A 40,947-nucleotide genomic window follows, 5' to 3' on the forward strand; every position below is an offset into this window, starting at 1 on the left:
TGCTGATATGGCTCAGTTGGTAGAGCGCACCCTTGGTAAGGGTGAGGTCCCCAGTTCGACTCTGGGTATCAGCACCAGTTTTAAAAAAAGCATGAGTTCGGGTAAAAGAATTTGCCTGGCGGCACTAGCGCGGTGGTCCCACCTGACCCCATGCCGAACTCAGAAGTGAAACACCGTAGCGCCGATGGTAGTGTGGGGTCTCCCCATGCGAGAGTAGGGAACTGCCAGGCACCAAACACAGAAGCCCTGAACGAAAGTTCAGGGCTTTTTTGTTTTTGCCGGACAGGATGAAAACGCGCAGCCATAAAAAAGCCCCTGCTGCATGGCAGGGGCAGAGCTAAGAGCGCTGAGATCAGTGAATAACCTGCGACAGAAACGCGCGGGTACGCTCTGAACGCGGATTAGCAAAGAACTCCTCTGGCGGCGCCATCTCCACGATCTCCCCCCGATCCATAAAGATCACCCGGTCAGCGACCGTACGTGCGAACCCCATTTCATGCGTCACACACAGCATGGTCATGCCATCTTCTGCGAGGCCAATCATGGTATCCAGCACCTCTTTCACCATCTCCGGATCAAGGGCGGAAGTCGGCTCGTCAAACAGCATAATTTTGGGCTTCATACAGAGCGAACGGGCTATTGCCACGCGCTGCTGCTGGCCGCCAGAGAGCTGTCCCGGAAACTTATGAGCATGTTCAGCAATGCGCACCCGCTCGAGGTAATGCATCGCCAGCGCTTCCGCCTCCTTCTTCGGCATCTTTCTTACCCAGATGGGGGCCAGCGTACAGTTTTGCAGAACGGTAAGATGCGGGAACAGATTAAAGTGCTGAAACACCATGCCCACTTCAGTGCGTACCCGTTCAATATTGCGCACGTCATCATTAAGATGGATACCGTCAACGACGATACGTCCCTGCTGATGCTCTTCCAGATGGTTGATACAGCGAATAGTGGTCGACTTTCCTGAACCTGACGGGCCGCAGAGTACAATACGTTCACGCGGTTTAACCTGCAGATTAATATCCTTAAGCACGTGAAACTGTCCGTACCATTTGTTCACGTTTTCGAGCGTAATCATCATAGCGTTAGCCGCCGTCGTTATTGTGGATGTCATAGTAAACCTCAGTGCGCTTTACGCCCGGTGTGAAAACGCTTCTCCAGATACTGGCTGTAGCGCGACATGCTAAAACAGAAAATCCAGTAGACCAGTGCAGCAAAAACATAGCCTTCCGTGGACATGCCCAGCCATGCAGGATCGACCGTGGCCTGCTGCACGCTGCTGAACAGATCAAACAGGCCGATAATGATCACCAGGCTGGTATCTTTGAACAGGGCGATAATGGTATTAACCAGTCCCGGAATAGTGAGCTTCAGCGCCTGCGGCAGGATCACCAGCCCCTGCGTTCGCCAGTAGCCCAGCGCCAGCGACTCAGCCGCTTCATACTGACCTTTAGGCAGCGCCTGCAGGCCGCCGCGCACCACTTCCGCTACATAGGCAGACTGGAACAGAATCACACCCACCAGCGCACGAACCAGTTTGTCGATCGTCGTACCTTCCGCCATAAACAGCGGCAGCATGACAGAGGACATAAACAGCACGGTGATCAGCGGTACGCCGCGCCAGAACTCGATAAAAATAACGGACAGCGTCCGCACCACCGGCAGATTTGAGCGTCGGCCCAGCGCCAGCAGAATACCCAGCGGCAGGGCGCCGGCGATCCCAACGGAGGCGATAATCAGCGTCAGCGTCAGGCCGCCCCACTGGCGGGTTTCCACGCGCTCCAGACCAAAATAGCCGCCATAAAGCAGCAGCCAGACCGTAACCGGATAGAGCACTGCCCAGCAGGCAAGATAGCGACCACGACGCGGCATGGCGCGGATAAAGAGGGGAATAACTGACACTAAACCGATAACCAGCGCCAGATTGATACGCCAGCGCAGTTCATGCGGATAGAGTCCATACATAAACTGACCAAAGCGTGCATGGATAAACACCCAGCAGGCACCCGCTTTGGTACAGTCGGCACGGGTTTCGCCCAGCCAGTTTGCCTGAAATATCAGCCAGTTCAGTGCCGGGGGAATGACATTCCAGATGAGCCACAGACTGATCAGCGTAAGCAGCGTGTTCAGCCAGCCAGAGAATAGATTTTTACGCGCCCAGCTCCAGCTCTTCTGCAGCAGATTACTGCTTACCGGCGGCGTTTCATGCGTTGTCACAGACATAGTGTTTCGTTCTCTTAACGCTCAACCAGCGCAATTTTGCGGTTATAGAGATTCATCAGCAGGGAAATCGTCAGGCTGATGATGAGATAAACCGCCATGGTGATCGCAATGGTTTCTATTGCCTGGCCGGTCTGATTAAGCACCGTACCGGCAAACAGCGACACCATATCGGGGTAGCCGATAGCGGCTGCCAGCGACGAGTTCTTGACCACGTTTAAATACTGGCTGGTCAGCGGAGGAATAATGACGCGCATTGCCTGCGGAATAATGACCTGACGCAGCGTCACAGGGTTCGGCAATCCCAGCGAGCGCGCCGCTTCACTCTGGCCATGCGGTACAGACTGAATACCGGCGCGGATCACCTCAGCAATAAATGAAGAGGTATAGATCGAGAGCGCCAGCGTCAGCGCGGCCAGCTCCGGGATCATCGCGAAGCCACCGCGAAAATTGAATCCGCGTAGCTCAGGCACATCCCAGTGCACGCCCGCTCCGAACAGGCTGTGGGCAATCAGCGGCAGCAGCACAATGAGCCCGGCGGCGGCGGGCCAGGTGCGACGCAGCTGACCGGTTTTCAGCTGATGTTTACGATTAAAGCGAAACAGCGCCAGGCTGGCGATAATGCCTGACGCCAGCGCAACCAGAAATGGCAGTGTACCGGGCGCATACTGTGGCCATGGAATATACAGGCCACGATTACTGACAAAGGCGAGGTCAAAGGCGTTAAGTGCCTGACGCGGGCCGGGCAGATTACGCAGTACGGCAAAGTACCAGAAGAAAATCTGCAGCAGGGGGGGAATATTACGGAACGTCTCAATATAAATGGCAGAGAGCTTACGCAGCAGCCAGTTATCAGACAGTCGCGCCAGGCCTACCGCAAAGCCAAGCAGTGATGCAAAGACGATGCAAAGCGCGGAGACCAGCAGGGTATTGGTCAGCCCGACCATAAAGACCCGGGCGTAGGTGTCTCCTTCGGTGTAGTCAATCAGATGCTGAACAATACCAAAACCGGCACTGCGCTCCAGAAAGCCAAAACCTGATGTGATGCCACGATTGGCCAGATTGATGATGGTGTTGTGGATTAAATATCCCACCACCGCCACTACCGCAATAATCGCGACGAACTGATAAAGCCAGGCGCGAACCGCAGGGTTACCGAATGAAAAATCCCTTTTCACGGTTGGGCGTTGCGACATGTTGAAACCTCAATGATAGATACGCGTGGGCACCGCAGGACGCGGTGCCCGACTGGCACAGCCGTAAATCAGCGCACTGGCGGTGCGTACTGAATGCCGCCCTGGTTCCAGAGCGCATTCTGTCCGCGTGCGATTTTCAGCGCGCTGTCTTTCCCGACATTGCGGTCAAAAATTTCCTGATAGTTACCCACCTGCTTGATGATGTTATAAGCCCACTTATTATCAAGTTTCAGGTCTTTACCAAAGTCGCCTTCTGCGCCCAGCAGATGCGCCATATCAGGCGTGGTGGGTTTTGCTGCCATCTGATCGACATTCTTTGAGCTGATACCCATCTCTTCAGCATTCAGCATGGCAAACAGTGACCACTTAACAATCGTAAACCAGTCGTCGTCACCGCGACGCACCAGTGGCCCAAGCGGCTCTTTGGAGATCACTTCCGGCAGCACGATAAATTCGTCAGGCTTGCCAAGTTTGATGCGCAGCGCATAGAGCTGGGACTGATCGGAGGAGAGCGTATCGCAGCGGCCGCTATCGAGCGCTTTGGCTGACTCATCGGAGCGGTCAAAGGTCACCGGGGTGTACTGCATTTTATTCGCTTTAAAATAGTCGGCGACATTCAGCTCGGTATCAGTACCTGCCTGGATGCAGACCGTCGCGCCATCCAGCTCTTTGGCACTTTTCAGTCCCGCTTTCTTATGCGTCAGAAAACCGATGCCGTCATAGTAGTTTACGCCGGCAAACAGAAAGCCCATGCCGCCGTCGCGTGAAGAGGTCCAGGTAGTGTTACGCGACAGGATGTCGACTTCACCCGACTGCAGCGCAGTAAAGCGCTCTTTAGCCGTCAGCGGGGTATATTTAACTTTGCCGGCATCGCCAAACACGGCAGCAGCGGCGGCACGGCAGACATCCACATCAATACCGGTGAATTTGCCGCTGGCATCTGCGTATGAGAAACCCGGCAGTCCGTCACTGATACCACACTGTACAAAACCTTTCTTTTTAATTGCGTCCAGCGTGGCACCTGCATGCGCCTGCTGCGTCGCGCTCAGCAGTGTGGCAGCAGCAATCAGGGTAGAGAGCATCATCTTTTTCATAAAGCATCCTGTGTGGCAGTTCGTCTGTTGTTATTGTGGTGTGCACTTTGTAGTGCACTACTGTCTGTCGGTGGCAGCGTGCCATCCTGCCTGTTGCAAAGCTGATGCCAGTTTTGCAGCGGGCTGAATTCTTCAGGAAAGAGCGTCAGAAAAGGGCAGGAAGTAACGTGCGGTTACTATCGCGCACCAAAAGGCGGCATGACGAGTCGCCGCGATCACAAATAGTGCAAATAGTTTCACTATTGGAGCGCAGTGTGAGCTACCGCTCATTAGTCAGGGTTGTTGGCGTTAATACCTGCGAACACAGCAGCGGCACAGGTTACTGCCAGGTTGCACGCAGGCCGCTGCCGAATTAAGCAGAGGAGGGCACAGGAAAAATGACGCAGGGGATTGCAACAATAGTTACCATACAGGCGGTAACTGTTTCACGTGAAGTGATAAGCGGGAAAACGATCCAAACAAAAACGCCAGCCCGAAGGCTGGCGTTATCGCAGCAGCGAACAATCAGTTCATGCCGTATTTTTTCAGCTTCTTACGCAGAGTACCACGGTTGATACCCATCATCAGGGCTGCACGGGTCTGGTTGCCACGGGTATACTGCATCACCATGTCCAACAGAGGCTGCTCGACTTCAGCCAGTACCAGCTCATACAGATCACTAACATCCTGACCATTCAGTTGAGCAAAATAGTTCTTCAGTGCCTGTTTAACCGAATCACGCAGTGGCTTTTGGGTCACCTGATCCTGTGAGTTAACGGTAGAAACGGTCAGTACGTCAGAATTTACGCGTTGTTCGAACATAGTTCTTTCAGCTCTTTATTTCGTTTACGCAAGATTTTCGAAGTATGCCTCCAACGCCTCCAGCTGTTCGCTGGCATCCTCAATGGCGTTGAATGTGCGCCGAAACTGGTCGTCAGGGGCACTTTCCTGCAAATACCAGGAAACGTGTTTTCGGGCAATACGGTATCCCTTGCGCTGACCGTAAAAGTCGTGCAGCTCCCGTATATGTCCAATCAGCATTTGCTTCACCTCTGCCAGCGGCTTCGGTGCAAGCAGCTCCCCTGTGTCCAGATAATGCTGGATTTCCCGGAAGATCCACGGTCTTCCCTGAGCAGCACGTCCTACCATCAGAGCATCTGCTCCGGTGTAGTCGAGCACTGCCCTGGCTTTATGCGGGTCAGTTATGTCCCCATTCGCGATAATCGGAATGGAAACGCTCTGCTTAACTGTCCGAATGCTGTCATATTCAGCCTGCCCCTCAAACAAACAGGCGCGGGTGCGTCCATGAATGGTGAGAGCCTGAATGCCACAACGTTCAGCCAATTGGGCAATCTCTGTACAATTACGATTTTCTTTGTCCCAGCCAGTGCGAATCTTCAGCGTAACCGGCACGTCCACTGCGTTGACCACCGCCCGGAGAATCGATTCTACCAGTTGCGGATGCTGCAGCAGTGCAGAGCCAGCCATCTTACGATTCACTTTTTTAGCCGGACAGCCCATATTGATATCAATAACCTGCGCGCCAGACGCAACATTAATTCGCGCGGCAGCAGCCATCTCATCGGGATCGCAGCCAGCAATTTGCACGGCACGAATGCCGGGCTCGTCACTATGCACCATGCGCAGCCGGGATTTGTCACTGGCCCAGACTTCCGGGTTAGATGACAGCATCTCGGAGACAGTCATACCGGCACCGTTCTCGTAACAGAGTGTGCGAAATGGCTTATCGGTTACTCCGGCCATAGGCGCAGCAATGAGGCGATTACGTAGCTGGTGGTGTCCAATGCGCATGAAAAAAGAAGTGACCCTAACTGTTCGCAAGGCGGCGTATATTACGCATTTTTTCCGGAAGATGAAAGGCCAAACTTTGAACAACAGCCCCTTAACATCACAGTGCTTTCACTGCGCAACCTGATGCTCTCTGGATAGTTGTTAAAAATCATATAGTTATTAATTTACGGCGAAATTGTGAACAAACGTTTTTCTGAATTTATACAACAAATCACGATATAAAAGCCGCAATTTTGACAGATTAACCACAGAATTAACGGCCTTTTGCGCAAATTTAATACAAAATCATTCTCTCCGGATGCAGGGCGTGCACAGCACGATACTGCGCCCTGATAAACCCCAGACCCGCGCTTGCGGGCCCGGGAGTAAAATTAGCGCAGACGCCCGGTAATACGACACCACTCCTCTTTCTCCGCAACCGGATCAAGCGCGAAGCGCTCAGCGTAAGCTTCACAGACGCTTTCTGCCTGGCTGGCCAGTACGCCAGACAGGCCGAGATAGCCGCCCGCTTTTGGCAGAACGCCAATCAGCGGTGCCAGTTCACGCAGCGGGCCCGCCAGGATATTGGCGACCACGACATCAGCCTGCAGATTTTCAGGCTGCTGATGTGGCAGATAGAGCGACAGACGGTCTGCTACGCCGTTGCGTTCAGCGTTATCGCGGCTGGCCTGAATAGCCTGTGGATCGATATCGATCCCGATCGCCTGGGCAGCACCCAGCTTCAGCGCAGCGATCGCCAGAATGCCGGAGCCGCAGCCAAAGTCGATCACCGTTTTGCCCTGCAGATCGAGACCATCCAGCCAGCTCAGGCAGAGTGAAGTCGTAGGATGCGTGCCGGTGCCAAAGGCCAGACCGGGATCGAGCATGACGTTGACCGCATCCGGATCGGGGACATCACGCCAGCTTGGACAGATCCACAGACGTTCACCAAAGCGCATTGGATGGAAGTTGTCCATCCATTCGCGCTCCCAGTCTTTATCTTCGATCTGCTCGATCTTGTAGTGAAACGACGATCCCGGCACCGGCTGCAGACGCAGTGCGGCCACGACTTCATCCATATCACTCTCTGCGTCAAACAGACCGATGACGTCAGTATCACCCCACAACCGGGTTTCACCCGGCAGCGGTTCATACACCGGATTATCGTGCGTATCCTGAAAGGTCACCGAGACGGCACCGACTTCCATCAGGGCATCGCTCAGTGGCTCAGCCTGTTCTCCGGTGCTGTTAATCTTGATTTGAATCCATGGCATAGCGTTTCTCTTTATTTCAGTGCAGCGTCGTGCGTCTCAGACGCGCTGCCAAACAGGTTACCTGCCAGAAAAGCGAGCAGGCTCAGGGTTAGCGAGGGAACAATAGGGTGGAATCCCCACCATTCAATCTTCAGACTGGCGAGCAGCGTATAGCTTACGGCGCCTGCCAGCATACCGCTGATAGCCCCGGCGGCGTTGGCGCGTTCCCAGTAGAGACCCAGCACCAGCGGCCACAGGAATACCGCTTCCAGCCCGCCAAATGCCAGCAAATTAAGCCAGATAATCATATCCGGCGGATTCCAGGCCGCCAGCAGCAGCAGGATACCCAGCACAAAGGTAATCGTGCCGGAGAGCATACGCAGGCGCGCTTCATTTTCACTCTGCCGGGGCGCAATACGCAGATAGAGATCTTTGATCAGCGTAGCGGATGCCTGCAGGAGCTGCGCGTTAATGGTCGACATAATGGCCGCCATCGGTGCAGCGAGAAAAATGCCGGCTGCCATCGGGGGCAGTACGGTAATCATCAGCGTCGGGATCACCTGGTCAGGTATGGTCAGGTCGGGCAACACCGCGCGTCCCAGTGCGCCAGCCAGATGCATACCCAGCATCAGGAGCACTACTACGATAGTGCCAAGTATGATCCCGCGGTGCATCGCCTTGCTGTCCCGGTAGGAGATACAGCGTACGGCCGTATGCGGCAAACCGATTACGCCAAAGCAGACCAGCACAGCGAATGAGCTCAGGAAGGCTGGCGTAATCACGTTGCCCACCCCTTCCGGTGATACCAGCTGCGGATCAATAGTGCGCAGCGTGCTGACCGCGTGACTCAACCCGCCGGCATGATGAATAACGGCAAACAGCAGCAGAAACGTGCCTGCCAGCATCACCAGCCCCTGCATCGCATCATTCAGCACGCTGGCGCGAAAGCCACCGAAAGCCGTATAGAGCGCGATAGTACCGCCAAAAATCAGTAAGCCCGTATCGTAAGGAATACCCGCAGCCGTCTCCAGCAGGCGAGCGCCGCCGATAAACTGCACGGTCATGGCGCCGATAAAAGCCACCAGCAGGCTGATACTGGCCAGCCAGATCAGCAGCGGACTGCGGTAACGGCCATAAAGCATATCGTTAAGCGTTACTGCGTTATAACGCCGGGCCAGAATGGCGAATTTTTTTCCCAGCACGCCCAGCGAAAGCCAGACGGCAGGCACCTGAATCATGGCCAGCAGTACCCAGCCCAGACCATATTTATAGGCGGCACCGGGACCGCCTATAAATGAGCTGGCGCTGATGTAGGTTGTGGTCAGCGTCATTGCCAGCACAAAGCCGCCCATGGAACGGCTGCCGAGAAAATATTCGGTCAGAAAAGTGCCCTGGCGCTGTTTGCGCATGGCGATCACTGACAAAACGGCAATCAGAACCAGATAAGCCAGCAGCGGCAGCAGAATTTCACTTTCCATTACTGTCCTCCAGTGACATGTCGCGGAAAATGACGCGAACCATCAGCGTGCAGAGAACAATAAACAGTAGCGGTGCAAATATGCAGGAGAGTTCAAACCAGCGGGGCAGGCCAGATATTCCGCTTTGCGTTCCGCCAAGCCAGGCAGACAGGGCCCACACCAGCAGATACGCGAGAGAGAGACCCAGTGACCAGCGAGCCTCTCTGTTCGCTTGTAAAAAACGCCCATCCATCAGGTAACCTCACAGGCGATAACAATAAAAAAGGCCGGATTAACCGGCCTCTGTCGTGCTCTGCGCTGCAATTACTTCTCGTGCAGGCCGAGTTTCTTCTCCAGATAGTGGATGTTGGTGCCACCCTGCTGGAAGTTTTCGTCAGACATGATTTTCATCTGCAGCTCGACGTTGGTTTTGATGCCGTCGATGATCAGCTCAGCCAGCGCATTTTTCATGCGGGCGATCGCAACTTCACGGGTTTCGCCGTAAGTAATGAGTTTGCCGATCATGGAATCGTAGTACGGCGGCACGGTGTAGCCAGCGTAGATATGCGATTCCCAGCGAACACCAAAGCCACCCGGCGCGTGGAAGCGCGTAATTTTACCCGGGCTTGGCAGGAAGGTATTGGGATCTTCGGCGTTGATACGGCATTCCACCGCATGGCCACGCACAATCACATCTTCCTGTTTGATCGACAGCGGCTGACCGGCAGCAATACGCAGCTGCTCTTTGATAAGGTCAACGCCGGTGATCATTTCGGTAACCGGATGTTCAACCTGAATACGGGTGTTCATCTCAATGAAATAGAACTCGCCGTTTTCATACAGGAATTCAAAAGTACCGGCACCGCGATAGCCAATTTCCACACAGGCGTTAGAGCAGCGCTCGCCAATGAAGCGACGCAGTTCCGGCGTGATGCCTGGCGCTGGCGCCTCTTCCACCACTTTCTGGTGGCGACGCTGCATAGAGCAGTCGCGCTCTGCCAGATAGATGGCGTTGCCCTGACCGTCGGCCAGTACCTGAATTTCGATATGACGTGGGTTCTCGAGGAATTTCTCCATGTAGACCATGTCGTTATTGAAAGCTGCTTTTGCTTCCGCCTTCGTCATGCCAATGGATTGCTCAAGATCTTTTTCATGGCGTACAACGCGCATACCGCGTCCGCCGCCGCCGCCAGAAGCCTTAATGATAACCGGATAGCCGATGCGCTTCGCGATAGCGCGGTTCTTATCCATATCATCAGTCAGCGAGCCGTCTGAACCCGGAACGGTAGGAACGCCCGCTTTTTTCATCGCGGTAATAGCGGACACTTTGTCACCCATCAGGCGGATAGTATCCGCTTTCGGTCCGACAAAGATAAAGCCTGAACGCTCAACCTGCTCAGCAAAATCGGCATTCTCAGAGAGAAAGCCGTAGCCCGGGTGAATCGCAATTGCGCCAGTGATTTCAGCAGCAGAAATCAGAGCCGGAATATTCAGGTAACTTTTGACCGACTGCGCCGGGCCGATGCAGACAGTTTCATCTGCCAGCAGCACGTGCTTAAGGTCGCGATCTGCCGTGGAGTGAACCGCTACGGTCTTGATGCCCAGCTCTTTGCAGGCACGCAGAATGCGCAGCGCGATTTCACCACGGTTAGCAATGACAATTTTATCCAGCATGCTTCGCCTCGTTATTCGATGACGACCAGCGGCTCGTCAAATTCAACCGGCTGGCCGCTTTCTACCAGGATCGCCTTCACAACGCCGGATTTGTCGGCTTCGATCTGGTTCATCATTTTCATCGCTTCAACGATGCACAGGGTATCGCCAGCGTTCACTTTCTGACCCACTTCCACAAACGCTTTTGCGTCCGGGCTTGGGGTGCGGTAGAAGGTGCCGACCATCGGTGAGCGAACAATGTGTCCGCTGACTTCAGGCTTCGCGGCTTCAGCCGGAGCGGCAGCAACCGGTGCAACGGCAGCTGCCAGTGCAGGCTGCGGAGCAGGTACAGCATAAGCCTGCTGCATCATTGGATAACCGACATTGGCAGGTGAACGGCTGATGCGAACTGACTCTTCGCCTTCAGAGATTTCCAGCTCAGCAATGCCGGACTCTTCAACCAGTTCGATCAGTTTCTTAATTTTACGAATATCCATGAGTGTGGTTCCGTACTCTGTTTAATTGGAATGTGACAGGCGTTTTATCGCCGTTTGTAAAGCCCACGCGTACCCATCCGCGCCAAGTCCACAAATGACGCCGGCAGATACATCGGAAAGATAGGAGTGGTGCCGGAACGGCTCGCGTGCATGCACGTTAGAGAGATGCACCTCGATAAAAGGTATGCTAACCGCCAGCAGAGCATCACGCAGCGCAACGCTGGTATGCGTGAACGCAGCCGGATTGATGATGATGTAATCCACATCGCTGCGCGCGGCGTGAATACGATCGATCAGCTCATATTCTGCGTTTGATTGCAGATGACTCAATTTCACATGGTGCTGGCCGGCCTGTTGCGCCAAATCGCTGACGATATCAGCCAATGTGGCGTGACCATACTTGTCAGGCTCGCGCGTTCCCAGCAAATTCAGGTTGGGACCGTTCAACAACAGTATGTGAAATTTATGCGCCATCTTGCGGCTATCTCCTGCAATCATTAGGGCATCGCGTAAAATACCGCGACATCCTTCATTTGTCACCCTTGAGAGTGAAAAAGAAGGGTTTGCTTGCAATAAAGCCGGGCATTATATCCGTTTCGGGACAATTCGCAGCAAAATACTGGTCTTATCTGCGAAGTTGATCCGGTGCGGCCCGAAGGCCACACGTTTTAACAGAAAGCGGGGGGAGAAAACAACCTCAGAGAAATCAGCGGCTGAAGCTCTTGCGTAACTTTTTGTAGCGCCACGCCAGCAGCAGCGCCGCCGCCAGCGCATAAAGCAATGGTTGCGGTGACAGCACTTTAACTGACCAGAGATAGTGGACAGGAGCGAGGATCGCCACCAGGTAGATAGCGTTATGCAGCGTTTGCCAGCGTCTGCCCAGTTTGCGCTGTGCGCGCTGAAACGAGGTGATCGCCAGCGCAAACAGGATCACCCAGCTGAGCAGACCCAGCAGCAGATAGGGGCGGGCGAAAATTTCACTGCCGAGCAGACGCAGATGCGTGAAGCCCAGCTCCAGCAGCCAGTAGCTGATCAGATGCAGCGTAGCCCAGGCAAAGCACCAGAGCCCCAGCATCCGGCGGGTGCGGATCAGCAGCGGCTGTTTCAGATAGCGCGTCAGCGGACTGACCAGCAGCGTCGCCAGCAGCAGCTTCAGCGCCATTCTGCCGGTAAAGTGCTGAATATCTTTTGCCGGATCGGCGCTCAGCCAGCCCTGAGCAGCAGAAAGGACCAGATAGACGAGCGGCAGCAGCGCGGCCAGGTGCAGCGCCACTTTGAGCCAGGTAACCTGTCGCAGGGTCAGGCGCATTTAAAAATTCTCCCGCAGATCGAGCCCGCGATAGAGTGACGCTACCTCACGTGCATAACCGTTAAACAGCAGCGTAGGCTGTCGCTCAACGTTGAGCAGGCCGCCCGCGCCGATAAAGCGCTCTGTCGCCTGTGACCAGCGCGGATGATCGACGTGCGGATTCACATTGGCGTAAAACCCATATTCGCTGGCGGCAATCTGGCTCCAGGTGGTCGGCGGCTGTTCAGCGGTCAGCGTGATTTTTACGATCGATTTAATGCCTTTAAAGCCATATTTCCACGGCACCGTCAGGCGTATCGGGGCGCCATTCTGCGGCGGCAACGCTTTGCCATAGACACCGGTGCTGAGCAGCGTCAGCGGATGCATCGCTTCATCCAGCCGCAGGCCTTCAACATAGGGATAATCCAGTCCGCCACCAATAAAGCGATCTTTCTGGCCCGGCATCTGCTCAGGATCGTAGAGCGTCTGAAACGCCACATAGCGTGCTTTGCTGGTGGGTTCTGCCAGCTTCAGCAGCTTGCTGAGTTCAAAGCCAACCCAGGGCACAACCATTGACCACGCTTCGACGCAGCGCATACGGTAGATACGCTGCTCCATGGCAAAGCGTTTAAATATGTCATCCATATCCAGCGTTACAGGCCTGGCAACTTCGCCATCAATACGCAGCTGCCAGGGCTCAGTCTTCAGCGAGCCGGCGTTAGCAGCGGGATCGGCTTTATCCAGACCAAACTCATAAAAGTTGTTGTAGCCGGCTACTTTATCGTAAGGCGTTAACGGTAAATCTGCCTGCCACTGCGCAGGTTTTGTGAACGTCAAATCGCGTCCGGCCGGTGCCGGCGGACGATCGTTCCCTTTAAACCAGCTCAGAATGTCTGCCCGGGCGCTGCCCGGCAGCGTTGCGGCAGCAGCGCCAATGCCCAGCGCCTTCAGCACCTGACGCCGGCGCAGCGCAAAGATGTTTTCCGGGGTGACATCAGCTTCAGTGAGAGTGTGCTTGAACTTCATGGTGTTCTCCGGCAGGTAAGCAGTGATCATTAAGATGCGTAAACCGCATCGGCGATGCCACTTTGCCGGGGAAAATATGAAATTTCCTGGCAGACATCCTCTGTTGAGAATAGGACGAAAAAGCCAGTCCGGCGGTCAGGTACGATGACTTTACCGTTATACTCGCGCGACAGCGTGATCGCCGGAGTAATGGCGCTGATTCAGACCGCTATTTATGGTACTTTGCTCAGGTTTGCGTCAGCTGAATGATGCACAGGGCGGCCGCCCGTTTATAACCGCAGTGGTACAGGCACAGGGATGCGATTAACAACGAAGTTTTCTGCGTTTATTACATTATTAAGCTTACTGGCAATGTTACTGATGCTGGTAGGCTGCGCTTTTAGTTTTATCTGGCTGTCGCAGGAGCGCGTTGAAAGCCGTATTGATACGCTGGCAACCGAAGTTGATAAGGCGCTGATGACTCAGTCTCCGCAGGAGGTTGAACAGTGGCTGACGCGGCTGATGCCGGTAATCAACGCTGAGCAGGTTGAGCTGCGCAATGATGACGGCGAAATATTTCGCCTTACCCGCCATGAAAATCCCATGCTGGAAGATGAACCTAACCGGTTTATTCAGTTTGAGCTGCCGCTGGTGCACGCACCCGAGATGCAGCTGCGCGTCGTGGTGCTCGATCCGGCAAAAACCTGGTTTCGCTCCTTTACCGGTGCCTACACGCTGGTGGTATTGCTGAGCGTGGTTGCCATTATGGTGGCGCTGCTGGCGATGACGCATCACTGGCTCAATCGCCGCTGGCGCAATATGGATCGGCTGGAGGCGCGCGCCGGACGCATCATAGCCGGCGAGCGCATCGCTCGTGTCCCGGGCACCACTGAATGGCCCGCCAAAGCCAGCCGCGCGCTGGATACGCTGCTCAGCGATCTCCAGGAGGCGGGAGAACAGCGTCTGAGAATCGATACGCTGATCCGCACGTTTGCTGCGCAGGATGCGCGTACGGGCCTCAATAACCGGCTCTTTTTTGATAATCAGCTGGCCACGCTGCTGGAAGATCAGGAGGATGTCGGCACGCATGGCGTGGTGATGATGATCCGCCTGCCTGACTTTGACAACCTGCACGAAATCATCGGTCCGACGCTGGCTGAAGAGTACCTGTTTGATATCATCAATATGTTTTCCACCTTTGTGCTGCGCTATCCGGGAGCGCTGCTGGCACGCTATTTTCGCAGTGATTTTGCCGTGCTGCTGCCGCACAGGACGCTGAAAGAGGCGAACAGCATTGCCGAGCAGCTCATCAATGCGGTGGACTCTCTGCCGCCGATGCGCAGGGTGGATCGGGATGATTTAATTCATATCGGCATCAACGCCTGGTGTAGCGGACAGAGCGTACTGCAGGTGATGGAGAGCGTAGAGCTGGCCACGCGGCGCGCCGTGCTGCAGGGGGGGAATACCTGGTCCGTGGGCGAGGGTAATCCGCTGGATATGGGCCGTGGCAGCGTGCGCTGGCGTACGCTGCTGGAAAATACGCTCAACCGCGGTGGTCCCCGCCTGTATCAAAAGCCTGCGGTGCTGATGGATGGCAAAGTCCACCACCGGGAGATGCTGGCGCGCATCTTTGACGGTGATAAAGAAGTGGTGGCCGCCGAATTTATGCCGCTGGTGATGCAGCTGGGGCTGACTGACAGCTGGGATCGCCAGCTGGTGACGCGCATTGCCGCGCTGACAGAAGTGTGGCCCGATGAGACGCTGGCGCTGCCGGTAAGCATTGATTCACTGTTACAGCGCCCGTTCCAGCGCTGGCTGCAAAAATTACTGCTGCAGTGTAATAAATCTCAGCGGCGGCGATTTTTATTTGAACTTGCCGAGGCGGATGTGTGTCAACACATCAACCGTTTGCTGCCGGTCTTTCACATGCTTACCACGTTTGGCTGCCGTATCGCAGTCGATCAGGCGGGAATGACGGTGGTTAGCAGCGCTTATATTCGCCAGCTTCCTGTTGATGTGATCAAGCTGGATCCGGGGCTGGTACGTAATATCGATCGCCGCACAGAGAATCAGCTTTTTGTGCAGAGCCTGCTGGAAGTGTGTAAATCAACCTCCAGCTATGTTTTTGCTGCCGGCGTACGTACTCGGGCTGAATGGCAGACTCTGACTGCGCTTGGGGTGTCAGGCGGGCAGGGTGACCTGTTTGCGCCTTCACAGCCGGTTAACAGTAATGTTAAAAAACATTCGCAACGTTACCGTATTTAATGTTCTGGCATGGATTTTCCCGCCAATCCATGTTTTTCTGGCTTTATACTGCGGAGGCGGGCAGAACAAAGGGCATGAAATGTTAAATTTTATGTCGGTAACCCCGCTGCGCATCCGCACAATTTGCGTTAAAGAGGGCGGTTTAACGCCATCTGGCGCTGCCAGTGGCGGGCAGTACCGGCCGGAAAAATTATACGGTCTATTTTTTCACCGTAGCCGAACGTTTTTGCGCCTTGTAGCGGCTTCGTGTGGTTGGTAAAGTAAGCGGATTTTATTTTCCGCCCCCAGCTTGCAGGATTATCCCTTAGTATGTTTAAAAAATTTCGCGGCATGTTTTCCAATGACTTGTCCATTGACCTGGGTACTGCGAATACCCTGATTTATGTAAAAGGACAGGGCATCGTGCTGAACGAGCCTTCAGTGGTTGCTATCCGTCAGGACCGCGCCGGCTCCCCAAAGAGCGTAGCGGCTGTTGGTCATGACGCAAAGCAGATGCTTGGCCGTACGCCGGGCAACATTGCCGCTATCCGTCCGATGAAAGATGGCGTAATTGCTGACTTCTTTGTGACTGAGAAAATGCTCCAGCACTTTATCAAGCAGGTACATAGCAACAGCTTTATGCGCCCGAGTCCGCGCGTACTGGTGTGTGTACCGGTCGGCGCGACCCAGGTTGAGCGTCGCGCTATCCGTGAATCTGCGCAGGGAGCAGGCGCACGCGAAGTCTTCCTGATTGAAGAGCCAATGGCTGCGGCTATCGGTGCCGGCCTGCCAGTCTCTGAAGCAACCGGCTCCATGGTAGTGGATATTGGTGGCGGTACCACTGAAGTCGCCGTGATCTCCCTGAACGGGGTGGTCTACTCTTCTTCTGTACGTATTGGTGGCGATCGTTTTGATGAAGCTATCATCAATTACGTACGTCGCAATTACGGCTCACTGATTGGTGAAGCGACCGCAGAACGTATCAAGCATGAAATCGGTTCAGCCTATCCGGGCGACGAAGTTCGTGAAATCGAAGTGCGTGGACGTAACCTTGCAGAAGGTGTGCCGCGTGGCTTTACGCTGAACTCAAATGAAATTCTTGAAGCGCTGCAGGAACCGCTGACCGGTATCGTCAGCGCGGTTATGGTTGCGCTGGAGCAGTGTCCGCCAGAACTCGCTTCTGATATCTCAGAACGTGGCATGGTGCTGACCGGCGGTGGCGCGCTGCTGCGCAATCTGGATCGCCTGCTGATGGAAGAGACGGGCATTCCGGTCGTGGTAGCGGAAGATCCACTGACCTGCGTAGCACGTGGCGGCGGTAAAGCGCTGGAGATGATCGACATGCATGGTGGCGATCTGTTCAGCGAGGAGTAATTCCTCACTGGCTGCGACCATGGTCATATTGCGCAGGGAATCGCGACAATACTCATCATAAACTGAATCGCACGCAGCGTGTATCGCTCTGGCCTGCCGTTGTGCAGCGTCAGAGCCGCAGCATTGCATCATGCAGCGGCGGTTCAGGCATAGGGTAAATGGCGCGGCTGCGTACGACGGCATAATGCGTCCAGCCCTGGAGGCGCGGGTCTGCGGACTGGTGCTTCTTCCCTGATGTCGAGGAATTCGCAGAATTTATGAAGCCGATTTTTAGCAGGGGACCTTCCCTGCAGTTGCGTCTCTTTCTGGCCGTTATTGTGGCAATCGCGATTATTATCGCCGACAGCCGCGTAAGTACTTTCTCCCGGATCCGCAACTATCTGGACACGTCAGTCAGCCCATTTTATTTTCTCGCCAACGGCCCGCGGCAGCTGCTTGACGGCGTGTCGGATACGCTGGCATCCCGTCAGCAGCTGGAGCTGGAGAATAAAGCGCTGCGCCGCGAGCTTTTCCTGAAAAACAGCGATCTGCTGATGCTGGGGCAATATAAGCAGGAAAACGCACGCCTGCGCGAGCTGCTCGGCTCGCCACTGCGTCAGGATGAGCACAAGATGGTGACGCAGGTGATCTCAACCGGCACCGATCCCTACACCGATCAGGTGGTTATCGACAAGGGCAGCGTAAACGGCGTTTACGAAGGTCAGCCGGTTATCAGTGATAAAGGCGTTGTCGGGCAGGTGGTGGCAGTGGGTCAGCTGACCAGCCGTGTGCTGCTGATCTGCGATGCCTCGCATGCTCTGCCGATCCAGGTTCTGCGTAACGACATTCGTGTCATTGCCGCCGGTAACGGCTGCAGCGAAGATCTGCAGCTGGAGCATCTGCCAGGCAACACCGACATTCGCGTTGGCGATGTGCTGGTGACATCCGGCCTCGGCGGTCGGTTCCCGGAAGGCTATCCGGTCGGCGTGGTGTCATCCGTCAAGGTTGATACCCAGCGCGCCTATACGGTCATACAGGCCCATCCGACAGCCGGGCTGCAGCGCCTGCGCTATCTGCTGCTGCTGTGGGGAGCGGATAAAAATGGCGATATGCCGATGGCGCCGGATGAAGTACACCGCGTGGCGAACGAGCGCCTGATGCAGATGATGCCTCAGGTGCTGCCGCCGGCGGGTGAAATGGGGCCACCGGCGCCCGCGATGATGCAGCAGAATCAGCAGATGGGACCGCCATCCTCTGCGGCCAGCGGAAGTTCGCAGAGTGCTCCGGCGACCACGCGTGGGGGCCAGCCTTGAGCCGATATCGCAGTCAGGGACGATGGGTAATCTGGCTCTCTTTTCTGCTGGCCTTGATTCTGCAAATCATGCCATGGCCGGAGCAGTTCTACATGTTCCGGCCGTCGTGGTTGCTGCTTATTCTGATCTACTGGGTGCTGGCGCTGCCGCATCGGGTCAACGTCGGCACCGGGTTTTTTCTCGGTGCCGTTATGGATCTGATTGCCGGCTCCACGCTGGGCGTACGTGCGCTGGCTTTCAGTATCATCGCCTACCTGGTCGCCTTTAAATTCCAGCTGTTCCGCAACCTCGCATTGTGGCAGCAGGCGTTAATGGTTATGGTTCTTTCTCTGGCAGTAGATGTCATTGTTTTCTGGGCTGAATTCCTGGTCATAGACGTCTCATTCCGGCCAGAAATTTTCTGGAGTAGCGTGGTCGACGGCATTCTCTGGCCCTGGCTATTCTTATTGATGAGAAAGATCCGCCGGCAGTTTGCCGTTCAGTAAGGAACACAATGATTACCCTGTATCTGGCTTCCGGCTCGCCTCGCCGGCGCGAGCTGCTGACGCAGCTTGGGCTGCAATTTGAGCGTCTGCTCACCCACACCGAAGAGCAGCGTCAGCCTGATGAGGCGGCTGAACATTACGTTCGTCGTCTGGCGGCGGACAAAGCGCGCGCCGGTGTTGCCATCGCGCCCCGGGATCTGCCGGTGCTCGGCGCGGATACTATCGTAGTACTGAATGGCGACGTTCTGGAGAAACCGCGCGACGCGGCACATGCCGCAGAGATGCTGGCCAGGCTCTCCGGACAGACCCATCAGGTGATGACCGCCGTGGCGCTGGCCGACAGCGAGACGCTGCTGGATTGTCTGGTGCTCACCGATGTGACCTTCCGCAATGTGACCGCTGATGAAATCGCGCACTATATTGCCAGCGGTGAACCGATGGATAAGGCGGGCGCCTATGGCATTCAGGGGCTGGGCGGCAATTTCGTACGCACGATTCATGGCAGCTACTACGCCGTGGTGGGACTACCGCTGGTGGAAACCACAGAGCTGCTGAGCCATTTTCAGTCGCTGCGAGCATTAAGGGGACAGAATGACGGCTGAACTGCTGGTAAATGTGACACCTTCGGAAACCCGCGTTGCCTATATTGATGGCGGCATTTTGCAGGAAATTCATATTGAGCGCGAAGCGCGGCGCGGCATTGTTGGCAACATCTACAAAGGCCGGGTCAGCCGCGTGCTGCCGGGTATGCAGGCTGCCTTTGTCGATATTGGCATGGATAAAGCTGCCTTTTTGCACGCCTCCGACATCATGCCGCACACGGAGTGTGTGGCCGGCGATGAAAAGAAAAATTTTGTCGTGCGCGACATCGCCGAGCTGGTACGTCAGGGGCAGGATCTGATGGTGCAGGTGGTGAAAGATCCGCTGGGCACCAAGGGCGCACGCCTCACCACTGATATCACGCTGCCGTCCCGCTATCTGGTTTTTATGCCCGGCGCATCCCACGTGGGCGTTTCACAGCGTATTGAGAGTGAAGCGGAGCGCGAGCGGCTGAAGGCAGTGGTTGCTGCCTACTGCGATGATTTGGGCGGTTTTATTATCCGCACCGCTGCAGAAGGCATTGGCGCTGAAGAGCTGGCGCAGGATGCGGCGTTTCTCAAACGCCTGTGGACAAAAGTCAGCGAGCGCAAAAAGCGTAACCAGACGCGCTGCCTCCTGTATGGCGAACTGGCGCTGGCGCAGCGTGTGCTGCGTGATTTTGCCGGTGCCGCGCTGGATCGTATCCGCGTGGATTCACGCCTGACCTGCGATCTGCTGGTGGAGTTCACCAGCGAATATATTCCCGAAATGGCGAGCAAGCTGGAGCATTACAGCGGCAAGCAGCCGATTTTCGATCTCTATGATGTCGAAAATGAAATTCAGCGCTCCCTGGAGCGCAAGGTAGAGCTTAAATCAGGTGGCTACCTGATTATTGACCAGACAGAGGCGATGACCACGGTAGATATTAATACCGGTGCGTTTGTTGGCCACCGCAACCTGGACGAAACCATCTTTAATACAAATATCGAAGCGACGCAGGCCATTGCCCGTCAGCTGCGGTTACGTAACCTTGGCGGCATTATCATTATCGACTTTATCGACATGAGTAATGACGATCATCGCCGGCGCGTGCTCCATTCGCTGGAGAGTGCGCTGAGTAAAGATCGGGTCAAAACCGGTATTCATGGCTTTTCCGCGCTGGGTCTGGTGGAAATGACCCGTAAAAGAACGCGCGAAAGTATTGAGCACGTGCTGTGTGCCGACTGCCCGGTATGTAAAGGACGCGGCTCGCTGAAAACCGTGGAGACGGTCTGCTATGAAATCATGCGCGAGATCGTACGTGTGCATCACGCCTATGACTCCGATCGCTTTCTGGTCTATGTCTCGCCGGCGGTAGGCGAGGCGCTGAAAACGGATGAGTCGCATGCGCTGGCCGAAGTCGAAATCTTTGTCGGCAAACAGGTCAAAGTCCAGGTTGAACCGCTCTATACTCAGGAGCAGTTTGACGTCGTCATGATGTAAGGCCTGCGGCCAGACGTTATTATCCAGTGACCAGCAAGGAGAGATGTGTGAGGCGGTTGCCAGGGATTTTGTTACTGCTGAGCGCCACAGTGATTGTCATTGTGGCGCTGCTGGTGAGCGGGCTGCGTCTGGTGATGCCGCATCTCAACAGTTATCGCAGCGACATACTGCAGACGGTTTCACGCATCAGCGGTGTCACTGCAGAAGCCAGCGAACTTCAGGGGTCGTGGCAGAATTTCGGCCCGACGCTGCAGGTACGCGATCTGCGTATCGATATGCAGCAGGAGGGCGAACTGCACATTGGCCGCGTCAGCCTGGCGCTGGATGTCTGGCAGTCGCTGCTGCACTGGCGCTGGCAGTTCCGCGATTTAACTTTCTGGCAGCTGCGTCTGGCGACGGAGCGCCCGCTGTTTACCCGCGACGGCGATACCACCAGCATCAAGCCTGCTCAAATCAACGACCTGTTCCTGCGCCAGTTCGATCACTTCGATTTACGCGACAGCACTATCCGCTTTCTGACGCCTTCAGGCCAGCATGCCGAACTGGCGATACCGCGTCTCACCTGGCTGAATGAAGCAAACCGGCATCGCGCTGAAGGCGAAGTCAGCCTTAGCAGCTTTACCGGTCAGCATGGTGTTGTGCAGGTCAGGCTGGATTTAAATGACACCCGTGGCCTGCTGAACGACGGTCACATCTGGATGCAGGCAGACGATGTGGATGTGCGTCCCTGGATTGGCCGCTGGCTGCGTGATAACACCAGCCTGGAGAGCGCGCGTATCAGCCTGGCGGCATGGGCCAGCCTGCGTGATGGCGAACTCTATGCGGGTGACATACTGATTAAACAGGGCGGGGCACACTGGCGCGGTGAACAGCATGATCACCAGCTGCAGATTGACGGACTGACCGCGCATCTGGCGCGCTTCCGCAACGGCTGGAGTCTGAACATACCGCAAACCCGGCTCAGCACGGATGGCGTTGCCTGGGCACCCGGCCGGATTGCGCTGCTGTGGCAACCTCAGGATCACGCGGCAGCGGAGATCCGGGTGCGCGCCACCCGTCTTGATCTGCAGCGGTTTGCGCCGCTGGTTCCGCTGATTGGTCCGCTCTCACCGACGCTGCTGGATACGTGGCGTGCGCTGCAGCCGCGCGGTTATATCGACACGCTGGCGCTGGATATTCCCCTGACGCAGCCGGAACAGACGCGCCTGCAGGCGACCTGGCGCGACCTGGCGTGGCATAACTGGAAGCTGCTGCCCGGCATCAGCAATCTCAGCGGGCGCGCCAGCGGCAGCGTCAGCCATGGCCAGGTGGACCTCAGCATGGGGCAGGCTGAAGTGCCCTACGGGGATATGTTCCAGGCGCCGCTGGATATTCATCAGCTGAGTGGCCAGCTGAGCTGGCTGCGTGACCGTCATGGTCTGACGCTGGCAGGGCATCAGCTGGATGTGCAGGCGCGCTCGCTGTGGGCACGCGGCGACTTCCGCTATCAGCAAAACAGTGACACGGCACCCCGGCTCGATATTCTGGCCGGCATTCGCGTCACCGACGCGGGCGATGCGTGGCGTTATCTGCCGGAACCGCTGATGGGACATAACCTGACGCACTACCTTAGCGAAGCGATAAAAGGCGGTGAAACGGACAATGCCACGCTGCTGTTTGCCGGCGATCCGCGCCTGTTCCCGTTTAAGCACAACGACGGCATGTTTGAAGTTCAGGTGCCGCTGCGCAATGCTGCGTTCCGCTTTCAGCCTGGCTGGCCGGCTCTGCAGAATCTGGACATCGATCTCGATTTTGTGAATGACGGCCTGTGGATGCGCGCCGACAGTACGCGTCTGGGTAAGGTTGAGGCGCGCAATGTCACAGCCGTCATTCCGGATTATCTCAAAGAGAAATTACTTATCGCCGGCGATTTGAGCGGGCAGGGAGCGGATATCGGCGCCTACTTTGATGAGACGCCGCTGAAATCATCGCTCGGTGCCGCGCTGCAGCAGCTGCAGGTTGGCGGCAAGGTAAAAAGCACGCTCAATCTTGAGATCCCGCTGGATGGCGAGCAGGTACACGCCAGCGGCAACGTGGTGATGAATAACAACACGCTGCATATTAAGCCGCTGAAAAGCACGCTGACACAGCTGACAGGACGTTTTCGCTATAACAACGGCAATCTTGAAAGCGAAGAGATGCAGGCGAACTGGTTTGGTCAGCCGCTGGGGGTCACTTTCAGCACGCAGGAGAATCCGCAGGACTTTGGCGTTAACGTCCGGCTGCTGGGCGACTGGCAGCCCGCGCATCTCAGCGTGATGCCGGAAGCGGTGGCACGCCAGCTCAGTGGTTCACTCGCCTGGCAGGGCAAGGCAGATATCACGCTACCCCATAGCGGGGGCGCCACCTACAGCGTCGATCTGAACGGCGATGGCAAAACAGTAAGCAGTCACTTACCCGCACCGCTGACAAAGTCTGCCGGTGAAGCGCTGCCGGTAACGGTCAGGGCTAAAGGCGATCTGAATGGCTTTATGCTCAGCGGCAGCGTGGGTGAAACGCACCGTTTTAACAGCCGCTGGCTGCTGGAGCCGCAGCTGCGCGTCGAACGCGGCATCTGGCAGAACGACATCACGACCACCCCTGCACTGCCGGCGCAGCGCGGGATGGTATTAAACCTGCCGCCGCTGGATGGGGAAGCCTGGCTCGGTGTGCTGGCAGGCGCAGGCGCAGGCGGCAGCGGACAGGGTGCCACCCAGGTGGGCGGCGTCGGACTGCCGGGGGATATCACGCTGCATACACCAGCCCTGACGCTGGGCGGGCAGCAGTGGCACGATCTCAGCGCCACTCTGCTGCAGGGCCGGGGCGGTGATGCGCAGCTGAAGCTGGAGAGTCGTGAAGCGCGCGGCACGCTGACCACAGCGCAGCGTGCACCGTGGCGCATCAATCTGAACTACCTTTATTATAATCCGCAATGGAAACAGACCGGCAGCACGCAGGCGTCATCACCTTTCAGCGGCGACAGCGGCATCGATTTCAGTCAGTGGCCCGCGCTGCAGCTTAACTGCGATGAGTGCTGGCTGCGCGGACAAAAGTTCGGACGGATGGCTGCGACGCTGACGCCACACGGAGAGACGTTAGCACTCACTAACGGTATTGTGGATAGCGGCAACGCCCGGCTCAGCGTCAATGGCGAATGGGTTAACTCACCGGGCAATCCGCGCACCTCGCTGAAGGGTCGCCTGAGCGGCAGCAACATCAACGATGCCACTAACTGGTTTGGTATGAATACGCCGCTGCGCGATGCGCCGTTTAACGTGGATTATGATCTGCACTGGCGCGCTGCGCCGTGGCAGCCTGCTGAAGCGTCGCTGAGCGGCACGCTGAAAACACATTTCGGCAAAGGACAGATTGCAGATGTGAATACCGGACGGGCGGGCCAGCTGCTGCGGCTGGTGAGCTTTGATGCGCTGCTGCGCAAGCTGCGTCTGGATTTCAGCGATACCTTCAGCGATGGCTTCTATTTTGATTCAATCAACGGCACTGCCTGGATCGAAAACGGTGTCATGCGCACTGATAACCTGCTGGTCGATGGGCTGGAGGCGGATATCGCGATGCAGGGCCGGATCGATCTGGTACAGCGGCAAATTGATATGGAAGCGGTTGTGGCGCCAGAGATCTCCGCCTCAGTCGGTGTGGCAACGGCATTTGTGATCAATCCGGTGGTTGGTGCCGCCGTTTTTGCCGCCAGCAAGGTGCTGGGACCGCTGTGGAACAAGATATCTCTGCTGCGCTATCACATCAGTGGCCCGCTGGATAAACCAGAAATCAGTGAAGTGTTGCGCAAAGCGCGCGACGCCGGCAGCAAGTGAATTTGACGCCGTCGGGGAATTGCCGCAGGCTATGACTATCTGAGCACATAATGAGTGAGAAACGATGACTCTGAATCTGGTAAGTGAGCAGTTACTGACTGCGAACAGCATTAAACAGCAGGACCTTCATTCCCTGTTAGGGCAGCTTTCAGAACGTCGTCTGGATTATGCCGATCTCTATTTTCAGTCCAGCTTCCATGAGTCCTGGGTGCTGGAAGATAAAATTATTAAAGATGGTTCCTACCATATCGATCAGGGCGTTGGCGTACGTGCCGTAAGCGGTGAAAAAACCGGCTTCGCCTATGCAGACCAGATCACCCTGAACGCGCTGCGTCAGTCTTCGGAAGCGGCGCGCAGCATTGTACGCGAGCAGGGCAACGGCACCGCACATACGCTGCAGGCGGTCATGCATCGCTCGCTCTATGCGCCGGTTAATCCGCTCGACAGCCTGACGCGTGAAGACAAAATCGCCCTGCTGCATCGCGTGGACCGCGTAGCGCGTGCGGCCGATCCGCGTGTGCAGGAGGTCAATGCCAGCCTGAGCGGCGTTTACGAACAGGTGCTGGTGGCGGCAACGGATGGGACGCTGGCGGCGGATATTCGTCCACTGGTGCGTCTATCAATCAGCGTGCAGGTGGAAGATCAGGGCAAGCGCGAGCGCGGCTCAAGCGGCGGCGGCGCGCGTACCGGCTATGAATTTTTCCTTGCCGATGAGAGCGGTGACGTCCGCGCTGATGCCTGGGCGCGTGAAGCGGTACGCATGGCGCTGGTTAACCTCTCCGCGGTTGCAGCCCCTGCAGGCGCGCTGCCGGTGGTACTGGGTGCCGGCTGGCCGGGTGTACTGCTGCACGAAGCGGTAGGGCATGGGCTTGAAGGCGACTTCAACCGCCGTGAAACGTCGGTATTCAGCGGCAAGATGGGGCAGCTGGTTGCCTCTGAGCTCTGTACCGTAGTGGATGATGGCACGCTGGAAGGACTGCGCGGCTCGCTGGCAGTGGATGATGAGGGTGTGCCGGGTCAGTACAACATGCTGATCGAAAATGGCGTGCTGAAAGGCTACATCCAGGACAAGCTTAATGCACGCCTGATGGGGGTGCCGCCCACCGGTAATGGCCGGCGCGAATCGTATGCGCATCTGCCTATGCCGCGCATGACCAACACCTACATGCTGGCTGGCAAGTCCACGCCGCAGGAGATCATCGAAAGCGTGGAATATGGTCTCTATGCGCCTAACTTCGGCGGTGGTCAGGTCGATATTACTTCGGGCAAATTTGTGTTCTCTACTTCAGAAGCGTATCTGATTGAGAAGGGCAAAGTCACCCGGCCGGTTAAAGGCGCTACGCTGATTGGCTCCGGTATTGAGGCGATGCAGCAGATCTCAATGGTCGGTAACGATCTGGCGCTGGATAAAGGCGTTGGCGTATGCGGTAAAGAGGGACAGAGCGTTCCGGTTGGCGTGGGTCAGCCGACGCTGAAGCTGGACAAAATCACCGTAGGCGGCACAGCCTGAGGGGCTGAACCTCTGTCACTATAAAGGCTGCCTGCGGGCAGCCTTTTTTGTGGCTGCTTCAGCTATAAATGCGCCCGATTCAGCCACTTTGGCAAAATGGACATCGCGTTAAGTCGTTCGATTATTTATTCTGGCTAAAAAGTGATTTATGTCACGATTTGTAGAAAACATATAGTCAGGCACGTTATTATACGCGCGCTGGGTTTATGCACCGCACCCCGTCATGGACCTGACAGGCTGATGATGCGCTATGATTAGCTCAGGGCGGCCTGAGTGTTACTGCCACTTTTCTGCTGCCTGCTTAGCCACTCCTGGTGCGGCACAGCATGCGGGCAAAAGCGGTGCGATCCCCGGCAAGGTCGAACTAAGGAACCGAAATGAGTGTGCTTCCGGTATTTGTCGTATTCGGGCTATCTTTTCCGCCCATCTTCATTGAACTACTGGTTTCGCTGGCGCTGTTCTGGCTGGTGAAACGTGTGCTGACGCCGAGCGGGATCTACGATCTGGTGTGGCATCCGGCACTGTTTAACACGGCCCTCTATTGCTGTGTGTTTTATCTTGTATCCCGTCTATTCATCTGAGGTTTTAAGTGAAAGCGCTCATAAGAAAAATCGCGCGTTACGCGATTACGCTCCTGCTGGTTATCATCGCCGTCGTGATTGTCTTCCGCGCCTGGGTCTTCTATACCGAATCCCCGTGGACACGCGATGCTAAATTCTCTGCGGATGTGGTGGCTATTGCACCGGATGTCACCGGTCTGATCACCGACGTACCGGTGCATGACAACCAGCTGGTGAAGAAGGGCGATACGCTGTTTATCGTCGATCGTCCTCGCTATCAGAAAGCGCTGGCGCAGGCGCAGGCAGACGTGGACTACTATCAGGCGCTGGTCAGTGAAAAACGCCGCGAGGCGGGACGCCGTAATCAGCTCGGTACCAGCGCAATGTCGCGTGAGGCGATTGAACAGGCCAACAGCGATCTGCAGACCAGTGAACACCAGCTGGCGAAATCGATCGCCACCCGCGATCTGGCGGTTATCGATCTTGACCGCACCACCATTAAAGCCCCCTCTGATGGCTGGGTGACCAACCTCAATGTGTATGAAGGTGAATTCATTACGCGCGGCTCTGTAGCGGTAGCGCTGGTACAGCAGCACTCCTTCTACGTACTGGCTTATATGGAAGAGACCAAACTCAGCGGCGTGCGTCCGGGCTTTCGCGCTGAAGTCACCCCGCTGGGCAGTAATACCGTGTTACGCGGCACGGTGGACAGCGTGGCCGCCGGGGTGACCAATAGCAGCAGCAGCATTGATAACAAAGGCATGGCAACGGTGGATTCTAATCTGGAGTGGGTGCGTCTGGCGCAGCGCGTGCCGGTGCGTATCCGCCTTGATGCCCAGCCTGGCAACCGTTTCCCGGCAGGCACCACCGCGACCGTGACGATCACCGGTGAGCAGGACCGGCAGACCAATGTCTCGCCGCTGGCGCAGTTCTTCAATCGCCTGCGTGAGTTTGGTTAAGCGGGGGCGTGATGATTGAGTTTCTGCGTTTCCCGGTCAAGCTGACGTTTGCGCTGGTGGCCGCGCTGATGATTGGTTTTCACTTTCATCTGGAAACGCCGCGCTGGGCAGTCATGACCGCCGGTATTGTGGCTGGCGGTACCGCCTTTGCAGCAGGTGGCGATCCTTACTCCGGTGCGCTGCGCTATCGCGGCGTATTACGCATCATCGGTACCTTCATTGGCTGTATCGCTGCGCTGACCATCATGATCACCACCGTGCGTGCGCCGGTGGTGATGTTGCTGCTCTGCTGCATGTGGGCCGGCTTCTGCGTCTGGCTCTCCTCGCTAATCAAAGTCGAAAACTCCTACGCGCTTGGCCTGGCAGGTTATACCGCGCTGATTATCGTCGTCACCGCTGACGCGACCGGCGGGCTGACGCTGGCCCCCCAGTTCGCCGTAGAGCGCTGCAGCGAAATTGTGCTCGGGATCCTCTGCGCGATTCTGGCAGACATGCTGTTTTCACCCCGTTCAATTAAAAACGTTATTGATGCAGAAGTGGATGCGCTGCTGGTGGCGCACTACAAATTGCTGCAGCTCTGCGTTGCGCACGAAGATAAAGATGAGGTGGATAAAGCCTGGAGCGCGCTGGTGCGTCGTACCACCGCGCTGAACGGCATGCGCAGCCAGCTGATGATGGAGTCGTCGCGCTGGCAGAACAGCAGCCGCCGGCTGCAGATGCTCAATACCCTGTCGCTGACGCTGATTACGCAGGCAGCAGAGACGTTTCTTATTCAGAACTCCCGGCCTGACTATATTCCGCCCCAGTTTCGGCTGTTGCTGGAGAAAGAGGCAAACAGCGCCGGCGAGGTTCATAAGCGCACGAAGGTATTACGCCGCGTTATCAGCGATAGCAGCAAAACGGTCCCGGTTACGCTGGCCAGCTGGACCGGGGCGGCAACTGAATATCTGCTGCTGATCAAAGGGATTAAATGCAACAGCCGTATCAGCGCGCGGGAAGAGAGTATCCTGCAGCGGGAAATCATTGTTCAGGCCCGATCGGCTGAAACTCACCATGCGATGATCAACGGTATTCGCACCTTTGTCGCCACCGCGCTGGGGGCCCTGTTCTGGCTCTATACCGGCTGGACCTCCGGCAGCGGCTGCATGGTCATGCTGGGGGTGATTACCGCACTGGCGATGCGCATGCCTAATCCGCTGATGATGGCCAAAGATTTCTTTTACGGTATGGCGTTCGCCGTGCCGCTCGGGTTGTTCTACTTCACCTGGGTCCTGCCCGCAACGCAGCAGAGTGCGTTGCTGCTCTGTATCGCCATCGGTCTGCTCGGCTTTGTCGGCGGTATCTTTGTGCAGCGGCGGCAGATTGGCACGCTGGGTGCGCTGATCGGCACCATCAATGTGCTGGTGCTGGATAACCCAATGAAGTTTGAATTCAACGTGTTTCTGGATAATGCGCTGGGACAGTGGATCGGCAGCTTTGTCGCCATGATGGTCATTTTGCTGATTCGCGATAAATCCAAAGCGCGTACCGGCCGCAAGCTGCTGAATCGCCTGATGTATGCCGCCGTTGCGGCGCTGACGACGAATCAGGCCCGGCGCCGGGAAAACCATCTGCCGGCGCTTTATCAGCAGCTTTTTCTGCTGCTGAATCTGTTTCCGGGCGATATCGACAAATACCGTATTGCCCTGACGCTGATCATTGGTCACCAGCGGCTGCGTAATGCAGAGGTGCCGGTCAATGCGGATCTCTCTGCTTATCACCGGCAGCTGCGACACACCGCCGATCGGGTTATTTCGGCCAGCAGCGATGATAAGCGGCGCGACGCGTTCAGAACGCTGTTGCAGGAGCTGGCCATCTATCAGGAAAAGCTGGCGCATTATGCTGCGCCAGACAGCGTCACTGAACCGGTCGCGCGCCTGACGCAGATGCTGGACAAATATCAGAACACCCTCATCCAGGTTTAAATCTGCCGCCGCCGCTCTGTGCGGCGGCAGGCATATGCCACGCTGACACAAATCGGCTGCGCGTTGCCATCTATACTTTTCTGACGGATGCATACTGACAGGAGAATATTGATGTCCGCTTCTTTGCAGCAACATGAACTCTTCAAAACCGGCTTCTTCGCTGCGGGTCAATGGCACTCTGCCTCCGCGACGTTTGACGTCACCAACCCGGCGACCGGCGACGTGATTGCCCGCGTTGCAAAAGCAGGTAAAGCGGAAACTGAACAGGCGATTGCTGCCGCGCAGCGCGCTTTTCCCGGCTGGCGGGATAAAACGGCCAAAGAACGAGCCGGGATCCTGATGCGCTGGTATCAGCTGATCATGGATAACAAACGCTGGCTGGCAGAGCTGATGACCGCCGAGCAGGGCAAGCCGGTTAAAGAGGCGGAGGGCGAAGTGGAGTATGCCGCCAGCTTTATCCAGTGGTTTGCGGAAGAAGCCAAGCGCGCTAACGGTGAGATTATCCCGCCCGCCAAACCGGGGTCGCGTATTCTGGCCACGCGTGAACCGGTGGGCGTGGTCGCGGCCATTACTCCCTGGAATTTCCCGATGGCCATGCTGACCCGCAAGCTCGGACCGGCGCTGGCCGCGGGCTGCACCGGTATCATTAAACCGGCTAATAATACCCCGCTCAGCGCGTTTGCCCTGGTCGCGCTGGCACAGCAGGCTGGCGTGCCGGACGGTGTGCTCAACGCCGTGGCGGGTGATACGCAGGCGATCAGCGACGCTATTATGGCCTCGCGCGCAGTGCGCAAAATCTCGTTTACCGGTTCAACGGCAGTGGGTAAAACGCTGATGCGTAATGCGGCTGAGACAATGAAAAAGGTCTCTATGGAGCTGGGCGGCAATGCACCCTTTATCGTCTTTGAAGATGCAGATATTGATGCTGCCGTACAGGGCGCAATTGCCAATAAATTTCGTAATGCCGGTCAGGTCTGTGTCAGCGTGAATCGCTTTTATATTCATGAGCAGATTTACGATCGCTTTATTACGCAGCTGGCAGAGGCCGTTAAGCAGCTAAAAGTCGGTAACGGCATGGACGATGGAGTAATTGTCGGGCCGCTGATCGCTGCCTCCGCGCTGGAAAAAGTTGAAGAGCATGTGCAGGACGCGGTGCGCAAAGGGGGCCGGATAGTAACCGGTGGCGAACGGCATGGGCTGGGAGGAAATTTCTGGCAGCCCACGGTGATCGCAGAGGCGCAGGAGAGCATGATGCTGGCGCAGGAGGAGACATTTGGTCCGGTCGCAGCCTGTTTCCGCTTTAACAGCGAAGAGGAGGTCATCGGGCGGGCAAATGATACCGAATATGGTCTGGCTGCCTACTTCTATACGCAGAATCTGCAGCGGGTGTTCCGCGTCTCTGCTGCGCTGGAAGCGGGGATGATCGGGATCAATGAGTGTGCGGTCTCTACCGAGGTAGCACCGTTTGGCGGGATCAAAGAGTCAGGGCTGGGGCGTGAAGGCTCAGTGCTGGGTATCGAAGAGTATCTGGAAGTTAAAGCGCTGCATCTGGGCGGTCTCTCTTAGCAGGAGGATACAGGCATGCGAACCGAGCGTTTCGATTTTGATGAAATAGTCGATCAGGCCCATTTCTATAGTCAGTTTGGCGAGCGTTTTATGCTGGCAGACGCCGCTATTCGCGATCTGGACGATCTCTGGCGGGTGATTACCGGTAAACAGCTGCCGCTGCCGCTGGAGATCCTCTTCATTAATCTGGGGAGAGGGCAGAAACCCCGGTATAGCGCATTGATCCTGCTGTTTGATAAAGCAGAAGAGGAGCTGGAAGGCCAGCTCCTCTTTACAACTCAGTAATACAACCCAAAAAGGGGGCCCCGCAAAGCGGGGCCAAAGGGTTCGTCAGGGGTGACGAGGAATTACTTATAGAGTTCAGCTGTTACGTGATAGCTGTCACCGGTACGCGCTTCAATAACGCGGTAAGCGCTGGCACCCTGCGCATCAGCTTTCTGGGAAAGCTGCTCACGATAATCCATCGGTGCACCGCCGGTACCGCTGATTGAAATGGTGCTGCCTACAGGCTGCAGATGTTGTGCTGATTCGCTGGTGACCAGTTGAGCCGCAGAGGCGCCAAAGGCAAACAGAGACAGCAGGCCAGCAGTTGCAAGAGTTGTTTTGATTTTCATGATATATCTCCTCGTTCGTATCAACAACCTGCAGCTACACCAGAGTAAGCGGGTCGTCGATGAGCATCGGCGTTCATAACGCCGGTTAACAGTTATTTATAGAGTTCAGCCGTAGCGTGATACGTATTGTCGTTATACGCCTCGATAACACGATATGCTTTTGCGCCCTGCGCATCGGCTTTAGCATTAAGCTGCTGATGGATATCCATCGGTGAGCCGCCTACGCCGCTGACGCTGATAGTGCCGGCTGCCTGCAGATTAGCTGCCTGATCGGCAGAAACAGAATCTGCTGCAGAAGCGCCAAATGACAGTGCAGAGAGAATGCTAAGGGTGGCGATAGTCGCTTTAATGTTCATGATCTTTTCCTCGTCTGTGATTTTTATCTTTTTAGTTAGTGTGATTTGCGTCACGAAAAGAAGTATAGATCTAATCACGCAGGAAATTAATACTTCGCTAATAATGTTTCGTTGTTATCCTTTATCCTTATGATGCTTTTTTATAACGTTAAGTTATTAAAAGCGGGTGTTTTTTATTCACAGAGCCGCTTTTTTTCGTAAAAACAGTGATCTGCGTCAAATTAACTTTTCGTGCGAAAGTTTATGGTTGATGCCGCTACAGGCTGGCGAGGAAAGTAGTTTAAAGGGGTGAAATATTGCTTCTATGCAGCACAAAATATGGATAGATATCGGAAAGGCTTAAAGGTCGGACCTATACAGGCCGGTTTGATAACGTTTTGCGATAAAGAAAAGAGGGGCAGAGTACAGCGGCATCTGGCATCGCCAGACGGAGCCGGCAGCCAGGCTGCCGGCAGAGAGACGTTACAGCTCCTGTTCAAACAGTATCAGTACCGCGTCATAAAGCTGTTTAACGGTAAAAGCACGCGCAGGCGTAATGAAAATGGTGTCATCGCCGGCAATAGTGCCCAGAATCCCTTCCGCTTTGCCAAGTGAATCGAGCAGCCGTGCAATCAGCTGCGCGGCACCCGGGCTGGTATGGATCACCACCAGCGCCTCGTTGTAATCGATATCCAGTACCAGATTTTTAAGCGGGCTGGTCGCGGTAGGCACACCCAGTTCAGCGGGCAGACAGTAGACCATCTCCATTTTTGCGTTGCGCGTGCGCACCGCGCCAAACTTTGTCAGCATGCGTGAAACTTTTGACTGATTGATATTCTCAAAGCCATCTTCCTGCAGAGCCTGCACGATTTCGCCCTGAGAGCTGAATTTTTCTTCTTTAAGCAAGGCCTTAAATGCCTTGATAAGATCGTCTTGTTTTGAAGGATTACGCATAAGCTACCAATGAATGAGAGGCGCAGCAGGCAACAAGCCTGCAGCTGATAAATTATTATGCATTTAGATGAATTTTTATGCAATGCGTCGGCGGCGACTTTCGCGATACGTCCGCGCGGGCCGGGCATTCTAGCAGAAACTGGCTAAGCACCAAAATCGCGCGCTGACGCGCAAAGCAGAGGTTGCAAAGTTGTTATACTATTGACGTGGTAACAACCAGATCGACGATCAAAGCCGTATATCTCTGCTGGCTGCGATAAGATCATTCAGGCGCTTCTGAAACAGAGCGGTATCGGAAGCGGATAGTAACATGCTGCCTGTGCGCGGCGGCAATGTCGCTATCGCCTGAGATGTTGACTAAACTCGTAAGCTGATGGATTTCTGGCATATCTTTGCCCCATCTTAATAAGGAGTTCAGGATGAAAGTTGCCGTTCTCGGAGCCGCTGGCGGTATTGGCCAGGCGCTGGCTCTGCTGCTCAAAACGCAGTTACCCGCGGGTTCCGCCCTCTCTCTCTATGACATTGCACCGGTTACGCCTGGCGTAGCGGTCGATCTCAGCCATATCCCTACTGCTGTAACCGTTGAGGGTTTCAGCGGTGAAGATGCTACCCCTGCCTTAAAGGGGGCCGATGTGGTCCTGATTTCTGCCGGGGTAGCGCGTAAACCCGGCATGGATCGCGCCGATCTGTTTAACGTTAATGCGGGCATTGTCCGCAACCTGATTGCGCAGGTAGCCAGCACGGCACCAACCGCGCTGATTGGTGTGATCACGAATCCGGTTAATACCACTGTGGCAATCGCCGCAGAGGTGCTGAAAAAAGCCGGCGTTTACGATAAAAACCGGCTGTTTGGCGTCTCCACGCTGGATGTCATTCGCGCTAATACCTTTGTCGCTGCGCTCAAAGGTAAACAGCCAGATGAAGTCGACGTGCCGGTGGTGGGTGGCCACTCCGGCGTGACCATTCTGCCACTGCTGTCGCAGGTGCCAGGCGTCAGTTTCAGCGAGCAGGAGATTGCCGATCTTACCAGGCGAATTCAGAACGCCGGCACCGAAGTGGTGGAAGCAAAAGCGGGTGGCGGGTCGGCTACCCTCTCAATGGGACAGGCCGCCGCACGCTTTGGTCTGTCGCTGATCCGTGCGCTTCAGGGTGAAGCAAACGTGGTTGAATGCGCCTATGTCGAAGGCGACGGTGAATATGCGCGCTTCTTCTCTCAGCCGCTGCTGTTAGGGAAAAACGGGATTGCTGAACGCCGCCCGCTGGGCACGCTGAGTGAGTTTGAGCAGCAGGCGCTAAACGGTATGCTGGAGACGCTGAAAAAAGACATTGCGCAGGGTGAAGAGTTTGTGAAGCAGTAAATGCTTTGACGCAGTGTGAAACGCCCGGCGTCTGCCGGGCGTTTTTGTTACAGTCCGCCAGACCTGAAGGTCTGGGTGGCCGCCGTGCCATTGCCGGCAGGCGTTTTGCGTCCCAGCGTTTCCATACGCACCTGGAAAGGCGGGAAGGGCATCTCAATGTTATGTTCTGCAAAGCCCCGCAGGATCAGCTGATGCAGCTCATGTCGCAGCGGCATACGATGTCCCATCTCTGCCGCATGCACGCGCAGCTCAAACAGCTGAATACCCTGCTGCAGATCCACCAGGTAGACTTCCGGCGGCGGCATATCCAGCACGTAGGTGCAGCGCTCAGCCGCCTGTTTCAGTATGGTCGTGGCTTCTTCACTGTTGACGCGCGCCGGTGCCGGGATGGTCAGCACCACACGCGTAACGGAATCGGACAACGACCAGTTCACAAACTGCTCGGTGATAAACGCTTTATTGGGCACGATAATCTCTTTCCGGTCCCAGTCGGTAATGGTCGTGGCACGGGTGTTAATACGCGTAATGCTGCCGGTGAGATCGCGGATGGTTACGGTATCGCCAATACGAATCGGTTTTTCAAACAGGATAATCAGGCCAGAGATAAAGTTGGCAAAAATTTCCTGCAGGCCAAATCCCAGTCCCAGACCCAGTGCAGCCACCAGCCACTGCAGCTTTGACCACTCCACGCCAATCATCGAGAAGCCAATCAGGCCGCCCATCAGCATCAGCGCATATTTGGTCAGCGTTGTAATGGCGTAGCCGGTACCGGGAGCCAGGCTAAGATGCTGCAGCAGCGCCAGCTCCAGCAGCGCCGGCATATTGCGGACCAGCTGCGTGGTGATAATCAGCACCAGAATAGCGATGAGCACCGCACCCAGCGTGATAGGCTGCACGCTCTCAACACCCTGAACGGTGGTACTGGCATCCCAGAGCGGAATGTTATCGAGAAAACTAAACGCAGAGTGGATTTCCGACCAGAGCAGGATCACCGATACCAGCGCAATCAGCGTCAGGATGGAACGCACCAGTCGCAGCGACTGCGCACTGATGGCATCAAGGTCGATCACCGGCTCATCAATTTCAATCGTGTCAGTATTGGTCGCGCTCTGCTGCTCTTTTTCCTCTTCACTGCGTGCGCGGTTGGCCAGCATATCGGCACGACGCTGGCGGGCACGATCAAACGCAATGCGCCGGCGCTGAATCAGCATCCAGCGGCGAATAATATGATAAATCACCAGCAGGAAGAACCAGATACAGACTGAGGTTTCCAGACGTGCCAGCAGCGCCTGGGCGGTTGCCAGATAGCCAATGCAGGAGGCGAAGGCGGCCACCAGCGGGATGGCGATCATCAGGTTCCACAGGACGCGGTTAACAAAATTGTCACCGTTGCCTTCTTTATCAAGATAAAGCGGAATGCCGGCGCGCTTCAGGCTGACTGTAACAATGCTTAGCGCGCCGCAGATCAGAACAAAGCAGAGCCGGCCCAGCGTCGCGGAAAACTGCGGATCTTCCAGATTGCCAAAGGCGATCAGCAGCATAATCAGCGGTACAATCAGCCCAACGGTCAGCGAATAGTAGCGCATGGCGCGCGCCACCCGAGTCTGCGGCCAGCGAAAGTGCACGACAAACAGGCCGTCGTGACGGGCAAAAGCGGCGCTGATCATAAACGCCCACAGCAGCGGCAGCGTGGCGGTGATGCCATCGCCTATTGCCACGGCGAACGGGTAGGGCCACGCATGCTGCAGGCCATAGCCCAGTGCCGCCCAGAGCACCGGCAGCGGCAGCGCCACCAGAATGGACCAGAATACCGTACGCAGCGTCAGGCTAAAGCGATCCTGTGTCACTTTGCCCACGCGGCTGGCAGCACGCGCCATAAACGCGTTGTAGTGACGGCGTGAGCTGATGCTGAAACCCACCAGCAGCACCGCGCCCATAATCGGCAGCACCGTTTCGCGACTGGTAAACATCATGGCCAGCGCTTTACCCATCTGGCCCAGCGTATCCAGCGACAGCAGACGGGTGAGTGCGCTCGCGACTTCCAGTGGATATTTCAGGCCAACCGGACTGACATCCGCTGTCCAGAAGAGGTAACGATGTGTCGCTTCTTTGACTTCGCTGAGCGCATCCTGCAGCTGCGTGTTTGATACCCTGAGTTTGGTGATCTCCAGAATCAGCGTATCGCAGCCGGAGATAAGCGAATTAAGCAGTTCACGCTGCGTGCGCAGCTGCGCGTCCAGAATCCGGTTCTGCTCACTGGTGTAAGGCGTGCCATCATCCTGCTTCTCTTTACGTAAAGCCTGCTGACGCTCCAGCAGTGACTCATAGTGCAGCCGCTGCACCCGCAGCTCGCCCATTTCGCTATCGATCTGCTGCGCTTTTGGCATATCGGGCAGACGGGCCACCTGCGCGCGCAGGGCTTCACCCAGCAAATTAGAGGCGCCCAGCCACTGTGACTGCTCGCGCAGCGTGCTCAGCGCCTGGCGCACCTGCAGCGTCTGATTGGTCGCCAGACGCTGCTGAGAGGCGACCAGATCCATACGCTGCGCCTGCTGATTCAGATCTGCAGAGAGCTGACGATTGATACGCAGCTGCTCGCTAATGGCAGGCGGCAGATCGCCGCTGTTTTCCGCCAGCTGTTCCGTACGCTCCAGCGCCAGTTCCGCCTCACGCTGACGCTGGTTATTCAGCTGGCTGCGCAGCGCCTGCAGATAGTTATCGAGCTGCGTGGCTTTCCGCTGATGCACTTCTGCCCGCATGCGGGCCAGCTCCTGACGGTTATTGGCAGAGAGCTGCGCCAGTTCCAGCTCATCCACCCGGGCTTTACTCGCTGCGCTTTCTGCCTGGCGGGCGTAAATCTGCGCCTGGGCAAGGGGTGACGCTGACGCGGTATTGGAAACCCCCTGCGCGCGGCGCTCATTTTCAGTCATGGCACGGCGCGCATCGGTCTGCTGCTGCGGCAGCTGCGCCAGTGAGTCGCTGATTTCACGCGCGCGGTCCTGCTCCTGCTGCGCCTGCCGTCCCTCTTCCAGCAGCTGGCTGCTGACCTGGAGTATCTCCTGATCCAGTTCCGCATTGCTCATATTGCTGCGTACGGGTTTGCTGGTCTCATTCAGCGCGGCGATCTGCTGGCGCAGTTCGCGTGCCAGCCGGGGAAAATCGTCGATCACCTGCTGATACTGTTTCGCCCGCTCCAGTGAATCGCTGCGTTCAGAGAGAAAATTGATGGCCGCTTCCAGCGCCTGCACCTGTTCAGTTTGCGCAGGACTGTTTTTAGCGGATTTCGCCTCATCCAGTTCCTGCTGCAGCTGCGTGGTGGAGGGAAGGGAGGCGGCATAGAGAGGGCTGCTGAGCGCGAGGCTCAGCAGCAGGACAAGAAAGGCGCGCACGGGAGCAGGTCTCTGATTAGTGAGTCAGCGGGGCGCTGTCGCCAGACTGCGGCAGTGCAATAGCCAGCGGCTGGCCGAGACGGGTTTTGCTTTCCGCCTCCAGGCTTTCCGCCAGTTTTACCCGGTCAGGCGCAAACAGGTTGATCACGGTTGAGCCAAGTTTGAAACGGCCCATCTCCTGACCTTTTAGCAGCACGACCGCACCATCATGTTCAGCAGACGGGTAGCGCCAGCGTTTGATCACGCCTTCACGCGGCGGCGTTACGGTCCCTGCCCAGACAGTTTCAATACTGCCGACGATAGTGGCACCCACCAGAATCTGTACCATCGGGCCGTGATCGGTATCAAATACGCAGATAACGCGTTCATTACGGGCAAACAGATTAGGGATATTGCGCGCCGTGAGCGGGTTAACGGAGTACAAATCGCCCGGCACGTAGATCATTTCACGCAGGATACCGTTACAGGGCATATGCACCCGGTGGTAGTCGCGCGGAGCAAGATAAGTGGTGACAAACTCACCATCAATAAACTTCTCTGCCAGCTCGTCGTTGCCTGCCAGCAGCGCCTGTAGCGTATAGTAGTGTCCTTTCGCCTGAAAAATCTGATCGCCGGTGATACGGCCCAGCTGGCTGATCGCGCCATCACACGGCAGCGCCAGCAGCGAAGCGTCGGGATCGACAGGGCGGGCGCCCTCTTTCAGCGGGCGGACAAAGAAGTCGTTGAATGTGCGATAGCTGCCGGTATGCGGCTTACTGGCTTCCGCCATATCAACTTTATAGAACCAGACGAAAGCATCAATGACCGCTTTGGTCAGCCAGCCACCGCGGCGACTGGCGCCCCAGCCGGCGAGTTCGGTCAGCGCCTTCTTGGGCAGAATATGATTCAGGCCGAGTTTAAAACGATCAAACACCGTTGCCTCCTGGCTTAATACCTGTGGTTTACGTAAAAAAGGGGGGCGGATTGTAGCAGCGCCCCGGTGAGTTAGCGACTATGTCGTTTTACCGATCAATCTTCATCGGCAGAAAAGTTTTTACGCGTTTTTACCTGCGCCATACTCTCCAGAATACGGTGGTAATTATCAAAGCGCGATGCGTTAATCAGGCCATTTTCTACCGCTTCGCGGATTGCGCAGCCGGGATCGGTATCGTGCTTGCAGTCGCGGAACTTACAGCTGCCGAGAAATTCACGAAATTCCACAAACCCGCGGGTAACCTGTTCCGGCTCAAGATGCCACAGGCCAAACTCACGCACGCCGGGCGAGTCAATCACATCGCCGCCGTGCGGGCAGTGATAAAGACGGGAGGCGGTCGTGGTGTGCTGTCCCAGGCCGGACACATCTGAGACATCATTGGTCAAAATCTCGCTGCCGGCGACGTCCAGCCCCAGCAGCCGGTTCAGCAGGCTCGACTTACCCACGCCTGACTGGCCGGCAAAAATACTGACGCGCCCGGTCAGTGCCGCTTCCAGATCTTTCAGACCATCCTGTGCGTAGCTGGAGACCATCAGCACGCGATAGCCAATATGGCGATAGATATCCATCTGTTCATCAACAAACGCGCGCGCGTCACTATCCAGCAGATCGATCTTATTGAGGACCAGTAATGGCTCAATACCCAGCGTTTCGCTGGCGACCAGATAACGGTCGATAATATTTAAAGAGAGCTCCGGCAGAATAGCTGACACGATCATGATCTGATCGATATTGGCCGCGATAGGCTTTACGCCGTCGTAAAAATCGGGCCGGGTCAGCACGGTTTTACGCTCGTGTACCGCTTCAACGATCCCTTTACCGCCATTTTCGTTCGCTGCACGCCACACCACGCGATCGCCGGTAACCAGCGAGCGGATAGTGCGGCGGATATTACAGCGATGCACTTCACCCGCCTGGTCTTCGACATCTGCGTGCATGCCAAAGCGGCTGATCACCACACCCTCAGACGCATCGCCAAACAGGCTGTCATCAGGCTCCGGTTTTTCACTCCGTTGCTGCAGACGACGCTGATGGTTTGCGCTTACGCGACGTTGTTGACCCTTCGACAGTTTATTTTTGCTCACGCATCCTCTCACGCTTTCGCCAGGCTTCGCCCCGCTGGGCAAAACGTCTATGATACACCTTAACGCGGTCGAATGACGACACTGGTAACGGATGGAAAATAGATGACAGCTGGAAACGAAAATAACCTGATCTGGATCGACCTTGAAATGACCGGACTCGATCCGGTACGCGATCGCATTATTGAGATCGCGACTATCGTCACGGACGCAAACTTAAATATTCTTGCAGAGGGGCCGGTGCTGGCGGTGCATCAGTCTGATGAGCAGCTGGCCCTGATGGATGAGTGGAATGTGCGTACCCATACCGGCAGCGGTCTGGTAGAGCGGGTCAAAGCGAGCCAGCATAACGATCGCGCGGCTGAGCAGGCCACGCTGGCGTTTCTTCAGCAGTGGGTACCTGCTAATACCTCACCTATTTGCGGCAACAGCATCGGCCAGGATCGCCGCTTTCTGTTTAATTATATGCCGGAGCTGGAAGCTTACTTCCATTACCGCTATCTGGATGTCAGCACCCTGAAAGAGCTGGCGCGGCGCTGGAAGCCACAGATTCTGCCAGGCTTTAAAAAAGCGGGTACACACCAGGCGCTGGATGATATTCGCGAGTCGATTGCGGAACTGGCGTACTATCGCGAGCACTTTTTACAGCTGTAACGGCCTGAAATGCGCAGTAAAGCATCATTTTGTCGATTAAATCAGCAAACGCGCTGAAAGCGCAAAATTTTGCGATAAGAGGCTTGCGGCAAAAACGAATTCTCGTATAATGCGCACCCCGTACCGATGAAGAATTTCGTGTGGTGCGCAGCAGTAAAGTATCAGCGTTTATCCCCAGCGTGCAGGTTGCGCCGGTTCAGATAATCGCAATGATGATGCGGGAATAGCTCAGTTGGTAGAGCACGACCTTGCCAAGGTCGGGGTCGCGAGTTCGAGTCTCGTTTCCCGCTCC

Annotated in this window: 36 protein-coding genes, 2 tRNA genes and 1 rRNA gene; 19 read left to right on the forward strand and 20 right to left on the reverse strand. The window is 56.1% G+C overall.

Annotated elements, in window-relative coordinates:
* Window position 1 precedes the first annotated feature (1 nt).
* Together SB719_RS17930 and rrf are read left to right on the forward strand one after the other, a co-directional pair.
* Window positions 2-77 (forward strand) — tRNA-Thr (locus tag SB719_RS17930).
* A 37-nt stretch (window positions 78-114) separates the two neighbouring features.
* Window positions 115-230 (forward strand): 5S ribosomal RNA (rrf, locus tag SB719_RS17935).
* Window positions 231-352: 122 nt separating this feature from the next.
* On the opposite strand, the gene SB719_RS17940 is transcribed toward rrf, so the two are convergent.
* The 14 genes from SB719_RS17940 to msrP form a co-directional block, all read right to left on the reverse strand.
* Window positions 353-1,114, reverse strand: a complete 762-nt coding sequence (locus SB719_RS17940) for an amino acid ABC transporter ATP-binding protein (protein ID WP_065648054.1) — start codon at window positions 1,112-1,114, stop codon at window positions 353-355.
* An 8-nt stretch (window positions 1,115-1,122) separates the two neighbouring features.
* A complete protein-coding gene (locus SB719_RS17945) occupies window positions 1,123-2,223 on the reverse strand; it encodes an amino acid ABC transporter permease (protein ID WP_065648055.1) in 1,101 nt (366 codons plus the stop codon).
* A gap of 14 nt (window positions 2,224-2,237) precedes the next feature.
* Window positions 2,238-3,416, reverse strand: a complete 1,179-nt coding sequence (locus tag SB719_RS17950; protein ID WP_065648056.1) for an amino acid ABC transporter permease — start codon at window positions 3,414-3,416, stop codon at window positions 2,238-2,240.
* Window positions 3,417-3,484: 68 nt separating this feature from the next.
* Window positions 3,485-4,510: an amino acid ABC transporter substrate-binding protein gene (locus SB719_RS17955; protein WP_065648057.1), complete on the reverse strand. Its 1,026-nt coding sequence runs from the start codon at window positions 4,508-4,510 to the stop codon at window positions 3,485-3,487.
* 504 nt (window positions 4,511-5,014) lie between these two features.
* Window positions 5,015-5,311: a DNA-binding transcriptional regulator Fis gene (gene fis, locus SB719_RS17960; RefSeq protein ID WP_003855228.1), complete on the reverse strand. Its 297-nt coding sequence runs from the start codon at window positions 5,309-5,311 to the stop codon at window positions 5,015-5,017.
* Window positions 5,312-5,335: 24 nt separating this feature from the next.
* The gene (gene dusB, locus SB719_RS17965) at window positions 5,336-6,301 is read right to left on the reverse strand and encodes a tRNA dihydrouridine synthase DusB (RefSeq protein WP_039380734.1); all 966 of its coding nucleotides are present in this window, start codon (window positions 6,299-6,301) and stop codon (window positions 5,336-5,338) included.
* Window positions 6,302-6,672: 371 nt separating this feature from the next.
* Window positions 6,673-7,554, reverse strand: a complete 882-nt coding sequence (gene prmA, locus SB719_RS17970) for a 50S ribosomal protein L11 methyltransferase (protein ID WP_065648058.1) — start codon at window positions 7,552-7,554, stop codon at window positions 6,673-6,675.
* A gap of 11 nt (window positions 7,555-7,565) precedes the next feature.
* Window positions 7,566-9,011 (reverse strand): sodium/pantothenate symporter, encoded by a 1,446-nt coding sequence (gene panF / locus SB719_RS17975; protein WP_065648059.1) that lies wholly within the window; start codon window positions 9,009-9,011, stop codon window positions 7,566-7,568.
* Entirely contained in the window at window positions 9,001-9,243 is a 243-nt protein-coding gene (locus tag SB719_RS17980) for a YhdT family protein (protein WP_065648060.1), read from the reverse strand. The genes panF and SB719_RS17980 overlap by 11 nt, the downstream gene beginning before the upstream one ends.
* Before the next feature lie 71 nt (window positions 9,244-9,314).
* Window positions 9,315-10,664 (reverse strand): acetyl-CoA carboxylase biotin carboxylase subunit, encoded by a 1,350-nt coding sequence (gene accC / locus SB719_RS17985; protein WP_065648061.1) that lies wholly within the window; start codon window positions 10,662-10,664, stop codon window positions 9,315-9,317.
* A gap of 11 nt (window positions 10,665-10,675) precedes the next feature.
* Window positions 10,676-11,140, reverse strand: a complete 465-nt coding sequence (gene accB, locus SB719_RS17990; protein WP_065648062.1) for an acetyl-CoA carboxylase biotin carboxyl carrier protein — start codon at window positions 11,138-11,140, stop codon at window positions 10,676-10,678.
* Window positions 11,141-11,161: 21 nt separating this feature from the next.
* On the reverse strand, window positions 11,162-11,614 hold the full coding sequence (aroQ, locus tag SB719_RS17995; protein WP_065648063.1) for a type II 3-dehydroquinate dehydratase: 453 nt from the start codon (window positions 11,612-11,614) through the stop codon (window positions 11,162-11,164).
* A gap of 232 nt (window positions 11,615-11,846) precedes the next feature.
* Window positions 11,847-12,449 carry a protein-methionine-sulfoxide reductase heme-binding subunit MsrQ gene (gene msrQ, locus SB719_RS18000; protein WP_292977461.1) on the reverse strand — a complete coding sequence of 201 codons (603 nt, stop codon included), beginning with the start codon at window positions 12,447-12,449 and terminating at the stop codon, window positions 11,847-11,849.
* Entirely contained in the window at window positions 12,450-13,454 is a 1,005-nt protein-coding gene (msrP, locus tag SB719_RS18005) for a protein-methionine-sulfoxide reductase catalytic subunit MsrP (protein ID WP_065648065.1), read from the reverse strand. It abuts the gene before it with no gap.
* A gap of 297 nt (window positions 13,455-13,751) precedes the next feature.
* Between msrP and csrD the strand changes: the two genes are divergently transcribed.
* The 14 genes from csrD to SB719_RS18075 all read left to right on the forward strand — a co-directional run bounded on the left by csrD (window position 13,752) and on the right by SB719_RS18075 (window position 31,581).
* The gene (gene csrD, locus SB719_RS18010; RefSeq protein WP_065648066.1) at window positions 13,752-15,698 is read left to right on the forward strand and encodes an RNase E specificity factor CsrD; all 1,947 of its coding nucleotides are present in this window, start codon (window positions 13,752-13,754) and stop codon (window positions 15,696-15,698) included.
* Window positions 15,664-15,957, forward strand: a complete 294-nt coding sequence (locus SB719_RS18015) for a hypothetical protein (protein ID WP_412159532.1) — start codon at window positions 15,664-15,666, stop codon at window positions 15,955-15,957. The genes csrD and SB719_RS18015 overlap by 35 nt, the downstream gene beginning before the upstream one ends.
* Before the next feature lie 50 nt (window positions 15,958-16,007).
* Entirely contained in the window at window positions 16,008-17,051 is a 1,044-nt protein-coding gene (mreB, locus tag SB719_RS18020) for a rod shape-determining protein MreB (protein ID WP_003855260.1), read from the forward strand.
* A gap of 257 nt (window positions 17,052-17,308) precedes the next feature.
* Window positions 17,309-18,343, forward strand: coding sequence for a rod shape-determining protein MreC (gene mreC / locus SB719_RS18025; protein ID WP_065648067.1), 1,035 nt, complete (start codon window positions 17,309-17,311; stop codon window positions 18,341-18,343).
* A complete protein-coding gene (gene mreD, locus SB719_RS18030) occupies window positions 18,340-18,828 on the forward strand; it encodes a rod shape-determining protein MreD (protein ID WP_039380697.1) in 489 nt (162 codons plus the stop codon). The genes mreC and mreD overlap by 4 nt, the downstream gene beginning before the upstream one ends.
* Window positions 18,829-18,836: 8 nt before the next feature.
* Window positions 18,837-19,430 (forward strand): Maf family protein, encoded by a 594-nt coding sequence (locus tag SB719_RS18035; RefSeq protein ID WP_065648068.1) that lies wholly within the window; start codon window positions 18,837-18,839, stop codon window positions 19,428-19,430.
* Window positions 19,420-20,889 carry a ribonuclease G gene (gene rng, locus SB719_RS18040; protein WP_065648069.1) on the forward strand — a complete coding sequence of 490 codons (1,470 nt, stop codon included), beginning with the start codon at window positions 19,420-19,422 and terminating at the stop codon, window positions 20,887-20,889. The genes SB719_RS18035 and rng overlap by 11 nt, the downstream gene beginning before the upstream one ends.
* 47 nt (window positions 20,890-20,936) lie before the next feature.
* Window positions 20,937-24,737, forward strand: a complete 3,801-nt coding sequence (gene yhdP, locus SB719_RS18045; protein ID WP_412159533.1) for an AsmA2 domain-containing protein YhdP — start codon at window positions 20,937-20,939, stop codon at window positions 24,735-24,737.
* A 64-nt stretch (window positions 24,738-24,801) separates the two neighbouring features.
* Complete coding sequence (gene tldD, locus SB719_RS18050) at window positions 24,802-26,247, forward strand: metalloprotease TldD (RefSeq protein ID WP_065648071.1); 1,446 nt, start codon at window positions 24,802-24,804, stop codon at window positions 26,245-26,247.
* 377 nt (window positions 26,248-26,624) lie between these two features.
* The gene (gene aaeX / locus SB719_RS18055; RefSeq protein ID WP_065648072.1) at window positions 26,625-26,828 is read left to right on the forward strand and encodes a p-hydroxybenzoic acid efflux pump operon protein AaeX; all 204 of its coding nucleotides are present in this window, start codon (window positions 26,625-26,627) and stop codon (window positions 26,826-26,828) included.
* Between the two features lie 8 nt (window positions 26,829-26,836).
* On the forward strand, window positions 26,837-27,766 hold the full coding sequence (aaeA, locus tag SB719_RS18060) for a p-hydroxybenzoic acid efflux pump subunit AaeA (protein ID WP_304235640.1): 930 nt from the start codon (window positions 26,837-26,839) through the stop codon (window positions 27,764-27,766).
* An 11-nt stretch (window positions 27,767-27,777) separates the two neighbouring features.
* Window positions 27,778-29,730, forward strand: a complete 1,953-nt coding sequence (gene aaeB / locus SB719_RS18065; RefSeq protein WP_292977371.1) for a p-hydroxybenzoic acid efflux pump subunit AaeB — start codon at window positions 27,778-27,780, stop codon at window positions 29,728-29,730.
* A 111-nt stretch (window positions 29,731-29,841) separates the two neighbouring features.
* Window positions 29,842-31,296, forward strand: a complete 1,455-nt coding sequence (locus tag SB719_RS18070) for an NAD-dependent succinate-semialdehyde dehydrogenase (RefSeq protein WP_412159534.1) — start codon at window positions 29,842-29,844, stop codon at window positions 31,294-31,296.
* A 15-nt stretch (window positions 31,297-31,311) separates the two neighbouring features.
* Window positions 31,312-31,581 carry a hypothetical protein gene (locus SB719_RS18075; RefSeq protein WP_412159535.1) on the forward strand — a complete coding sequence of 90 codons (270 nt, stop codon included), beginning with the start codon at window positions 31,312-31,314 and terminating at the stop codon, window positions 31,579-31,581.
* 62 nt (window positions 31,582-31,643) lie between these two features.
* On the opposite strand, the gene yhcN (SB719_RS18080) is transcribed toward SB719_RS18075, so the two are convergent.
* The 3 genes from yhcN (SB719_RS18080) to argR all read right to left on the reverse strand — a co-directional run bounded on the left by yhcN (SB719_RS18080) (window position 31,644) and on the right by argR (window position 33,199).
* Window positions 31,644-31,910, reverse strand: a complete 267-nt coding sequence (yhcN, locus tag SB719_RS18080) for a peroxide/acid stress response protein YhcN (RefSeq protein ID WP_065648077.1) — start codon at window positions 31,908-31,910, stop codon at window positions 31,644-31,646.
* A 92-nt stretch (window positions 31,911-32,002) separates the two neighbouring features.
* The gene (gene yhcN / locus SB719_RS18085; protein WP_304235648.1) at window positions 32,003-32,266 is read right to left on the reverse strand and encodes a peroxide/acid stress response protein YhcN; all 264 of its coding nucleotides are present in this window, start codon (window positions 32,264-32,266) and stop codon (window positions 32,003-32,005) included.
* A 462-nt stretch (window positions 32,267-32,728) separates the two neighbouring features.
* Window positions 32,729-33,199 (reverse strand): transcriptional regulator ArgR, encoded by a 471-nt coding sequence (argR, locus tag SB719_RS18090; RefSeq protein WP_314687746.1) that lies wholly within the window; start codon window positions 33,197-33,199, stop codon window positions 32,729-32,731.
* 419 nt (window positions 33,200-33,618) lie between these two features.
* Here argR and mdh point away from each other — a divergent pair, with 419 nt between their 5' ends.
* The gene (gene mdh, locus SB719_RS18095) at window positions 33,619-34,557 is read left to right on the forward strand and encodes a malate dehydrogenase (protein WP_065648080.1); all 939 of its coding nucleotides are present in this window, start codon (window positions 33,619-33,621) and stop codon (window positions 34,555-34,557) included.
* A gap of 47 nt (window positions 34,558-34,604) precedes the next feature.
* Here mdh and mscM read toward each other — a convergent pair whose 3' ends face one another.
* The 3 genes from mscM to rsgA form a co-directional block, all read right to left on the reverse strand.
* Complete coding sequence (gene mscM / locus SB719_RS18100) at window positions 34,605-37,946, reverse strand: miniconductance mechanosensitive channel MscM (protein ID WP_065648081.1); 3,342 nt, start codon at window positions 37,944-37,946, stop codon at window positions 34,605-34,607.
* A gap of 16 nt (window positions 37,947-37,962) precedes the next feature.
* Window positions 37,963-38,859: an archaetidylserine decarboxylase gene (asd, locus tag SB719_RS18105; RefSeq protein WP_065648082.1), complete on the reverse strand. Its 897-nt coding sequence runs from the start codon at window positions 38,857-38,859 to the stop codon at window positions 37,963-37,965.
* Between the two features lie 95 nt (window positions 38,860-38,954).
* Window positions 38,955-40,004 carry a small ribosomal subunit biogenesis GTPase RsgA gene (rsgA, locus tag SB719_RS18110; protein WP_292977359.1) on the reverse strand — a complete coding sequence of 350 codons (1,050 nt, stop codon included), beginning with the start codon at window positions 40,002-40,004 and terminating at the stop codon, window positions 38,955-38,957.
* A gap of 102 nt (window positions 40,005-40,106) precedes the next feature.
* On the opposite strand from rsgA, the gene orn reads away from it, so the two are divergent.
* Together orn and SB719_RS18120 are read left to right on the forward strand one after the other, a co-directional pair.
* Window positions 40,107-40,655: an oligoribonuclease gene (gene orn, locus SB719_RS18115; protein WP_065648084.1), complete on the forward strand. Its 549-nt coding sequence runs from the start codon at window positions 40,107-40,109 to the stop codon at window positions 40,653-40,655.
* Window positions 40,656-40,872: 217 nt separating this feature from the next.
* Window positions 40,873-40,945 (forward strand) — tRNA-Gly (locus SB719_RS18120).
* Window positions 40,946-40,947: the final 2 nt, after the last annotated feature.

Source organism: Pantoea sp. SIMBA_079, from assembly GCF_046940275.1.
Taxonomy (GTDB): Bacteria; Pseudomonadota; Gammaproteobacteria; order Enterobacterales; family Enterobacteriaceae; genus Pantoea; species Pantoea borealis.

What these genes read in the sequence shown, in the direction of transcription:
- SB719_RS17940 (WP_065648054.1), bottom strand. Translation starts at nt 1,114, where the DNA reads ATGACATCCACAATAACGACGGCGGCTAACGCTATGATGATTACGCTC.
- SB719_RS17945 (WP_065648055.1), bottom strand. Translation starts at nt 2,223, where the DNA reads ATGTCTGTGACAACGCATGAAACGCCGCCGGTAAGCAGTAATCTGCTG.
- SB719_RS17950 (WP_065648056.1), bottom strand. Translation starts at nt 3,416, where the DNA reads ATGTCGCAACGCCCAACCGTGAAAAGGGATTTTTCATTCGGTAACCCT.
- SB719_RS17955 (WP_065648057.1), bottom strand. Translation starts at nt 4,510, where the DNA reads ATGAAAAAGATGATGCTCTCTACCCTGATTGCTGCTGCCACACTGCTG.
- fis (WP_003855228.1), bottom strand. Translation starts at nt 5,311, where the DNA reads ATGTTCGAACAACGCGTAAATTCTGACGTACTGACCGTTTCTACCGTT.
- dusB (WP_039380734.1), bottom strand. Translation starts at nt 6,301, where the DNA reads ATGCGCATTGGACACCACCAGCTACGTAATCGCCTCATTGCTGCGCCT.
- prmA (WP_065648058.1), bottom strand. Translation starts at nt 7,554, where the DNA reads ATGCCATGGATTCAAATCAAGATTAACAGCACCGGAGAACAGGCTGAG.
- panF (WP_065648059.1), bottom strand. Translation starts at nt 9,011, where the DNA reads ATGGAAAGTGAAATTCTGCTGCCGCTGCTGGCTTATCTGGTTCTGATT.
- SB719_RS17980 (WP_065648060.1), bottom strand. Translation starts at nt 9,243, where the DNA reads ATGGATGGGCGTTTTTTACAAGCGAACAGAGAGGCTCGCTGGTCACTG.
- accC (WP_065648061.1), bottom strand. Translation starts at nt 10,664, where the DNA reads ATGCTGGATAAAATTGTCATTGCTAACCGTGGTGAAATCGCGCTGCGC.
- accB (WP_065648062.1), bottom strand. Translation starts at nt 11,140, where the DNA reads ATGGATATTCGTAAAATTAAGAAACTGATCGAACTGGTTGAAGAGTCC.
- aroQ (WP_065648063.1), bottom strand. Translation starts at nt 11,614, where the DNA reads ATGGCGCATAAATTTCACATACTGTTGTTGAACGGTCCCAACCTGAAT.
- msrQ (WP_292977461.1), bottom strand. Translation starts at nt 12,449, where the DNA reads ATGCGCCTGACCCTGCGACAGGTTACCTGGCTCAAAGTGGCGCTGCAC.
- msrP (WP_065648065.1), bottom strand. Translation starts at nt 13,454, where the DNA reads ATGAAGTTCAAGCACACTCTCACTGAAGCTGATGTCACCCCGGAAAAC.
- csrD (WP_065648066.1), top strand. Translation starts at nt 13,752, where the DNA reads ATGCGATTAACAACGAAGTTTTCTGCGTTTATTACATTATTAAGCTTA.
- SB719_RS18015 (WP_412159532.1), top strand. Translation starts at nt 15,664, where the DNA reads ATGTTAAAAAACATTCGCAACGTTACCGTATTTAATGTTCTGGCATGG.
- mreB (WP_003855260.1), top strand. Translation starts at nt 16,008, where the DNA reads ATGTTTAAAAAATTTCGCGGCATGTTTTCCAATGACTTGTCCATTGAC.
- mreC (WP_065648067.1), top strand. Translation starts at nt 17,309, where the DNA reads ATGAAGCCGATTTTTAGCAGGGGACCTTCCCTGCAGTTGCGTCTCTTT.
- SB719_RS18035 (WP_065648068.1), top strand. Translation starts at nt 18,837, where the DNA reads ATGATTACCCTGTATCTGGCTTCCGGCTCGCCTCGCCGGCGCGAGCTG.
- rng (WP_065648069.1), top strand. Translation starts at nt 19,420, where the DNA reads ATGACGGCTGAACTGCTGGTAAATGTGACACCTTCGGAAACCCGCGTT.
- tldD (WP_065648071.1), top strand. Translation starts at nt 24,802, where the DNA reads ATGACTCTGAATCTGGTAAGTGAGCAGTTACTGACTGCGAACAGCATT.
- aaeX (WP_065648072.1), top strand. Translation starts at nt 26,625, where the DNA reads ATGAGTGTGCTTCCGGTATTTGTCGTATTCGGGCTATCTTTTCCGCCC.
- aaeB (WP_292977371.1), top strand. Translation starts at nt 27,778, where the DNA reads ATGATTGAGTTTCTGCGTTTCCCGGTCAAGCTGACGTTTGCGCTGGTG.
- SB719_RS18070 (WP_412159534.1), top strand. Translation starts at nt 29,842, where the DNA reads ATGTCCGCTTCTTTGCAGCAACATGAACTCTTCAAAACCGGCTTCTTC.
- SB719_RS18075 (WP_412159535.1), top strand. Translation starts at nt 31,312, where the DNA reads ATGCGAACCGAGCGTTTCGATTTTGATGAAATAGTCGATCAGGCCCAT.
- yhcN (WP_065648077.1), bottom strand. Translation starts at nt 31,910, where the DNA reads ATGAAAATCAAAACAACTCTTGCAACTGCTGGCCTGCTGTCTCTGTTT.
- yhcN (WP_304235648.1), bottom strand. Translation starts at nt 32,266, where the DNA reads ATGAACATTAAAGCGACTATCGCCACCCTTAGCATTCTCTCTGCACTG.
- argR (WP_314687746.1), bottom strand. Translation starts at nt 33,199, where the DNA reads ATGCGTAATCCTTCAAAACAAGACGATCTTATCAAGGCATTTAAGGCC.
- mdh (WP_065648080.1), top strand. Translation starts at nt 33,619, where the DNA reads ATGAAAGTTGCCGTTCTCGGAGCCGCTGGCGGTATTGGCCAGGCGCTG.
- orn (WP_065648084.1), top strand. Translation starts at nt 40,107, where the DNA reads ATGACAGCTGGAAACGAAAATAACCTGATCTGGATCGACCTTGAAATG.